At 32.0% G+C, this 57,671-nt stretch carries 54 protein-coding genes and 1 pseudogene (2 of these 55 cut by a window edge); 21 read left to right on the top strand and 34 right to left on the bottom strand.

What is annotated here, in order from left to right; genetic code table 11:
* The 4 genes from ACFVRR_RS01930 to mtnB form a co-directional block, all read right to left on the bottom strand.
* On the bottom strand, positions 1–830 hold the 5' portion of the coding sequence (locus ACFVRR_RS01930; RefSeq protein WP_387324125.1) for a M3 family oligoendopeptidase. Its footprint begins 865 nt before the window's first position; 830 of the gene's 1,695 nt are visible here — the first part of the coding sequence; its start codon is at positions 828–830; its stop codon lies beyond the left edge, outside the window.
* A 210-nt stretch (positions 831–1,040) separates the two neighbouring features.
* Positions 1,041–1,487 (bottom strand): MarR family winged helix-turn-helix transcriptional regulator, encoded by a 447-nt coding sequence (locus ACFVRR_RS01925; protein WP_056474121.1) that lies wholly within the window; start codon positions 1,485–1,487, stop codon positions 1,041–1,043.
* 74 nt (positions 1,488–1,561) lie between these two features.
* Positions 1,562–1,753: an aspartyl-phosphate phosphatase Spo0E family protein gene (locus tag ACFVRR_RS01920; RefSeq protein ID WP_025671755.1), complete on the bottom strand. Its 192-nt coding sequence runs from the start codon at positions 1,751–1,753 to the stop codon at positions 1,562–1,564.
* 457 nt (positions 1,754–2,210) lie between these two features.
* Positions 2,211–2,846, bottom strand: a complete 636-nt coding sequence (mtnB, locus tag ACFVRR_RS01915) for a methylthioribulose 1-phosphate dehydratase (RefSeq protein ID WP_387324120.1) — start codon at positions 2,844–2,846, stop codon at positions 2,211–2,213.
* Positions 2,847–3,402: 556 nt separating this feature from the next.
* Here mtnB and ACFVRR_RS01910 point away from each other — a divergent pair.
* Positions 3,403–5,145, top strand: coding sequence for a B12-binding domain-containing radical SAM protein (locus tag ACFVRR_RS01910; RefSeq protein ID WP_387324117.1), 1,743 nt, complete (start codon positions 3,403–3,405; stop codon positions 5,143–5,145).
* 93 nt (positions 5,146–5,238) lie between these two features.
* A complete protein-coding gene (locus ACFVRR_RS01905) occupies positions 5,239–5,586 on the top strand; it encodes a DUF3905 domain-containing protein (protein WP_097975779.1) in 348 nt (115 codons plus the stop codon).
* A gap of 61 nt (positions 5,587–5,647) precedes the next feature.
* Here the strand turns inward: ACFVRR_RS01905 and ACFVRR_RS01900 are convergent, their stop codons facing one another.
* Positions 5,648–6,106 (bottom strand): DinB family protein, encoded by a 459-nt coding sequence (locus ACFVRR_RS01900; protein ID WP_387324114.1) that lies wholly within the window; start codon positions 6,104–6,106, stop codon positions 5,648–5,650.
* Between the two features lie 162 nt (positions 6,107–6,268).
* On the opposite strand from ACFVRR_RS01900, the gene ACFVRR_RS01895 reads away from it, so the two are divergent.
* Positions 6,269–6,748, top strand: coding sequence for a spore coat protein (locus ACFVRR_RS01895; RefSeq protein ID WP_387324112.1), 480 nt, complete (start codon positions 6,269–6,271; stop codon positions 6,746–6,748).
* A gap of 28 nt (positions 6,749–6,776) precedes the next feature.
* Here ACFVRR_RS01895 and ACFVRR_RS01890 read toward each other — a convergent pair whose 3' ends face one another.
* The 6 genes from ACFVRR_RS01890 to ACFVRR_RS01865 form a co-directional block, all read right to left on the bottom strand.
* Entirely contained in the window at positions 6,777–7,283 is a 507-nt protein-coding gene (locus ACFVRR_RS01890; protein ID WP_097975785.1) for a DUF3189 family protein, read from the bottom strand.
* Between the two features lie 24 nt (positions 7,284–7,307).
* Positions 7,308–7,976: a DUF421 domain-containing protein gene (locus ACFVRR_RS01885; protein WP_387324109.1), complete on the bottom strand. Its 669-nt coding sequence runs from the start codon at positions 7,974–7,976 to the stop codon at positions 7,308–7,310.
* A gap of 98 nt (positions 7,977–8,074) precedes the next feature.
* Positions 8,075–9,295, bottom strand: coding sequence for an NAD(P)/FAD-dependent oxidoreductase (locus tag ACFVRR_RS01880; protein WP_387324106.1), 1,221 nt, complete (start codon positions 9,293–9,295; stop codon positions 8,075–8,077).
* A 134-nt stretch (positions 9,296–9,429) separates the two neighbouring features.
* Positions 9,430–10,509 carry a class III poly(R)-hydroxyalkanoic acid synthase subunit PhaC gene (gene phaC / locus ACFVRR_RS01875; protein ID WP_387324103.1) on the bottom strand — a complete coding sequence of 360 codons (1,080 nt, stop codon included), beginning with the start codon at positions 10,507–10,509 and terminating at the stop codon, positions 9,430–9,432.
* A gap of 47 nt (positions 10,510–10,556) precedes the next feature.
* Positions 10,557–11,300 (bottom strand): 3-oxoacyl-ACP reductase, encoded by a 744-nt coding sequence (locus tag ACFVRR_RS01870; protein ID WP_387324915.1) that lies wholly within the window; start codon positions 11,298–11,300, stop codon positions 10,557–10,559.
* Positions 11,301–11,321: 21 nt separating this feature from the next.
* Positions 11,322–11,834, bottom strand: coding sequence for a polyhydroxyalkanoic acid synthase subunit PhaR (locus ACFVRR_RS01865; protein ID WP_387324100.1), 513 nt, complete (start codon positions 11,832–11,834; stop codon positions 11,322–11,324).
* Positions 11,835–12,042: 208 nt separating this feature from the next.
* On the opposite strand from ACFVRR_RS01865, the gene phaQ reads away from it, so the two are divergent.
* The 7 genes from phaQ (at position 12,043) to ACFVRR_RS01830 (ending at position 18,546) form a co-directional block, all read left to right on the top strand.
* Positions 12,043–12,462 carry a poly-beta-hydroxybutyrate-responsive repressor gene (gene phaQ / locus ACFVRR_RS01860; protein ID WP_387324097.1) on the top strand — a complete coding sequence of 140 codons (420 nt, stop codon included), beginning with the start codon at positions 12,043–12,045 and terminating at the stop codon, positions 12,460–12,462.
* A gap of 47 nt (positions 12,463–12,509) precedes the next feature.
* Positions 12,510–13,025, top strand: coding sequence for a hypothetical protein (locus tag ACFVRR_RS01855; RefSeq protein ID WP_387324094.1), 516 nt, complete (start codon positions 12,510–12,512; stop codon positions 13,023–13,025).
* 63 nt (positions 13,026–13,088) lie between these two features.
* Positions 13,089–13,532, top strand: coding sequence for a MaoC family dehydratase (locus ACFVRR_RS01850; protein WP_387324091.1), 444 nt, complete (start codon positions 13,089–13,091; stop codon positions 13,530–13,532).
* Between the two features lie 93 nt (positions 13,533–13,625).
* Positions 13,626–13,814, top strand: a complete 189-nt coding sequence (locus ACFVRR_RS01845; protein WP_056474082.1) for an alpha/beta-type small acid-soluble spore protein — start codon at positions 13,626–13,628, stop codon at positions 13,812–13,814.
* 185 nt (positions 13,815–13,999) lie between these two features.
* Positions 14,000–15,364 (top strand): N-acetylglucosamine-specific PTS transporter subunit IIBC, encoded by a 1,365-nt coding sequence (gene nagE, locus ACFVRR_RS01840; protein WP_387324087.1) that lies wholly within the window; start codon positions 14,000–14,002, stop codon positions 15,362–15,364.
* A gap of 570 nt (positions 15,365–15,934) precedes the next feature.
* Positions 15,935–17,032, top strand: a complete 1,098-nt coding sequence (locus ACFVRR_RS01835) for an SDR family oxidoreductase (protein WP_387324084.1) — start codon at positions 15,935–15,937, stop codon at positions 17,030–17,032.
* A gap of 689 nt (positions 17,033–17,721) precedes the next feature.
* Positions 17,722–18,546, top strand: coding sequence for a CAP domain-containing protein (locus ACFVRR_RS01830; protein ID WP_387324081.1), 825 nt, complete (start codon positions 17,722–17,724; stop codon positions 18,544–18,546).
* A gap of 91 nt (positions 18,547–18,637) precedes the next feature.
* Here the strand turns inward: ACFVRR_RS01830 and ACFVRR_RS01825 are convergent, their stop codons facing one another.
* The 3 genes from ACFVRR_RS01825 to adhE form a co-directional block, all read right to left on the bottom strand.
* Positions 18,638–19,336: a copper homeostasis protein CutC gene (locus ACFVRR_RS01825; protein ID WP_387324078.1), complete on the bottom strand. Its 699-nt coding sequence runs from the start codon at positions 19,334–19,336 to the stop codon at positions 18,638–18,640.
* A 10-nt stretch (positions 19,337–19,346) separates the two neighbouring features.
* Entirely contained in the window at positions 19,347–20,255 is a 909-nt protein-coding gene (locus tag ACFVRR_RS01820) for an RluA family pseudouridine synthase (RefSeq protein WP_387324075.1), read from the bottom strand.
* A gap of 228 nt (positions 20,256–20,483) precedes the next feature.
* Positions 20,484–23,087, bottom strand: a complete 2,604-nt coding sequence (gene adhE / locus ACFVRR_RS01815; protein WP_387324073.1) for a bifunctional acetaldehyde-CoA/alcohol dehydrogenase — start codon at positions 23,085–23,087, stop codon at positions 20,484–20,486.
* A 601-nt stretch (positions 23,088–23,688) separates the two neighbouring features.
* Between adhE and ACFVRR_RS01810 the strand changes: the two genes are divergently transcribed.
* Positions 23,689–24,300, top strand: a complete 612-nt coding sequence (locus ACFVRR_RS01810) for a YitT family protein (RefSeq protein WP_387324912.1) — start codon at positions 23,689–23,691, stop codon at positions 24,298–24,300.
* A gap of 459 nt (positions 24,301–24,759) precedes the next feature.
* Here ACFVRR_RS01810 and ACFVRR_RS01805 read toward each other — a convergent pair.
* A pseudogene (locus ACFVRR_RS01805) lies at positions 24,760–24,958 on the bottom strand (histidinol dehydrogenase); the annotation flags it as partial.
* 200 nt (positions 24,959–25,158) lie between these two features.
* Between ACFVRR_RS01805 and ACFVRR_RS01800 the strand changes: the two are divergent.
* A complete protein-coding gene (locus tag ACFVRR_RS01800) occupies positions 25,159–25,584 on the top strand; it encodes a MarR family winged helix-turn-helix transcriptional regulator (protein ID WP_387324071.1) in 426 nt (141 codons plus the stop codon).
* A gap of 39 nt (positions 25,585–25,623) precedes the next feature.
* On the opposite strand, the gene ACFVRR_RS01795 is transcribed toward ACFVRR_RS01800, so the two are convergent.
* From ACFVRR_RS01795 to ACFVRR_RS01775, 5 genes are all read right to left on the bottom strand, one after another.
* Positions 25,624–26,670, bottom strand: a complete 1,047-nt coding sequence (locus tag ACFVRR_RS01795; protein ID WP_387324068.1) for a polyamine ABC transporter substrate-binding protein — start codon at positions 26,668–26,670, stop codon at positions 25,624–25,626.
* 116 nt (positions 26,671–26,786) lie between these two features.
* Positions 26,787–27,593, bottom strand: a complete 807-nt coding sequence (locus ACFVRR_RS01790; RefSeq protein WP_387324066.1) for an ABC transporter permease — start codon at positions 27,591–27,593, stop codon at positions 26,787–26,789.
* Positions 27,594–28,445, bottom strand: coding sequence for an ABC transporter permease (locus ACFVRR_RS01785; protein ID WP_387324064.1), 852 nt, complete (start codon positions 28,443–28,445; stop codon positions 27,594–27,596).
* Complete coding sequence (locus ACFVRR_RS01780; RefSeq protein ID WP_387324061.1) at positions 28,442–29,416, bottom strand: ABC transporter ATP-binding protein; 975 nt, start codon at positions 29,414–29,416, stop codon at positions 28,442–28,444. The genes ACFVRR_RS01785 and ACFVRR_RS01780 overlap by 4 nt, the downstream gene beginning before the upstream one ends.
* A gap of 116 nt (positions 29,417–29,532) precedes the next feature.
* A complete protein-coding gene (locus tag ACFVRR_RS01775) occupies positions 29,533–30,921 on the bottom strand; it encodes an aldehyde dehydrogenase (RefSeq protein WP_387324058.1) in 1,389 nt (462 codons plus the stop codon).
* Positions 30,922–31,250: 329 nt separating this feature from the next.
* Here ACFVRR_RS01775 and ACFVRR_RS01770 point away from each other — a divergent pair, with 329 nt between their 5' ends.
* Both ACFVRR_RS01770 and ACFVRR_RS01765 read left to right on the top strand, forming a co-directional pair.
* Positions 31,251–31,871: a DUF47 domain-containing protein gene (locus tag ACFVRR_RS01770; RefSeq protein WP_069035474.1), complete on the top strand. Its 621-nt coding sequence runs from the start codon at positions 31,251–31,253 to the stop codon at positions 31,869–31,871.
* Positions 31,872–31,882: 11 nt separating this feature from the next.
* Positions 31,883–32,893 carry an inorganic phosphate transporter gene (locus ACFVRR_RS01765; RefSeq protein WP_097975817.1) on the top strand — a complete coding sequence of 337 codons (1,011 nt, stop codon included), beginning with the start codon at positions 31,883–31,885 and terminating at the stop codon, positions 32,891–32,893.
* Positions 32,894–32,936: 43 nt separating this feature from the next.
* Here ACFVRR_RS01765 and ACFVRR_RS01760 read toward each other — a convergent pair whose 3' ends face one another.
* Together ACFVRR_RS01760 and ACFVRR_RS01755 are read right to left on the bottom strand one after the other, a co-directional pair.
* Positions 32,937–34,142, bottom strand: coding sequence for a D-alanyl-D-alanine carboxypeptidase family protein (locus ACFVRR_RS01760; RefSeq protein WP_387324054.1), 1,206 nt, complete (start codon positions 34,140–34,142; stop codon positions 32,937–32,939).
* A gap of 221 nt (positions 34,143–34,363) precedes the next feature.
* Complete coding sequence (locus ACFVRR_RS01755) at positions 34,364–35,035, bottom strand: DNA alkylation repair protein (RefSeq protein ID WP_387324051.1); 672 nt, start codon at positions 35,033–35,035, stop codon at positions 34,364–34,366.
* A gap of 193 nt (positions 35,036–35,228) precedes the next feature.
* On the opposite strand from ACFVRR_RS01755, the gene ACFVRR_RS01750 reads away from it, so the two are divergent.
* Positions 35,229–36,440, top strand: coding sequence for an MFS transporter (locus ACFVRR_RS01750; protein WP_387324048.1), 1,212 nt, complete (start codon positions 35,229–35,231; stop codon positions 36,438–36,440).
* 319 nt (positions 36,441–36,759) lie between these two features.
* Here the strand turns inward: ACFVRR_RS01750 and katG are convergent, their stop codons facing one another.
* The 6 genes from katG to ACFVRR_RS01720 form a co-directional block, all read right to left on the bottom strand.
* The gene (gene katG, locus ACFVRR_RS01745; protein WP_387324046.1) at positions 36,760–38,943 is read right to left on the bottom strand and encodes a catalase/peroxidase HPI; all 2,184 of its coding nucleotides are present in this window, start codon (positions 38,941–38,943) and stop codon (positions 36,760–36,762) included.
* Positions 38,944–39,963: 1,020 nt separating this feature from the next.
* Positions 39,964–40,245, bottom strand: coding sequence for a cytochrome aa3 quinol oxidase subunit IV (gene qoxD, locus ACFVRR_RS01740; protein ID WP_069035468.1), 282 nt, complete (start codon positions 40,243–40,245; stop codon positions 39,964–39,966).
* Positions 40,242–40,832 carry a cytochrome c oxidase subunit 3 gene (locus ACFVRR_RS01735; protein ID WP_025672298.1) on the bottom strand — a complete coding sequence of 197 codons (591 nt, stop codon included), beginning with the start codon at positions 40,830–40,832 and terminating at the stop codon, positions 40,242–40,244. Before ACFVRR_RS01735 ends, qoxD begins: the two co-directional genes overlap by 4 nt.
* Positions 40,810–42,774 carry a cytochrome aa3 quinol oxidase subunit I gene (gene qoxB, locus ACFVRR_RS01730; protein ID WP_387324041.1) on the bottom strand — a complete coding sequence of 655 codons (1,965 nt, stop codon included), beginning with the start codon at positions 42,772–42,774 and terminating at the stop codon, positions 40,810–40,812. The genes ACFVRR_RS01735 and qoxB overlap by 23 nt, the downstream gene beginning before the upstream one ends.
* On the bottom strand, positions 42,774–43,673 hold the full coding sequence (gene qoxA, locus ACFVRR_RS01725) for a cytochrome aa3 quinol oxidase subunit II (RefSeq protein ID WP_097975828.1): 900 nt from the start codon (positions 43,671–43,673) through the stop codon (positions 42,774–42,776). The genes qoxB and qoxA overlap by 1 nt, the downstream gene beginning before the upstream one ends.
* Before the next feature lie 668 nt (positions 43,674–44,341).
* Positions 44,342–45,031: an alpha/beta fold hydrolase gene (locus tag ACFVRR_RS01720; protein ID WP_387324038.1), complete on the bottom strand. Its 690-nt coding sequence runs from the start codon at positions 45,029–45,031 to the stop codon at positions 44,342–44,344.
* Between the two features lie 150 nt (positions 45,032–45,181).
* Here ACFVRR_RS01720 and ACFVRR_RS01715 point away from each other — a divergent pair, with 150 nt between their 5' ends.
* The 3 genes from ACFVRR_RS01715 (at position 45,182) to ACFVRR_RS01705 (ending at position 47,814) form a co-directional block, all read left to right on the top strand.
* Positions 45,182–45,511: a DUF1904 family protein gene (locus ACFVRR_RS01715; protein WP_387324035.1), complete on the top strand. Its 330-nt coding sequence runs from the start codon at positions 45,182–45,184 to the stop codon at positions 45,509–45,511.
* Positions 45,512–45,758: 247 nt separating this feature from the next.
* Positions 45,759–47,117 (top strand): arsenic transporter, encoded by a 1,359-nt coding sequence (locus ACFVRR_RS01710; RefSeq protein ID WP_387324032.1) that lies wholly within the window; start codon positions 45,759–45,761, stop codon positions 47,115–47,117.
* Positions 47,118–47,148: 31 nt separating this feature from the next.
* Positions 47,149–47,814 (top strand): DUF2642 domain-containing protein, encoded by a 666-nt coding sequence (locus ACFVRR_RS01705; RefSeq protein WP_387324029.1) that lies wholly within the window; start codon positions 47,149–47,151, stop codon positions 47,812–47,814.
* A gap of 164 nt (positions 47,815–47,978) precedes the next feature.
* Here ACFVRR_RS01705 and ACFVRR_RS01700 read toward each other — a convergent pair whose 3' ends face one another.
* The 5 genes from ACFVRR_RS01700 to ACFVRR_RS01680 all read right to left on the bottom strand — a co-directional run bounded on the left by ACFVRR_RS01700 (position 47,979) and on the right by ACFVRR_RS01680 (position 52,532).
* On the bottom strand, positions 47,979–49,190 hold the full coding sequence (locus ACFVRR_RS01700; RefSeq protein ID WP_387324026.1) for a DUF4097 family beta strand repeat-containing protein: 1,212 nt from the start codon (positions 49,188–49,190) through the stop codon (positions 47,979–47,981).
* The gene (locus ACFVRR_RS01695; protein WP_387324023.1) at positions 49,187–49,642 is read right to left on the bottom strand and encodes a hypothetical protein; all 456 of its coding nucleotides are present in this window, start codon (positions 49,640–49,642) and stop codon (positions 49,187–49,189) included. The genes ACFVRR_RS01700 and ACFVRR_RS01695 overlap by 4 nt, the downstream gene beginning before the upstream one ends.
* A gap of 14 nt (positions 49,643–49,656) precedes the next feature.
* Positions 49,657–50,118, bottom strand: a complete 462-nt coding sequence (locus ACFVRR_RS01690) for a hypothetical protein (RefSeq protein ID WP_387324021.1) — start codon at positions 50,116–50,118, stop codon at positions 49,657–49,659.
* Positions 50,115–50,705, bottom strand: a complete 591-nt coding sequence (locus tag ACFVRR_RS01685; RefSeq protein WP_387324018.1) for an RNA polymerase sigma factor — start codon at positions 50,703–50,705, stop codon at positions 50,115–50,117. Before ACFVRR_RS01685 ends, ACFVRR_RS01690 begins: the two co-directional genes overlap by 4 nt.
* A 657-nt stretch (positions 50,706–51,362) precedes the next feature.
* A complete protein-coding gene (locus tag ACFVRR_RS01680) occupies positions 51,363–52,532 on the bottom strand; it encodes a CapA family protein (RefSeq protein WP_387324015.1) in 1,170 nt (389 codons plus the stop codon).
* A gap of 387 nt (positions 52,533–52,919) precedes the next feature.
* Between ACFVRR_RS01680 and ACFVRR_RS01675 the strand changes: the two genes are divergently transcribed.
* Genes ACFVRR_RS01675 through ACFVRR_RS01665 form a run of 3 tightly spaced genes read left to right on the top strand, consistent with a single transcriptional unit; the run spans position 52,920 to position 56,275 of the window.
* Entirely contained in the window at positions 52,920–53,870 is a 951-nt protein-coding gene (locus tag ACFVRR_RS01675; RefSeq protein WP_387324012.1) for an AAA family ATPase, read from the top strand.
* Entirely contained in the window at positions 53,871–55,070 is a 1,200-nt protein-coding gene (locus ACFVRR_RS01670) for a DUF58 domain-containing protein (RefSeq protein WP_387324009.1), read from the top strand.
* A gap of 17 nt (positions 55,071–55,087) precedes the next feature.
* Positions 55,088–56,275 carry a hypothetical protein gene (locus tag ACFVRR_RS01665; protein ID WP_387324006.1) on the top strand — a complete coding sequence of 396 codons (1,188 nt, stop codon included), beginning with the start codon at positions 55,088–55,090 and terminating at the stop codon, positions 56,273–56,275.
* 399 nt (positions 56,276–56,674) lie between these two features.
* On the opposite strand, the gene menC is transcribed toward ACFVRR_RS01665, so the two are convergent.
* A protein-coding gene (menC, locus tag ACFVRR_RS01660; RefSeq protein WP_387324004.1) for an o-succinylbenzoate synthase crosses the window boundary here: on the bottom strand, positions 56,675–57,671 show its 3' portion. 119 nt of this gene lie beyond the right edge of the window; only the last 997 of its 1,116 coding nucleotides appear in the window; its start codon lies off the right edge, out of view; its stop codon occupies positions 56,675–56,677.

The following is a 57,671-nucleotide window of genomic DNA, read 5'->3' as shown; positions in this document are numbered from 1 at the left end:
TTACCAGTTACAAATTCGAATTTATCGTCATAGTAATAAAGTTGATCTACGCCAATTCGGTTAGCTTGTCGTTCTCTTAATTCGGTAGCGATTGGAACAATTGTTTCAAGAACTTGTTCTCTAAACTTCTTAACATCATTTGCATCGTAATCCGTTCTCATCATACGAGCATACCCTAGTTCAATAAAGTTTGAGAAACCAAGTTTGTTTGCAATACGAGTTCGGATTTTAACTAATTTATCGTAAATCTCATCAAATTTATCTTGATTCTGCGAGAAGTATCCAAAGTATGTATCGTAAGCTGTCTTTCTAACCTCTCGATCCTTATCCTCGAAATGTGCTGAGATTTGTGCTAACGTTTTCACTTCATCATAAAACGGAAGTTTAGCAGCCGCTACTAACTTAGCGTATTCAGTCGTTAGTTTATTTTCTTCCTGTAAATCCGGAATTACTTCTTCACTTAGAATTTTCACTTCACATTCAGCTAAAGCAAATAATTGATGGCCATATTTTTCTTCAAGTTGCTCTCTAAACGGAGAACCGATTAATGCTTTATAATATTGTTGCCCATATGATTGGACAATTGGAGTGTTCTCATCAAAAAACGCTTGCTCATCTTCATAAAACTTATCGTTTGTATCAACCGAATGGCGAACTGCACATAAATTTTCCATTGTTGAAAATTCATTTCTTAAATCATTGATTTCATTCATTGCTAATTCTTGTTCATAGACCGTTGAAGCATCATAAAAATTTTGTAGTGAACGTTTAAATTGTTCACCAAAGTTCTTAATACTTGGTCTAGAATACTGGTAATCTTGAAAACCCATGTTAATCCCTCCATTTTTTGTGATATTGCTATTATATAAAAAAACTTCGTGTAAAAAAACCTAAATTTAAATAAATTTCTGAAAATTTAAAAATTATCCACTTAGAACCTAAAACTAAAATTTCAAATATACTAGTTTTTACTAGCATAAATAGTTGTTTTTAAGCGTTAATTGATTGAAAAAAAAAAGCTCCATTAAATGAGAGCTTTTTTAGTTAGACCCATGGTAACCAATTTTCTTCAATAAGTGAATTAAGAAATTTTTTTCTTCATTAGATAGATCACTCATTTGCTCATGTAAAAATTCTTCATGCACAGGAAATATTTCTTCCATTAGTTTATTTCCACTTTCAGTTATTTCTGCATAAATTACTCGACGATCTGCGCTACAAGGATTTCGATAAACTAGACCTTTTTTCTCAAGTTTATCTACCACATAAGTAATACTGCCACTTGCAATTAATATTTTTTCTCCAATATGTTGAAGTGGTTGATTTCCTTTATGATACAAGAGCTCTAGCACTGCAAATTCAGTTGGGTTTAAATTAAAACTAGCAATTGATTTATTTGCAGAATCATTGATCTTTCTATGAGCTCGCGATAATACAATAAATAGCTTTAAAGAAAGCTCTATATCTTTTCTATTTGTCTCTTCCATAATAATACCCCTTCAATTTCTTTTACATTGTTTATTCTATATTTTTATTTTACACTTATTAATCAATCTTAAGATTATTTCAATGAAAATGACTTATTTAATTCCGATAGCAATTTTTTTTGGTATGAAATAATTAACTCGTCCAATTCTTGACTGGCCTTTAAGGTCAAATGTTCGTTTAAACCTTTAGTTTCCGCAAAAAATACCATTTCTTCCCTTTTTAATGAAATAGATAATAATAAACGGCTGAGTTGATATTCATTCATTAGACTGATTCCCTTCTACAGGATGTTTTTTAACAAACCTTTTCATTCATAACCGAATTAATTTTTATTATTCATTCTTTCTAAATTATTTAAAATAGATACAATATGAAACCTACTAAGCAAAATTACCTAGTAGGTTTATTTATTTTATGAAATAGCGCTTATTTCTATCGTTCTTACTTATAAATTAGACGACTTTTTATTAAATCCTGCTTAAAATGATTAATTTTGATTTAAGTGAAATATTCTATAGGCACTTTAATCTAGTAATTGTAGCTATGTACAAATAGTAATGCTCAATTTCTTTATATACAGTATACTCTAAAGAATTTTTATTTAGCAAAACCTACTACAAATGACGACTATTAAAAAATAGTATAATTTTATTATAAAATAAAAAAGCTGAAATGTAATGGAATTTATTTACCACTACTATTTCAGCTTTTTTCGCTTTTATTTAGTTGCCTGCTTTAATTTTATGACCTTGAATCATCATTAGTTTCACTTTATAACTTATTAAAAATTCAATTCCTTCTAGCCACTTCTTCGTTTCTAGTGGGCTTCTCCCCCAAACAGTGATCCCGTGATTTCTAACAAGAACAGCACCAAAATCCTTCGTTAAAAATGGAGTGTATGCACGTTTAAAACTTTCCATGTCCTGTGCATTCTCAATGATTGGAACTTTTATTTTATTTTCAAAATAAGAACTTGTTAAGATATGAATCATTTCATTATTTTCAAGTTCTACATGCCCCTCATCACCAAATAATTCAGAAATAACATTATTATCTACGGTATGTACATGGAGCACACAACTAGCAGATGTTTTTTCGTATATATTTGCATGAACTAAAGTTTCAAGTGACGGCTTTAATACCGTATCAAATACTGGTTCACCAAGATTATTAACTACTATAAATTCTTCATCACAGCGTGCTCTCTTATCCTTCTCATCCGCTGTTACAAGAAATAATAATGGATCGTCTGAAATTTTCATAGACAAGTTTCCACTAGTACCATAAAACCAATCTCTTTTTGCCAAATCACATTTAATATTCGCAAGCTTTTTCCATTGTTCTAAAAATAAACTCATAATTTACACCTCCACTTATTTAGACTATCTATTTGGACACCGTTAAAAATTCAAACTATTCATACTATTTAATAAAATTATGTCATGTGTCGGTCTTCATTGTCAATAGTTCTAAGTAAATGAACAATCATCAATTTTCTACAACTTTTATCCATTTTTGATAGTAATTAATGATTTAATACTTTTTTTACATCCTGATTTGACAGTACTCCTATTTTATTACACAAATAAGTGAAAAATAAAACCTTCTTACTCATATTGTTTATCCTTTCTTTCCCTAGGGAAACTTTTTTGTATTTAGTAAATCATATGTCTTTTTTACAAAAAATGTGAAGAAAATCTACTTTAAAATCTGGCAAGTTTCAGTTAGACGAAGTCACTTTAAGGCGGTAAATATTTTGGAGAAGGTACGAACTAAAATCCCCTAATAAATAAGTAATTTGATATTTGGATCGCTTCTTTTCATCATTCATTTTCTATTTCGCTTTTGAAAATTTAGTAATCTCAATATTTTATGATAAAATAAATCGATAATAATTTAGAACGAGGTATATAAATGAACATTGTTTTAGCAACATTAAATGCAAAATATATCCATACTAATTTGGGTATTCGATACATTAAAGCGTATGCTCAGCCTGAATATGATATAGAGCTTGCAGAATATACAATTAAAGACCCAAGTCTTAACATCATCACTGACTTATATAAACGTAAGCCAAAAATACTTGGTTTTAGCTGCTATATTTGGAATATCGAACAAACAATTGAAGTCATCCGTATGTATAAAAAAATTGATCCTTCCGTTATTATTTTTGTTGGCGGACCAGAAGTAAGCTATGATGTGAATTATTGGTTAGATCGCGTAAAGGAAATTGACATCATTACGATTGGTGAAGGAGAAATTACGGTTAAGAAATTAATTAAAGCTATTGAAAATGGGAATGATTTCACTTCCATCAATGGCATTGGTTATCGAGATGAAGGAAAAAATATCATTAAACCACAAACCGAAAAATTAGATTTAACAACTATTCCTTCCCCATATCGATTTAAAGAAGATTTACCATTTCTAAGTAAAAGAATTCAATATATCGAAACAAGCCGAGGTTGCCCATTTAATTGCCAGTTTTGTTTATCTTCAATTGAGGTTGGGGTGCGATATTTTAATCGAGAGGTGATCAAAGATGATATTCGTTATCTTATGGCAAATGGAGCGAAGGTTTTTAAATTCGTAGACAGAACGTTTAATATAAGTCGTAGTTATGCAATGGATATGTTCCAATTTTTAATTGACGAACATGTGGAAGGAACGGTATTCCAGTTTGAAATTACTGGTGATATTATGCGACCAGAAGTCATCGAATTCTTAAATCAAAATGCTCCTAAAGGCTTATTCCGATTTGAAATAGGTGTTCAATCTACAAATGATGCTACAAACGAACTAGTTATGAGAAGACAAAACTTTGAAAAGCTTTGCAGAACTGTCACACTTGTACGAGATGGCGAAAAAATAGATCAACATTTAGATTTAATTGCTGGTTTACCTGAAGAGGATTACAATTCATTCCGTCAAACATTCAATGACGTTTTTGCATTAAGGCCGGAAGAGCTGCAACTAGGATTCTTAAAAATGCTAAGAGGCACTGGCGTACGATTAAGAGCGCATGAACATGATTATGTGTATATGGATTATGCTCCTTATGAAATATTAAGTAATAATGTATTACCCTTTGACGATATTGTAAAAATTAAGCAAGTTGAAGACGTACTTGAAAAATATTGGAATGACCATCGAACAAATAGTACGATTGAATATTTAATTAAAAATGAGTTTGAAAGTCCATTTGATTTCTTCCAATTATTTGGTTCATATTGGGAAGAAAGAGGTTGGTCAAGAATCGGACACCAGCTTGAAGATTTATTTAAGCGTCTAAATGAATTTTTAACTCACTATCAAATTAAAAACGAGACAATCGTTAAAGATATTATGAAAATTGATTATTATTTAAATCATAAATATAAACCGCGTAAACCTTGGTGGGACGAAGTAACAAGCCATGATTTTGCGAAGGATATTTATAAGCGAATTATCGAAAATCCTGAATATTTAGGTTCGGATTTTATTTCACTTAATTTAAATGAAAAAGAAATTTATAAGCATACAATGATTGAGTCACTTTCATTTGATATCGAACATTTCTTATTAACTGGAGAATATAGAACTGGTAATTATGCGATGCTGGTTTATTTCTCTCCTAAAACATTATCGCCTTCATTTTTTACAATTGAAGAATAAGTAAAAGAGGACAATATTCATTTTGGATATTGTCCTTTTTGTATTGATTTTACTATTTAGCAAATAATAATTTGTAAGTAGAGGTGATATATAATGAAGAGAAAAAATGAGAAAACAGAAATCGATTCACCGGTAATGAATGATACTTTACCCCATATTTCAAGTTTTCCTTCTTTTAAAGGGACAGACATTAAAATGGAAGAACCTTTTGTAAATTCAAAGGGTGTAGTAATTGGAGACAGTAAGTATAGCTCTCCTAACTCTCCATTAAATAATTGGTCTGAAGATGTTGATCCATCAGTTATGGCAGGTGACGAATGGGTTCATCCAACAAATGATATTGGTTGGGCAAGTGCAGAAAACACTGACCTATTAGAATCAAAAAAGAGAGAACAACCTGCAAAACAATTTATGCATCCACAGCATGAAACGACGGACTGATGAAGTGCAAGATTTAGGGGATAGGAAGAAAGTATCATTTCTCCTATCCCCTATTTTATCTTTAAAATAGTCTGATATTAATTTCGCCCTTTTTTTGAACTAGTAGCATATGTAATTGTGCTCTGTGATGAGTGAAGTGAACTAAAATCTCTAATAACCATTCAAATTTTGAATATTGAAGACCCCAATATGAAGTAGTTTTTTCAACTAAATCTTTTACTTTCATATTAAAGTAGAATTCCTTTAAGTCTTGAAAATTATTTTGTAATAAACTTTTCATTTCAACTAGTGATTTACATTCAACCCCGGTATAGTATTTAACCATCATTTCTTGACTAACACCGCTCATAATTACCATATCAGCACCAATAAGTTCACATAGATGCTGGACTAACTCCCCGATCGATTTCTTGTCCTCAACAGGTCGGAAATTTAAATCCTCCTCATTAATTAAATCAATCATTTCTAAAACACTCTTTACACATAAACTCAATTGATGAATCACATTTTCAATATACATAAGTTGGGCGGGACAAGAATGGCGGAATAGTTTTAGATCAACCCCTCAATTAATTACCAACCTTCCCCCTTTTCCTCCTTTCCTGCTTAACCTCTACCTTTTTTTATCCGTCATATAACCCTTTCCTACTGAATAGACTTGTACCATATAGGAGGGATATTAATGAGAACATTGGCTTGGCATGAAACCCTAGAATTACATGAAATTGTTGCTACAACTACTTACTACTTATATAAGCTTAAAACAAATATAAAAAATATAACAGATTCCGGATTAAAAGAATTATATAAAACTTCTATTACATTGTTTGAAAATAACTTACGGGAATTACTTATATTTATGAGCAATATTACGATTGGGGAAAGGGATGAAGCAAGCGATAAATTAGCAAGTGAAATGAGTGCAGAAGATTTATTATCAGCAACAAAAGTATTAACAAAAATGTATGCGCATGCGCTTACAGAAACAGCTACTCCTGATTTAAATAATTTATTTATTAAGCATCTTGTATCGGTGAACAATTTGCATACTCAAATTTTTAGCTATTTATCAAAGCAAGGTCAATATTCCGTATTTAATATTAATAAGTTAATCGAAAACGATGCTAAAAAAGCTATGGATGTCATAAATATGCCGTATTAAAAAATGGACGTAATAGAACGTCCATTTTTTAATCTTTGTTGAAGTTTTTATTAGATAAGTCAGTGACCTTTTCAGCTGCTATGTTGTGATACCTTTTCGTATTTTCAACTAATTTTATCAAATTAAGATAAGTTTGCTTAGCCCCTAATACAAGTAATGGAACCCCAATAAAATCGATATGTAAAAATCTTGATGTAAAACCACCTAAAGTCATAGCTAATGGGACTGTTGGCGATGTACTTGATAAAATAATCTTATCTTCCTCATTTAATAAGATTTTTCCTAAACCTTCGATCGCTGTCGGCACATTTTTAGTATATCTTTTTGCTACTGTATACACTTGGTCCCCATTTTCATCTTCACCGTGATAAAATAGTTTTCCACCATCTTTAGGTTTTAGCTTATTAAATAAGTAGGTATTCTTTACTTCCTCCGTTGTCGGCTGGCGATCAAGTGGTAATTGCTTTAAATGATACGCAGCAGCCAAAGGTGAAGAATGTGTACCTCCAAAACAGTAATAAATATAATATTTCATTTATCTCATCCTCAAATTTTTATATTAATACGTATGTAAATGTAATTGTTTTGAATCCCATTCTGCAAAGCATACTTGTTTAAGTGATAAATTTGACTCAGAAAGTTTTTTATGAACCCACTTTTCATCTTTTTTCAACGAGTTAAGAGCTCTTTTAATTATTTTCCCATCACTAATTACAACCACAGGTAAAAATTCTTTTTCCATTTGAATTTTTAAATCTTGTTTAGTAGGCGTGTCGAAATTTGATTTTTTCAAGACACTAATCGTACCGTCATTTTCTAAAATAGCATACGCAACTTCACTGACTGCAAAAGTATCCTTTGCTCTTAGCAATTGCATCAATTGGTCAGTGTCCAAACGATTTCTCTTCAATTCTTTCCATTGAATTGCTCCGTGTTTAATTACAACTGAAGCATCACCTTCTAAGAACTTTCTTGCCCACATTGACTTTTGTGTCAAGACCTCAGTAAAAAATATTAAAGCACCCCAAACAAAAATACTAAAAAGAATTTTTGGTAGATTTGCTTCTTTATCATATATTCCATCCCCTAGTATATTTCCTAACACTAGTGACGAAATCAAGTCAAATGGCGTTATTTGTGTAATTTGTGTTTTTCCATTAATTTTAACGACAATAAAAAGAGCTATATAACCTAAAAACAACTCTGTAAACATTTCATGATAACTCATGTAATACACTCCTATATGTTTATTACCTATTAAATTTTCTTACTACTTTACTCTTTTTATACATAAAATTGGTAATTGATTAACATTCTAATTAAAATTTATTGATCCATATAAATAGATGCGTCTGGATGAGAGCCGACAGTAACTAGATCTTTTAATATTTTAGCTAATATATAACTATAAACCGTTCCATTGCCACCATAGGCCATTAAAAAAAAGCAATTAGGATATTCAACGTATTGTCTAATCATTGGTAAGCCTGAATGTGTGCCTCCAAATGTACCAGTCCAATAATATTCTGCTTTAGCTTCTTTATAATGAGGAAATAACTCTATTAAATTTTTTATAAGCTGTTCTTTTTTATGGAATAACATAGATTCACGTTTTTCTGGTATTATTGTAGGTTCGTCAAGTCCTCCGACAATTATTCTTCCTTCAACTGTAGTCCGGAAATATAAATATGGCCTTGCCGTCTCCCAAATTAAACAATTTTCATACCATGCATTGTTTTTCTCAACTAGAGGTTGTGTTACAATCGCAAATGTTGAAGTTAAAATTGCATTTTTCTCACTTTTTACCTCCATCGATTCATAGCCTCCAGCAAAAATAACTTTTTTTGCTCGAACCGTATGTTTATTCTTAGTAAAAAGTTGTACCCCTTCATCTGTACCGATGATCCGAGTTACCTCTGTACCCGAATACACCTTCAATCCTCGTTTCAGAGCATATAAAAGTAAACCGCGTGCGCATTTATATGGATTTACTTCTGCGTCATCCCCAGTGAATAGTGCAACTTCCTTTGTAAAATTAAACTTTTCTTCAATTTGCGATTTTGTATATCGTTCAACATTAAAACCATTTTCTTTTAATGTTTTATATTCCAAATCAATCATTTCTTTACCATCTAAATTACTAGCATAATATAAACTTTTTCTTTTTATAAAATCAGGATTAATATCAATTGTTTTTGACATTTCTTCAAGACCTTTAATTGCCTCTACACATAATTGATAATGACGGACAGCTTTTTCTTTTCCATATGAATTAATAAACGAATTTAAAGTTTTGTCATTTGAATATTGTAAGAGCCCCGTATTTGCACTAGTACTTCCCTGTACTACTTTTATTCGTTTATCTAGTAAAACGACTTTAGCTCCTGTTTGACTTAAGAAATATGCACATAAACTCCCTGATTCACCACCTCCAACTATTACAAAATCACAATCTAGATCTTCACCGAGTGGCTTTATATTTTCAAGTTCAGGATGTGAATCAGTGTAAGTCGTTGGCCAATACAAGACCCCGCTAATACTTTTCACGTCTTCAATTCTCCTTTCTTTTAGATTCTATTTAAGGTAGTTTTTGCCAGTTGAATAAAAAAAATCCCACTTTTTTAAAAGTGAGATTTTTTAACATAATATAATATGAATGATTTTCTAGAAATATACTGAAATTATGATCTTTCAGCTAACCATTTACCAATTGTTGGATATGTCGTTTTTAATGAAACAGGTCCATACATGATTGATACATGGCCCGATGGAATCGAAACATACTGCTTATCTACGCTAGAAATATGCTCATTTAAAGCTTCAACCTGGCAAGGCATCGCAATATGGTCTTTCGTAGCAGATATATTTAAAACATTAGCTTTAATGTTAGATACATCTACTTTTCTTCCTCTAATTTCTAAGTCACCGCTTAATAACTTATTTTGTTGGTAAAACTCTCTAATCCATTGGCGATATGCTTCACCTGGGAATGGAATACCATCTGTAACCCATTTTTGCATTAACTGCCATGATTTAATAAATTTTGTATTATCAGAGCGATCCAATAATGTTACATAAGGCCCAACAAAATTCGTAACTGGTTTTAACATTTTGTTACCAAAATCGATCATTTCAGGAGGTATATTCCCTAATGTATCAACAGCTTTATCAAGTGCAAAGTATTTCTCATTTAAAAATGCACCATATAATCCTGTATCTGAAAAATCGAATGGACTAGTTACAAAAATTAAGTTTTTAATTGGTGCATTTTCATAAAGTGATGCGTAAATACTTGTTAAAGTACCACCCATACAATAACCTAACATCGATAATTCTTTTGCACCTGAAAAACGAAGTACCTTATTTACCGCTTTTGCAATATAGTCGTGAATAATATCGTCAAATTTCAAATGACGATCTTCATGAGCAAAAGTTCCCCAATCTAATAAATAAACATCAAATCCTTCATTAACAAGATACTCAACAAAAGAGTTCCCCTTTGTTAAATCAAGAATATACGGTTTATTAATTAGAGCGTAGATAAGAAGGATTGGAGTCTTTTTTACCTTTTTTGTAGTTGGAATATAATGATATAATTTACTTTTATTTTTCGTCCAAATCACTTCTTTAGGAGATTGACCTACTAAAGGTTCTCCCTCTTTTATAAGAATATCTGCAGTTTTCTTCAATCTTTTGTATGATTCTTTTAATCCGCTCGGAAGCGATTCCGTAGCTTCTTCTAACAATTGTGAATTAAACACACATTTCCCCCCTTTTGATCTTAAAAAAGGTAATCTATAAGTTAGACTTAAACGTAAAGTCCGCCATTTACATTAATCTGTTGACCAGTAATGTACTCTCCACCTTCACATAAGTAAATAACAGCTTTAGCAATCTCTTCTACAGTACCAAATCTTCTCTTTGGTATTCTTGATTTAATTTGCTCTTTTACATTTTCTGGAATTTCGTTCACCATGTCAGTTTCAATAAATCCTGGACATACAGAATTTACTGTAACGTTTGTTTTAGCTAATTCAAGTGCTAATGATTTAGTAAATCCAATCATACCAGCTTTTGCAGCAGAATAGTTTGTTTGGCCGAATCCGCCTGCCTGACCAATAACTGATGAAATATTAACGATACGAGCGTTATCAGATTCAAGTAAGTATGGTAAAGCAGAATTACAAGTGTTATAAACACTGCTTAAATTTACATCAATAACCTCATGCCAATCTTCTGCACTTAGTTTTCTGAAACTACGGTCTCTAGTAATACCAGCATTATTCACAATAATGTCTAATCGTCCAAAATGCTCAACCGTACGATCAATTAATGCTTTCGCTTGATCTAAATCAGCAACATTAGCTTGCACTGCTAACGCTTCATAACCATTTTCAAAAAGTTCATCTACAACTGCTTTTGCGTGTGCTTCACTGTTATTATAATTGATTACAACTTTTGCGCCTTTTTCTGCTAAAGCAAATGCTATACCTTTTCCTATCCCTTTTGCTCCACCTGTTACGATCGCTACACGATTTACTAAATCCATTATCATTTCTCCTTTTTTAACTAATTATTGGTTTGTTGGTTGTTTAGTCGTTAATTGTTGTAAAAGTTGTTCAATGTTAGCCATTGAAGACTTTAGTTGTTCAATGCTTTCCATTGAAGACTTTAATTCACTAACTTGTTGATGAATTGATTTGGTTTCAGCTTTCAATTTTGAAAGATCTCGTTTAACTGTCACTATATCTAACTCTTTTTTCAATGCTGCTACATCTAACTCGGGTTGGGAATCTAAATATAATTGATCTTCTAATGTATCTACTTTCGATTCTAAATTAATCACTAAGCTAGCTACATTTGCGATATCTTCTTTAGAAGCAATATTTGAAGCCTCTAAGAAAGTTTTTGATTGATCATTCAACATCTTTTTACAGAATAGATTAAAATCTATTACAGAACCCATCCACTCTGAAAATTCTTCTTTCTGAACATACTCGTTCATCATTTTTCCAAAGTATTTTTCATTTACATCATACATTTGCTTCCACATTTTCAATGGATCTGAATAATTTTGCTCTGACATGTTAATCCCCCTCACTACTTTTAAGTATAGAAAACAAGCTAACGACAAAACAATCCAATGTTTTCGCGATATTTCTACATCTCCTGTCGAAATTTGTTTTTTAATATTCATTATATTTAAAATACATTGACAATAAATTTAACTAAGTGTAAATTACACCTAAGGGATGATGATTCCATTACTACGATATAGGGGGGAACATAACTTTATGACAACAAATGAAAAGGAAACAAGTAAAAAAAATAAAAACGAAACCTCTGAATCGATTACATTGCCTAAAAACTTCTTAGTTCCCTTTCTACTTCTTAGCCTTAAGCAATGGAATATGCATGGCTATAAATTAATGCAAGTATTATTTGATTTAGGTTTTACAACGCTTGATTCAAGTAATGTTTATCGAATTCTAAGACAACTTGAAAAAGAAAGTTATATTAAATCTAGTTGGGAATATGGAATGGAAGGTCCGGCAAAGCGAATTTACTCAATTACAGATGCCGGAGAGGAATATCTAAAAACTTGTCATAATTCATTTACTCAATATAATCAGATGCTCCAAACATTTTTTTCGATTTACACAAATTCATTCTTTCCTTTTAGCAACTCTGATCAAAGTTTTAAAGATGATTGAAATTGCAGCAATGCATTCAATAATAAATTTTTTTGGAGGAAACACTAATGACTGAAAAAACAATCGAATTACAAACTGAACTTGCAGCTGAGAATTTTCAAAAAATGCTTCAATATTTGTTAGACAATCAATTACAAATTCAACAATGGACTGAGTCTTTATTTCAAGAACAAGCAAAACAATGGAAAACTTTGAACGAGCAAGTTCAAGTTCAACAACAAGAGTCTTACGAGCAGTTCCAAGAAATGATTAAGTTATTAAATGAAATTAAGCCTTCAATTAATCAAGAAACTTATGAAAAAACTTGGAAAAAATTAGTTGATCAGTTTGCTCCATTTCAATCTTTATGGACAAATATGAATATGAATCAAAACCCATATCAACCGTTTTTTCAAGCAATGAGTACATTTTCAAATCAACAACAACAATTTTTTCAACAAATTTTTAAACAACCATTAAATAACACACCTTACACTGCTTGGACGAACATGTACCAACAGTTCCAAAAAACACAAGAAGATTGGTTTAAAAACTTACAAGAATTCTCATTCACAAAACTATAATCAATATACTTAAACAATTTTCTTGATTAGCTAGACATTTCATCAAGGAGAGGATGAAACAAAATGAATGTTTTCGAAAGTGCAAGAAATGTACAGGAATTTCATTTTGACTCCATTTCAGTTGGTGACGAAGCTACTCTTGAAGTTAAAATTACTGCAGAGTTAATTGAACAATTTGCTGCAATTTCAACAGATGTAAATCCAATTCACTTATTAGATGATTTTGCAAAAGAAAGCATCTTTAAGGAAAGAATTGCACATGGCATGTTGATTTGCAGCTTTATTTCCTCAGTACTAGGTACAAAACTACCCGGCAAAAACACCATCTACCTATCTCAAGAAGTTTTTTTCAAAGCACCAGTAAAAATTAATGACACCATTAAAGTAATTGTCAGTGTTGTACGAAAAAGAGATGATAAAAAATTATTAACGCTTCAAACGAATGTATATAATCAAGAAAATGTACTCGTTGTTGAAGGATCAGCGTTGGTTAAAAAGTTAACATAACCCTAATATGACTGTATTTACCAAGCATGAGAAAACCCAAAATGTAAAAAATAGAATTGTAAGCTATTACTTACAGAAAGGGAGATTATCATCATGACAAGAACGAATAAATTATTAGTTCCAGGTGTAGAACAAGCACTTGATCAATTTAAATACGAAATCGCTAACGAATTTGGTGTAACTTTAGGATCTGATACAACTGCACGTTCAAACGGTTCTGTTGGAGGCGAAATCACTAAACGTTTAATTGCTCAAGCGCAAAGTCATTTAAAGGGTCAATGATTAAAGAAAAACAAACTATATAAAATGGCTTAATATAGGGGGAGATTTGATTCTTCCCTTTTTATTTTTAATTTTTTTGGAAGAAAATAGCAATTTTTATCTTAACTAGTTGTATAGACAAGTTAAAGCTTTTAAGTTATTATTGAAAGCGTAATCATTATAAAAATTTTCGGAGGGAAAATAATATGCTTAGTTTCTTACAACGTATTGGTAAAGCATTAATGCTACCAATCGCTGTCCTTCCTGCTGCAGGACTTTTACTGCGCTTTGGACAACCCGATCTACTAGACATACCGTTTATGGCGGCTGCTGGTAATGCAATTTTCTCTAATCTTCCATTAATCTTTGCAATCGGTGTTGCAATCGGTATTTCAAAGGATGGAAATGGAGCCGCCGGTCTTGCAGGTGCAATCGGTTACTTTGTATTAACTGCAGGAACAACAACGATAAATAAAGATATTAATATGGCTGCCCTTGGTGGTATTATTACAGGGGTTGTAGCTGGTCTTCTTTACAACCGTTTCAGTGGTATCAAATTACCTGAATGGTTAGGATTCTTTAGTGGACGACGATTCGTTCCAATTATAACGTCAGCTACTATGCTTATATTAGCAGGAATATTTGGATATGTATGGCCTGCTATTCAAGATGCAATTAACTCTGTTGGTAACTGGATCATTGATATCGGTCCAATCGGAGCTGCAGTATTCGGTTTCTTAAACCGTATTTTAATCCCACTTGGATTACATCACGTATTAAATACAATTTTCTGGTTCAACTTAGGTGACTTTACAGATGCTGCTGGTAAATTAGTTCACGGTGACTTAAACAGATTCTTCGCTGGTGACAAATCTGCTGGTGCATTCATGACTGGTTTCTTCCCTATTATGATGTTTGGTCTTCCAGCTGCTGCATTTGCAATGATCGCTGCTGCAAAACCAGAAAGACGTAAAACTGTTGCAGGTATGTTTATTGGTCTTGCTTTAACATCTTTCTTAACAGGTATTACTGAACCAATCGAATTTGCATTCATGTTCATTGCTCCAGTACTATATACGTTCCATGCAATCTTAACAGGTTTATCATTGGGTATCGTAAATGCTTTAGGAATTAAAGACGGCTTTACATTCTCAGCTGGTTTCATGGACTACATTCTGAACTACAATATTGCAACTAAACCAATACTGTTACTCCTAATCGGTTTAATCTTTGGTGTAATTTACTTTGTAGTGTTCTACTTTGCAATTAAGAAATTTAACATTAAAACACCAGGTCGTGAAGACGAAGAAGTTGAAACTGATGAAGTAACAACTGAAATTGGTGATTCATTATACCTACAAGCTCTAGGTGGAAAAGAAAACTTAACAAATATTGATAACTGTACAACTCGTTTACGCTTACAAGTAAAAGATGCTTCTAAAGTAAATGAAGCTCTTCTTAAAAAAGCAGGTGCTCGTGGAGTTATTAAATTAGACGATAAAAACGTACAAGTAGTTGTAGGTACAAACGTAGAGTTTGTTGCTGAAGACTTGAAAAAACAAGTTAAATAATTGATCTTAAAAGCTTGTCCATATGGGCAAGCTTTTTTTTGCTTATTTGGGGTTCATGGGTTAGATAGGCCAATCCTTGAAGATTACTAACTCATAAGGGCTTTATGATGAACTAGATCAGCTAAATCTTGAATTATACTTCCTCATAAGGGCTTCATGAGGCACTAGATAAGCTAAATCATGAATCTTACTTCCTCATAAGCGATTCATGAGGCACTAAATAACCTAAATCTTGAATTATACTTCCTCATAAGTGGTTCATGAGGCACTAAATAAGCTAAATCATGAATTATACTTCCTCATAAGCCATGAGGAACTAAATAACCTAAATCATGAATTATACTTCTCATAAGCAGTTCATGAGGCACTAAATAAGCTAAAACTTGAATCATACATCCTCATAAAAGGTTCATGAGGAACTAGATAGGCTAAAACTTGAGTATTACCTACTATAAATAGTGAAAAAAGATCAAAATACCTTTATTATATTGAAGCGAACTTTACATTAAATGCATATTTCTTTAATAAAATAAACAAAGGGATTTAATTTACATAAAGTAGGTGGCTAAAATGGAAAGAACATACTTTATTACTGGATTTCCTGGATTTATTTCGAAGCATTTACTCCTCAAAATTCTTGATAATGAAATGTCTTTTCAAAAAATTTATTTACTCGTTCTTCCTAATACTGAAAAACCATGCCGAGACTTCTTATTTACATTAGATCAAAAGTATCCAGATTACGCTCTTTTAAAAATAGAACTATTAAGTGGTGATATCACAAAGAAAAACTTTGGGCTCAGCCTAAAAAACCTTAATGTACTTATTAATGATCTAACGGACTTATTCCATTTGGCTGCAATTTACGACCTTGCAGTCCCTAAAAAGATTGCATATGAAGTAAATGTGAAAGGAACAATAAACGTAAATGAATTTGCTCTTAAACTGAAATCTTTGAAGCGATACACCTATTTTAGTACTAGCTATGTCTCGGGAACTCGTGAAGGAAAAATTTATGAACATGAGTTAGAAATGGGACAAACATTTAAAAACTTTTATGAAGAAACGAAGTATTATGCTGAAATAGAAGTTGAGAAACTAAAAACACAACTTCCAATCACCATAATAAGACCAGGAATTGTAGTTGGTCACTCAGAAACTGGTGAGACAAGTAAATTTGATGGACCATATTTCATTTTAAATTTCTTCACAAAACTTCGCTATTTACCTATACCTCAAATAGGTAAAGACAATGCTTATTGCAATTTCATTCCCATTGATTATTTAATTAATGCTGTTTACTATTTGAGTCATGCAGAAATCGGAGTTAACAAAACTTATCAAATTACAGATCCCTCTCCCTACCTTGTACAAGATGTTTATAAAGATTTTCTTTCCTATTATTTAAACAAAACTACCGTGGGCAATATTCCAATTAAATTTATTAGTCCTCTCCTATCAATTCCATTCATTAGACGATTACTTAAAGTTGAAAAAGAAGTTTTATCTTATTTTAATTGTAAATCCGAGTATGATTGTATGAATACCTTAACTGATCTACAAAATACAAATATTAAATGCCCGGACTTTAAGGATATCCTTCCTGTTATTACAAATTATTATAACGTTCATAAGTCAGTGATAGAGAAGCATGTATTAATTAGGTAAACCGGGTTATGGAATTTCTCTTCTATATATATGAAGGAAAAGTTTAAAGGACACTAATTTAATTAGTGTCCTTTTATCTATAAATAAATCTATGTAATTTAGTGTTTTGTATCTTTTCTTCTATTATTAATGATTTTTTTCATAATCCATTTTAAAAACGCAAAGTATGTGCAATAAACCTCTTCTTTATATAATCTAATCCATTTCTTTCCTAAATCGCTGCTTATAATCTAGGGATATTTGTAGAGATTGCTGATGTTTACATTCTTTTAATCATTCCTCAAAAGATCTTGCCAATATAAAATCGTATGGAACAGCCTAGTATCATCAATAAATAATTTCAAATTATTCACCCTCAATACGTTCATTACAGAATGATTACAATCGTAACTGGATAACAACAAAACTGGATTTTTCTTCCTGTATTATAACGTGAAAATATGACGTTTTCTTAACTTCAAACTTTTTTAATGGAAATTTTAAGCAAAAGTTTATGATACTCATTTAATATTATTCTAGTAAAATAGTTGCCATAACAACGATTTAATTTGTTTCTGTACTAAAACAGTACTACCAAAAAAATCCTCAAATTTTGCTCCCCATTATTTCCCATAATTATGTCATCCGTTTTCATGCTAAAGTATTACTTGTACAGCGAGACAATAACCAAACAAATGGAGGAATAAGACATGAAAAAAGTAATCTCATTATCAACATTGGCTGCTACTCTACTAGTGGGTGCTCCTGTAAGTGCAGTACACGCGGATACAATTAATAAGGATACAAAAGCATATACTCAAAAAGTTGATTTAAATAATGTATTATTTAGCTACTTTAATCTACCAAGCTTAAACACTAGTAACGGTAAAATAGATTTATCTAAATTTGGTATTGATATGACGAAGCTTCAAGATTCAATTAAACAACAATTAGAAGCTCAACTAAAACAAGGTAATAGTTCAAATACAACTACAAAACCAACAGTACCAACGACGCCAGCTACACCGGTTAAACCATCAACACCAACAACAAAACCGACGGTACCAACTACACCATCTAAACCAACAACACCGTCACCAGCAACACCAGCAACACCAGCAACACCAGCACCATCAACACCAGCAAATTCAGCATCATTATCAGCTTATGAATCAAAAGTAGTTGATTTAACAAATGCTGAACGTACAAAAGCTGGTTTAAAACCGTTTACTGTTAATGCAACATTATCTAAAACAGCACGTTTAAAATCACAAGATATGACTGACAAAAATTACTTTGATCACACTTCACCGACTTATGGATCACCATTTGATATGATGAAACAATTCGGAATCACTTATAGCTATGCAGCAGAAAACATTGCTAAAGGTCAAAAAACACCTGAAGAAGTAGTTACTGCTTGGATGAACAGTGCTGGTCACCGTGCTAATATCTTAAATCCTAACTTAACTCAAATTGGTGTTGGTTATGATTCAAGATCAAATGCTTGGACTCAACAATTTATCGGTAAATAATAAATAACATTGTATAAAGCTGTATTAAAAGTAGTCCGTTTTTACGGACTACTTTTTTATTATGTGAAAATATTTTTGATGTATTCAAACATTATTTGATTGATCCTCGTACTAACTTTCTTCGCAAACTTTCCATCAAAGAAGAATCAATCTCTTCGATTGCAGAGTTATTTTTTCGAACCCCAGAACCGAAATGTATTTCTTCTACATTCGTAAATTCAATGAAGTCTGATACATTTTCAATAGATAATCCGCTTCCTGCTAAAATTTTTAGATTCGATTTATTTGTCAGTTCGATCATATTTTTTATTGTTTCTTTTCCATCAATTGCACTAGCAACACCGCCTGATGTTAATACATGCGTAATCTCAGGGTATTGTTTTAATGTATCGATAGCTGATAACAGATCATTTGATTCATCTATTGCTCTATGAAATGTAAAGTTCATTTCTTTTACTCGAGCTGTTACTTTTTTTAAAAGATCTTCATCAATTGTATTCTCTTTAGTCAAGGCTCCAAAAACGATACCAGCTGCTCCGAGCTCATTACATACATCAATATCGCTTAAGATTACTTCTTGATCATACTGATCATATAAAAATGAACGACTATGTGGTCGAATCATGACATGCACTGGAATAGAGACACTTTGAACAACCTGTTTAATTGTCGCGTAACTTGGTGTCAATCCTCCCTCTTTTATTCCAGTTACTAATTCAATTCGATTTGCCCCAAACCTTTCTGCATCTAATGCATCTTTTACGTTTGTGGCAATGACTTCTAATAACATTTCATTCATCTCACTTTTCATTAAGTAGTTGTTTTACGTCCGACGGGTATGGGATATCAATCGATAAATTTTCTTTCGTAAAAGGATGTATAAATTGTACATTACTAGCGTGTAATCCTTGACGTTTCAATAATTTTTGTTTCCCACCATACAATAGATCACCAATTAATGGATGACCTAAAAAACTTAAATGAACTCGGATTTGATGTGTTCGACCAGTTTCTAACTGACATTCTAATATCGTTATATTCAAATTTGATATATAGCTTATTTTTTTATAATGTGTAATTGCTTTATCGCCTTTTGGTGAAACCCTTCTTCTGGTAGGATGATGTCGATCCCTTCCAATCGCTTCATTTATTGTACCTTTAGGTAATTTTACATTCCCTTCAACAATAGCAGTATAGGTACGTTTTATTTTACGTTGACTTAACATCGAATCTAGAATTGAACTACTTAAAGCATGTTTAGCAAATACGACTCCACCGGTAGTGTCTTTATCGAGGCGGTGTATATGGCGTACTTTTGTTTTTAATCCATTTTCTTGAAAATGAAATGCTACCCCATTTGCTAATGTATTTAACTGTCCTTTTTCATTTGGATGTGTATCGACTCCAAACGGTTTATTAACAATAAGTAAATGTTCATCTTCGTAGCAGACCTCTATGGATTGTTCTTGTGGAATTACACCATATTCCTCTTCTATGTACAATTGCATTTCAACTTGGTCACCACACAAAAGGATTGTATTCCAAGGTTTAACTTCTCCGTTAATCCTACAACCTTTTGCCATCCTTAATTCATGTAGCAACTTCTTTGGAAACTGCCACACATATTTTAAATATGACTCCACTGTTTGATTATTATGCTCAACACCTATTATTACCTTAAACCATGGATTTTGTTGCTTTAACTCCATCTTTAATCACCACTTTCAATATGACTATTATATCAAAATATAATTAGTCAAAAAAGAAGCACCTGTTTAGGTGCTCCCATACTGCCCGCCAAACGCTCGCTTTCTTCGTTGCTTCGCCTGTCTGCGGTGCTCATTACCGTCTAGGGTAACTCAGCTCCTCACCAGGCTTCACTCCTCGAAAGACAAACGCTTGCAATCAGTCTGAAACTCAAGTTTTTAGTTAATGAATTAACATCCTTTGAAAGCATTCAGATAAACTTCTTCTAATTCTTTTACTAGAGGTAGTTTTGGATTTGCAGTAGTACATTGATCTTCGAAAGCACGATCAGCTAAATATGAAACTTTTTCTAAAAATTCTTTTTCAGTAACACCTTGTGATTCGATGCTCATATTAATATTTAATTCCTTAGATAACTTAATAACTGCTGTAATTAAACTTTCAACGCCCTCTTCAGTAGTTGATGCTGGAAGTCCTAGGAAACGAGCAATTTCAGCATATCGTTCATCTGCAATGAAATGCTTATATTTAGGGAATGCTGTAAATTTAGTTGGTTTTTTTGCATTATATCTTATTACGTGCGGCATTAAGATTGCATTTGCTCTGCCATGAGGGATATGGAATTCCGCTCCAATTTTATGCGCTAAACTGTGGTTAATTCCTAAGAACGCATTTGCAAATGCCATACCTGCGATAGCTGATGCATTATGCATTTTTTCACGAGCTTCAAAATCGTTTCCATTTTCATATGCTTTAGGCAAGTATTTAAATACTAATTTTATAGCTTGTAAAGCTAATCCATCTGTATAATCATTTGCTAATACACTTACATAAGCCTCAATTGCATGTGTTAATACATCCATACCTGTATCCGCTGTAATGCTTTTAGGAACAGTTGATACGAATTGAGCGTCAATAATTGCAACATCAGGCGTTAATTCATAATCAGCTAAAGGATATTTAATATTATTAGCTTTATCAGTAATTACAGCAAAAGGTGTAACCTCAGAACCCGTACCAGAAGTAGTCGGTATTGCGACAAACTGAGCTTTACGACCTAATTTAGGGTATTTATAAGCTCTTTTTCGAATATCTAAGAATTTTTGTTTCGGTCCGTCCAAAGTAGTTTCCGGGTATTCAAAGAACATCCACATACCCTTGGCTGCGTCCATAGCTGATCCACCACCAAAAGCGATAATTGTATCCGGTTCAAATGATAACATTCTATCTGCACCCTTCATTACAGTAACATCTGAAGGATCTGGTTCTACATCTGAAAAGATTTCAATCTGAATATTCTCTTGTCTTTTCTCCAAATAATATTTAATTACATCAACATAACCTAATTTAACCATTGCTTCGTCTGTTACAATAAATGCTTTTTTAATATTAGGCATTTTTTCTAGATATTGAGTTGAATATTTTTCAAAATAAATTTTCGGTGGCAGTTTGACCCATTGCATATTCATATTTCTTCTTCCTAATTTTTTAATATTTAATAGGTGAACAGTTGTTACGTTTGTTGATACAGAGTTTTTACCGTGTGAACCACAGCCTAATGTAAGCGAAGGAATAAATGCGTTATATAAATCCCCAATTCCACCATGTGCTGAAGGAGCATTTGCAATAACTCGACAAGCTTTCATTCTTAGAGCAAATTCTTTTTGAATTTCTTCATTATTACTATGAATAACTGCCGAATGGCCTAATCCTCCTAGCTCTAACATTTCTTCACAACGTTTAAACCCTTCTTCTTTTCCATTTACTTCAATTGCAGCTAAAACTGGACTTAGTTTTTCTCTAGTTAAAGGTTCATTTGCGCCAACGCTTTCGCATTCAACGATAAGAATTTTTGTATCTACTGGGACATTTACCCCAGCTAATGCTGCTATTTCATATGCAGATTTACCAACAATATCACCATTTACAGCACATGTTGATTCATTTATAACAAGCTTTTCTAATTTCTTTTTATCTTGTTTTGTAGCAAAATAACAATTATTTGCTTTTAACTCTGCTTTCACTTCATCATAAATTTCTTTATCTACAATAACTGCTTGTTCAGATGCACAAATCATTCCATTATCAAATGTTTTTGATAGAATAAGATCATTTACTGCACACTTTATTTCTGCAGATTTCTCGATATAGCATGGTACATTACCAGGTCCAACCCCTAAAGCAGGTTTTCCTGTACTATATGCCGATTTAACCATACCAGCACCACCTGTTGCTAAAACAAGTGCTACTCCTTCATGATTCATTAAACACTTTGTTGCTTCAATTGAAGGGACTTCAATCCATTGTACGCAGTTTTCAGGTGCTCCAGCTTTTATTGCCGCATCACGAACGATTCTTGCTGCTTCTCTACTACATTTTTGTGCGGAAGGATGAAAAGCAAATATAATTGGGTTTCTTGTTTTAATCGCAATGATTGCTTTAAATAATGTTGTTGATGTCGGATTAGTAGTTGGAGTGACACCTGCAATTACCCCAACAGGTTCAGCAATTTCTGTTATGCCAGTTTGTTGATCTTCACTTATAATCCCAACTGTTTTATTATCTTTTATTGAATTCCATATATATTCTGTTGCAAAAATATTTTTAATTATTTTATCCTCATAGATTCCTCGCCCAGTTTCCTCAACTGCCATTTTAGCAAGTGGCATATGTTGATCCAAACCAGCTAAAACCATCGAATGTACAATTTCATTGATTTGTTCTTGATTAAAGCTTTCAAATTCTTTTAATGCTTTTTGTCCTTTAACGACTAAGTCATTCACCATTTCAGAAGCGTTACTAATTTCTTTTACAATTTTTTCTTGAACAGCCATTTGGCTCTCCTCCTCTGATGTTGGACATAAATTATCCAATTAGGATTCAAAACGTCCCATTTAATCAAATCATCTTGTGAAATATTTCACATTTTTGTTTACAAATATAATATATATCGTTTTAATTGAAAATGCTATGTCTTTTTTGTGAAATATTTCACATTTATATATATATATTTTAACTTTTTGTAGATTTTTGTTAATTCTTTTCTTTTTTCAAAAATTTCCGCATATGATAAAATTAGGAATAAGTTCTTGTAGAACTTTTTTCACCTGATAGATTTTTCTAACAAAACTGGTAAAAAGGACGTGTAACCATGATTGCTCGAAGGAGCATTTGGCAACGTAAAGACTTATCCTACACTTAGCAGTTTTAATTTAGAGAACCAAAAGAACTCTAAAATAAAACTGAAGGTAGGCGAAACTATGGTTGACAGGCGATTCTGTTATTTCTTCAATGATATATAGCTATGTAGTTAGAAAGCCAAAAAACTAACTACGAGCTCTATATGTACGTAGTTAGTTTATCAGCAGTACTTTTAACTACTAACTACGAAAAGAGGAAATAACAATGAGTAACAATCGTTTGGGTGAGACCTTAATGATTTTAATTGGTTCATTTATTTTAGCCACTACACTGTATCATTTTCATTATCAAAATAATTTAGCTGAAGGTGGATTTATTGGTATTGCTTTATTAGTAAAGAACGCACTAAATATATCACCTTCAATTACAACTTTGCTACTCGATATTCCAATTATCTTGTTCGCTGGACTGTATTTAGGTAGAAAATTATTAATCAATACTACCATCGGAGCCATCTCGTTTTCTGTTTTTTATTCTATAATAGAAAAAACATCTTCTAATATGACATTTAACTTCGGAAATCATCTTTGGATACCCGCTATTTTAGGTGGAATTTTCGCTGGACTTGGTTTAGGGTTAATTCTAAGAAGTGGTGGTGCAACTGGTGGAGATGATTTAATAACAATAATAATGAGCAAAAAATCAAAAATATCGATTGGTAAAGTATATTTTATTTTTGACTCTATCATTCTTCTTTGTTCACTATCTTACCTATCATGGAATGAAGTAGGATATACAATTCTTTCTGTTGCAATCTGTGCGAAAGTAACAGAATTGGTCTATGAAAGTAAATTTCAAAAAAAATCTGTTACAATTAAAACTAATGAAAAAAGATTACATGCTTAATGCATGTAATCTTTTTTACGTTGTAAAATTAGAGTTTCAATAAATTTGAGTTCAGATTGATTGAAAGCGCTTGTCATTCTAGGCACGAAGCCTGATGAGGAGCGGAGTTACCCTAGATGGTAATGAGCACCGCAAGACAGGCAAAGTAACGAAGAAAGCGGGCAGTCTGAACATGTTAATGCATGAAATCTTTTTTACGTTGTAAATTAGAGTTTCAAACCTTTTTTGATTCATAAAAATCGGTGAGCTCATTTAGAACATTTTCGGCAGCTAAATCGTAAAGACAATCTTTAAAAAGTATTGCCAGTCTTCGATAATCATTATATTTATCTAATAGCTCGTCCACAGATGAGGCTTCACCTATGTTTGTTTTCTTTACCTCTTCTTGCTTTTTAGCAAACTTAATTGTAAATGTACCTAGTTTTTCAAACATTGAACCGTAGAATTCATCAAAGTTCGATACGCTTACTAATTCTTCTTCTTCAGCGTCAACTTGAAGACCATCAAATTCTCGTAAGAGTTCATAAATAATGCTACTGTACTCATCATTTAAATAAATACTTTTTTCGATCCTGTACCCGATCACTCGATAGAAATGACCATCGTTCTTTACAAATTGAACAGTATCATTTATTTTAAACTTAAAATACTTAAACATTGAATTTCACCCCTACCAATGTCTTTTATCATACTATTTACAAAACACTATAGATACTATACAGCCAAAACTTGACAAATTTAAAAATCTTGACTAAATTCACTACTTTCTTGAAAATGATTTAGAATATTGGTAACCTATACGTACAATACCCACTTTATTAACAACTTTAAATCATAATTTAGGAGGTGTGCTCTTCCTTGTTAACCGATAACGACAAACTTCTTCTAGATGATTTAACAAGTTTAATGATTCGAGTTCGAAAAAACTGGCAAAAAACTGATGAGGAAGTAAAAAACTCCTTAACTCCACCAAAATATTTGCTTTTATATTTAATATATAAAAATCAAAAACTTACTGCTTCTGAACTTGGAAGACAAATTGGACTATCTTCAGGTTCTATTACAACAGCTGTGAATAAATTGGTTAATAATCATTTAATTTCTCGAAAAAGAGATAGCCGGGATCGAAGAGTTACATGGCTTGAATTAACTGATGAAGGAAAACGTTTAATTGAAGAAAACTTCAATTTCCGTCAGGAATTGTGGCTAAATTTATTCGAAAATCTTTCACCTAGTGAAAGGGATCAATTTCGATTTTTATTAAACAAATTAATCTCAAACTAAAAGGTTATCTCTTAGGAGATAACCTTTTAGTTTGGAATATTATTTGCCAGTTTTTAATTCTGTCCAATACTTATCATATAATTCTGTTTGGTCCCCAACGTCCTTAATCCAGTTGGTTGCATCAGTTTGTTCTTTTGTTACATTAATAAACGGATTTTGTTTATACTCCGCCGAATGATATGGTCCTGATTTACTATTTGGATCCGCATAACCAATCGCCTCATAATTTTGTGCACTTACTTTTGGGTCATATAGATAATTAATAAACTTTTCAGCTAGATCTTTTTGTTTTGCATCTTTTGGTATTGCTAAAGTATCTGCCCATCTTGATGATCCTTCTTTTGGTACAACCCATTTAATATCTTTAAGCTCTTTTTGAATATATGCAGCATCTCCGGACCATACTTGACCAATCCATGCATCTTCTGTAATAAACTTTTGTTTCACCGTATCTGTGTCGAATGCTAATAAATTAGGTGTTAATGTTTTTAAATTGTTATAAGCTTTTAGCAATTCGTCTTCATTTGTTGAGCTATTTGAATAACCATTTTTAATTAATCCCATTCCAAATACTTCTCTATTGTCATCAAGTAAAGTTACATGACCTTTGTATTTTGGGTTCCATAAATCATCCCAGCTATTTATATCTTCTTTTACATATTTTGGATTATAAGCAATCCCCGTTAATCCCCCAGTATAAACAACAGAATAGTCACCTTTTGGATCAAACTCTTGATTTGTATATTCTGGTGAAATATTATTTAAATTTGGCATCTTATTTTTATCCAATTTAGCCAACATATTTTGATGAATCATTAGTTTAACCATATAATCTGAAGGCTGAATTACATCATAATTCGAACCACCAGCTTTTAGTTTTGCATACAACTCTTCATTACTTGCAAAAACTTGATAATTAATTTTTACATCATATTTCTTTTCAAATGATTCTAAAACCTTCTCGTCAAAATTATCTGCCCAGCTATAAATATTTAATTCTTTTTTTCCAACTGAACAGGCAGATAAAAGTAAACTTACTAAGCCTACAGAAACCATTATTGCAGCAATTTTTCTAAATATACTCATAATGCCTACTGACTACCTCCTTAAAATTTGGCACATAAACCAGTATGCCTTAATTGAATTCTAAACCAGAAAATTCGTTTTTAAGTGGAACTAAAAAAAGGTCACTAGAAGCACTTTTAAACGATATAGGATTTTTTCTCTGATTCTTCTTGATTATTAATACCTTTTGTACGAAAAACTTCAGAAATTACCATTAAGAAAATAATTGTAACAATTAAAATCGTCGAAATTGCATTTATTTCAGGAGTTACACCTTTTTTAACCATTCCATAAATATAAATTGGCAATGTAGTTGAACCTGGTCCTGAAACAAAAAAGCTTATGACAAAATCATCAATACTTAATGTAAAACATAAAAGTGCTGAAGCTATAATTCCAGGCATTAGCGCTGGTAAAGTTACAAATCTAAATGTCTGCCATGGTGTAGCACCAAGATCACTTGCAGCATCTTCTAAATCAGATGACATTCCTGAAAGTCGTGCTGCTAAAAGAATTATGACATATGAAATACAAAAAGTGACATGGGCAATAATAATTGTGATACTACCTAATTCAATATGGAAATTAGTAAATAGTATTAGTAATGAAAGTCCCATTAAAATATCTGGAACGACAATTGGTAAGTAAACTAGCCCACTAATAAGATTTGAAAATTTATATTTATGCTTATGTAAGGCAAGTGCACAAATAGTACCAAGAATTGTTGAAAGGATTGTCGTTACAATGGCAATAAATAAACTATTCATAAAGGCATCAATAACTTGCGGGTTATGAAATAAATTTATGTACCAATCAAACGTAAATCCAGTCCAATGTGCATTAATCTTTGATTTATTAAATGAAAATAGGATTAATATTAAGATTGGTAAGTATAAACAAATCAAGATAATTGTTGAAAATCCAATAAGTATAGGTTTTTTCATTTATTTTTCACCTCTACTTTTATCAGCACCAATATTTTTTGTAGCTAAATAGTAAAGTCCTATTAAACCGATTGAAGTAATGACTAAGAATATTGAAAGTGCGGAACCAAATGGCCAGTTTCTTGCTGCTAAGAATTGATTTTGAATGACATTTCCGATTAAAGCAACTTTTGATCCACCCATTACATCAGAAACGACAAACATTCCAAATGAAGCAACAAAAACTAAAATACTACCTGCAAAAATCCCCTTCATCGTTAATGGAAGAGTTACATATATTAAGGTTTGAAATGGAGTAGCCCCTAAATCATTAGCAGCGTCCAATTTTCGGTTATCCAATTGCTCAATGGCAACAAAGATCGGTAACACCATAAATGGTAGTAATGTATAGACCATTCCCATTATGACTGATGGAGTATTATAAAGTAGTTGTAAAGGTTCTTTTATAATCCCAAGCTGGATTAATAATGTGTTAATAATCCCTTTTGAACGAAGGATAACAATTAATGCATATGATCTCACTAAGAAATTTATCCAAAAGGGGATTGTGATTAATAATAGTAAAATCCTCTGCCATTTTTCATTTACAACTGTAGCCGTATATGCATAAGGATATCCAATCAAAAGAGTTATTATTGTAGTAACTAAAGCAATCCAAAAAGTTGTCCATAAAACTTTTAAATAAAGTGGGTCAAAAACCTTTACAATATTTTCTAGTGTAAATGTTTTTTCAATTTCACCGTACATCCCATTTTTCATAAATGCAAAACCAAAAATTAATAATAAAGGTACTAGAAAAAAAACTAATAGCCAGATAATCGTAGGTGCAATTATGTACTTTTCATTCCTCAATACATAATCACCTCATCTTCCGACTTCCAACTAATCTCAACTTTATCATTTCGATTAAAACTTGTTTGATCTGGCATTTGATAGACAATAATCGTTTGTTCATGTTTTTGTAAATCAATAAAGATTTTATTTAGAGTCCCGACAAATTCTACATCTCTTATTATGCCTGAATAAGGATTATTCTCATTTGTAGCATGAGAAACTTTAATATTTTCTGGTCTAATTGCGATTTCTTTCACACCTTTATCAAAGAAATTATTTTCACCAATAAATGTAGCAACAAATTTGCTTGCTGGATTTTGATAAATTTCTTTCGGTGTGCCAATTTGTTCGATTTTCCCATTATTCATAACGACGATTCGATCACTCATGCTCATCGCTTCTTCTTGGTCATGGGTTACATAAATAAAAGTAATTCCTAATTCGCGTTGAAGATTTTTCAGTTCCCTTTGTAAATCTTTACGAAGCTTAAAATCAAGTGCTCCTAGTGGTTCATCTAATAATAAGACTTTTGGATTGTTCACTATTGCACGAGCGATTGCAACCCTTTGCTGTTGTCCACCTGATAACTGACTAGGTTTACGATTTCTAAATTCAGTTAATTGGGTTAATCTCATCGCTTCGTCAGCACGGACCTTTTGCTCTTCTAACGAAATACCTTTCATTTTTAATCCAAATTGAATATTTCTTTCAACATTCATATGAGGAAATAATGCATAGTGTTGGAATACTAAGTTCATATCCCTTTTATATGGAGGTAAACTATTAATTGCTTCTCCATTTAGTTTGATTACACCTGACGATGGTTCTTCAAAACCAGCTATCATTCTTAATAGTGTCGTTTTCCCACAACCACTTGGTCCTAAGATTGTTAAGAATTCTCCAGAATAAATTTCTAGTGAAAGTGGAGAAATCACATTATTTTCACTAAAATTTTTCTCGACTTGTTCAATTTCAATAATATTTTTCATTTTCGCGTCCCATCTATATTAATATTTTTATAATTATGTAAAAATGTATAAATTATTTTCAACATATAAAAAGCCCCTTTTGTCAAGGAGCTAAGAAACTAAGTTACAATTAACCTTTATTTTAACAATTTACGAATAAACCGTAAAGCGTTTTTTGTTGTATGATATCTAATTTTCAAGTCAATTTTAGTAGTTTGTAAAAGGACACTTTTATCATGTGTAAAAGCAGCAAAACTGTACTCTCCATGATAATTTCCTGAACCACTTTCTCCTACCCCACCAAAAGGTAAATTCGGATTCGCCATATGATAAAGCGTATCGTTTACACATCCACCACCAAAAGGAACTCTCTCAATTACTTTATTAGCAATCAGTTTACTTTCTGTAAAGACGTATAGTGCTAATGGCTTAGGGTGTTGATTAATTTCATTGATTACTTCATCTATATTTTCATAGGTAAGAATTGGTAAAATAGGACCGAATATTTCTTCAGACATAATTGGAGAATCCCAAGATAAATCAGAAATTAAAGTTGGTTCGATTTTATGAGATGATTGATCAAATTCGCCACCATGTAGGATTTCACCATTATTCAAAAATCCAACTAAGCGGTTAAAATGGCGATCACTGATGATCTTTGTATAATCATTATTTAACAAAGGCTTATCACTATAAAACTGAACAATTTCATTCTTTAATGCATCAATAAAATCCTTTTTTACTGATTTATGGACATAAATATAATCTGGGGCAATACAAGTCTGTCCTGCATTTGTAAATTTCCCCCAAACAATTCTTTTCGCAGCTAATTGGATATTCGAATCGTTGTGTACAATTGTTGGGCTTTTCCCACCTAATTCAAGTATTAATGGCGTTAAATTTTTACTTGCTGCTTCCATCACAATTTTTCCAACTTGAACACTGCCAGTAAAAAAGATGAAATCAAACTTTTGTTGTAATAATATCGTGCTTTCTTCGATTCCACCATCAACTACCGCAATATATTCTTTATCAAAATTCTCATTAATAATTTTATTAATAATGATTGATGTATTTGGCGTTAATTCTGATGGTTTAATAATAGCAGTATTTCCACCAATTATTGCACCAATTAATGGAGCCATCGTTAATTGAAAAGGATAATTCCAAGGCGAAATAATTAATGTTACTCCATACGGTTCTCTGTATATATATCCTTTTGTACCAATATGCGTTATCGGAGTTTTTACTTTTTTAGGCTTCATCCATCTTTTAATATGTTTGATTGCTTCCGATATTTCTTTTAATGTAAATCCAATTTCAGTCATATAGGCTTCAAAATCTGACTTATTTAAATCCTTTTTTAAGGCAATTTTTATTTCTTCCTCGTTCTCAACTATTGATTTATATAATTTTTCTAATTGTTCAATTCGAAAATTTGAAGTTTTAGTTGAACCAGTCTGAAAAAATGCTTTTTGCCTAGTTACTAATTGTGTTATTTCAGATGCTTTATATGTACTTTCCAAAATTATCACATCCTTTTTAAGTCCAATAGTTTAAACGTATAATCTAATGCTAATTTAAAATCTCACATAAAGTCAATATTTCTGTGAATACTATTATTAATATTAACTAGTGTAGGAATCGAAATATTAACTTTGTTAAGGAAATGTAAAGATATTGTAAATTTGTAAATTATTTAAACGTTTTTAATTGATTAATTTCAAAAACCAATTATTATTATTAACGTGGCCTTTACGTTTTTCGACATTTTTACATAGTTTCTGACATTTTAAAATTAACTGACAAATGTGAAGGTGATAATAAATTATATGTTTTAGTTGGAGGAATCATAATGTTTTTTGGACAAAAAAAGGATGTATTCTTTGAAAAGCTTTTAGGTATTGCTGAGAACTTGCACGTATCATCAAATTATTACGTTGATTTTAAAATAAAAAATGCAAGCGACTTAAAGAAGTTTCAAGAAGAAATGAAAGAATATGAAACAAAAGGTGATAAGTTTATTCACTCTTTAATCGTTGAATTAAACAAAACTTTTATTACTCCAATTGAGCGAGAAGATATTTTACAACTTGCAATGAAAATGGATGATGTATTAGATGGATTTGAACATTGTTCAGCACGATTTGAAATGTATTCAATCACTTCTGCTGATGAATATATGGTTAAATTCGTTGATATTCTTCAAAAAGCTGTTGAAGAAATTTTACTTGCAGTTAAATTACTTTCAAATAAAAAATTATTAGAAATCCGTGTTCATGCAATTAAAATTAAGGATTACGAGTCTCAGTGTGATGAACTATTACGTACATCAATTAAACAATTGTTTATGAATGAAAAAGATCCAATTAAAATTATTCAGTATAAAGAAATCTACGAAAATCTAGAATCTGTAGCTGATAGTGCGCAGGATGTAGCAAACACACTTGAGCAAATTATCATGCGAAATGCGTAAGGAGTCATAAAATGGAGCATTTATTTTTACTTACGATTTTAATCGTGATTTTTGCATTTTTGTTTGATTTTATTAATGGATTCCATGATACTGCAAATGCAATTGCAACGTCAGTTTCAACAAAAGCATTGAAACCACGTACAGCTATTTTATTAGCCGCAATAATGAATTTCATTGGTGCGATTACATTTACAGGTGTTGCAAAAACGATTACAACTGGTATCGTTGATCCGATCACGATTGAAGGTTCAAATGGACTAGTTGTTGTTATTGCAGCTTTATTAGGCGGTATATTTTGGAACTTATTAACTTGGTATTTTGGAATCCCAAGTAGTTCTTCTCATGCAATCATTGGTGCAATAGCTGGTGCAGCTGTCTCTGCAAAAGGAATTGACGTTTTAGAGGCAGACGGTTTTATTAAAATTATCGAAGCTTTATTAATTTCTCCTGTTATTGCAATTACGCTTGGTTTTATTGTTATGACAATTTTAGCAGCTATTTTCCGTCGTTCTAACCTATCTAAAACTAATAAAGGCTTTAGATTAGTCCAAATTTTCACTGCTTCTTTACAGTCATTTACTCACGGTACAAATGATGCACAAAAAGCAATGGGAATTATCATGATCGCTTTAATTGCCGCTAAAATTGAACCAGCAGGTGCAGATGTTCCTTTATGGGTACGTATCGGTTGTGCTATGGCAATGGCAATTGGTACATCAGTTGGTGGATGGAAAATTATTAAAACTGTTGGTGGAAAAATCATGAAAATCCGCCCGATTAATGGTGCAGCAGCAGACTTATCATCAGCAGCTATTATTTTCACATTTACTGCTTTACATTTACCAGTAAGTACAACTCACGTAATTTCTTCTTCTATTATGGGGGTAGGTTCTGCTCAACGTGTTAAAGATGTAAACTGGGGTACTGCAAAACGTATGGTAATAACATGGATTATTACAATTCCAATTTCAGCAACAGTGGCTGCAATATTCTATCAAATTTTAAAACTAATCTTACTTTAATGAAAAAAGGCGAAACGTAAAAATTACGATTCGCCTTTTTAATTTACATATATTCTCTTTTTCTTTTAGGCTTTGTAATAAAATAGATTAACACCAACAGTAAAATTACCGAGCCTGCAATAATAAAAGTATTCATAGAAAGGATGGTCGGTCGGTCATATGATTTAGCAGCTAATAACGCAGTACTGAAAAGTTCTTCGTTATTCGTCCATACTTCAACTGTACCAAGTTTTTGATTTTTAGAAATTCCATTTTCCTTGTATGACTTAGCTACTGCATTTAAAGGTTTTATTTTAATATCGTAATTTACATTCGAGCCTAGTGCAGTCAAAAAGGATAAATCGTTTGATATTTTTGTTTGAATTAGATTATTTCTAATTTTTAATTCTCTCTGCCAATCACCTTGTTTTATAAGCGTTTTTTTATGGATTCTTGAAAATGAATAGGAATCTAATAACTTAATATCTTGTAGATATTGCGGTTTTGATGAGCGCAATAAAATATTAATAATCATTTGCCCGTCTTTTTTATCTATTTCAATTAAAGTATTTCTAGCAGAATCAGTATATCCAGTTTTCCCTGCATAAAAGTAAGGATTTTTAAACATTTTTCCACGATTAAAAATATATACGTTCTTTTGCTTAGATGTACTAATACGTGCATCCTTTGTCCCCATTGCTTTAATAATTAATGGGTATTTTAAAGCTTCTTTTGTAATTAAAGCTAAATCATGTGCGGTTGTATAATGATTTACATTGTGAAGACCATTTGGATTCATGAAATTTGTATGATTTGCGCCAATCTTTTTAGCTTTTTCATTCATCATTTTTACAAATTTGTCCATATTTCCACCAACTCGTTCACCAATAGCATATGCTAAATCATTAGCACTTAAAATCATCATTGTTTTTAATGCTGTATTTCGATCCAAAACCTCTCCTTCAGTAAAAAGAATTTGGGAATTACTTTTTTCTTCTTGGATACTTCTATTTGTCATTTGAATTTTATCATTCTCTTTTAAATAATCCATCATAACCATTGCGGTCATTATTTTAGTTGTGCTAGCTGGGAAATCAACTTTATTTGCGTTCTTACTATAAATAACTTCCCCACTATCAGCCAATATTGAAATTGCTTTATCACTAAATAGGTTTATTTCATCTGCGTGTACAGTTTTTTGAATAAAAAAGCTACTAATTAAGCTTATACTAAGACATAATTTCATAATATTATTAAAAGTAGATTTCATGAACACTAAATCTCCTTTGAACTTTTTTCATTTAGTTGTTTCGTACACAGGTTACATAACTCAAATTTAAATAACACGACTTGGTATAAAAGGCGTGGTTTAAAAAAACAATAATGCACCTATTATAACCTTTTCATACTAATGTCTCAACTTACTTAAATTAGTAGTATTTTTCACATAAAAATAGAATATATCGGTTATTTCCCGGAAAATCGACATATCTAATCCTTTAATTTATCAATATATTTTAATCCCTCCCTTTTGCTTAAAGGTGATAAATTAGTTTGTTTAATAAATAATTCAACCTCATTAGGATTGATATACGAATACTCTCTCAATGCCCAACCTATTGCTTTTTGAATGAAAAATTCTTTGCTTTCTTTGAGTAGACGGCAATAATGAAATAAACGTTCCTGATCCGTTTTTTCCTTAAGCTTCATTTGAAATAATATCGCTACTCTATTCAGCCACATATTATCGGAAGAGATCCACCTATTAGCGTACTCATCAATCAGTTCTGGATAGATTAAAAAATGATAACTAATTAATCGTCCAGCAAGCGTATCAACGGTATCCCACCAAGACTTTTCGACTACTAGTTGTTCATATAATTTAATCCGTCCGAGCTCTGCTTTTTTATACTGGCGATCTAAACATGTTAATGCAATATATTGAAATTCTCTTTCTTCTAAGCTCCAAATATCGATGATTGATTCTAAATGTGGTGGTTCACCATTACTCATTCGAAACTGTCTAAACAGAGCATTTCGTTCTGGTGCTTTAATTCCTAAAAATGTAAATCTATTTTTCATATAAGCTTCCATTGCTGGCCGATTTTCATTATTTATATGTTCTTTAAAAAATCTCATTAACTCTGTTGAATAGTTGTCCATTCTACGCTCCCTACTGATTATTAAATATCATCTGTAAAAATTTACTCAGCATAGCAATTTATTAAATACAATTTAAATCTTTTCTTCTATTATAAATGAGCATAAAGTTTAATGAAAAGTGTATAAAGCAAAATTGTGTAAATTTTCCGAAGATTGGTTTATGATAGATAAGTCAATAAGAAAGGAGGATATTATGCAACCAGCAGTTAATACAAAGGTTATTAATCAGTCAACAATGTATCAAATTTTATTTGCAATCAGTTTAGGCCATTTATTAAATGATTCTATGCAAGCAGTTGTACCAGCCATATTTCCTATTTTAGAAAAGACAATGAATTTAACTTATACAGAAATTGGATTCATAGCCTTTGCGCTTAATATGACTTCCTCTGTAATGCAACCCGTTTTTGGCATATTTTCTGATCGAAAGCCTTCACCATTTCTCCTACCGATTGGAATGGCATCCAGTTTATTAGGTATGCTTTGCTTAGCATTTGCACCTAATTTATTTATTGTATTATTATCGGTTCTATTAATTGGTATAGGTTCTGCCATCTTCCACCCAGAAGGCTCAAAAGTAGCCTTTTTAGCGTCTGGATCAAAAAGAGGACTCTCACAAGCTATCTACCAGGTAGGCGGAAATACAGGGAACTCACTTGCACCAATCTTTACGGCGCTAATTTTCGTACCACTAGGACAAAAAGGTGCTGCATGGTTTACAATCTTAGCTGCTATAGGAATTTGTGTATTAATTTACGTATCCACATGGTATCGAAATAAATTGAAAGAAAATCCGTTTAAATTAAAAAGTAAAGGTCAGCCTTCAGGTGAACCTATCAAAATTACATCAGCTGTAAAATTTGCTATTATACTGCTAGTATTTATTACATTTGCACGTTCCTGGTACTCAGCAGGCATCGGTAATTATTATCAGTTTTACTTAATTAAAAGTTATGGTTTATCGATTAAAAGCACACAGTTATATTTATTTATCTTTATGATTGCAGGCGTAATTGGTACTTTCATAGGTGGAACGCTAGCTGATCGTTTTGGAAAAAGGAATATGATTTTATTCTCATTAGTTGGTACGTTTCCTTTAGCCTTATTATTACCTCATATCTCTTTGCTAGCGGTTATACCAATATTGTTTTTAATTGGGATCATTAGTTCAAGTTCCTTTAGTGTAATTGTTGTTTACGCTCAAGAACTCGTTCCTGGAAAAGTTGGTTTAGTAAGTGGATTAATAGTTGGTTTAGCATTTGGAATGGGTGCTTTAGGAGCAGTATTGTTAGGTGTAATTGCCGATGCAACTAGCCTTAATTTCATAATGAATTTATGTAGCTTCCTACCGCTATTAGGCTTAGTAGCTTTTATGCTGCCAAATGATCGAAAAAAATCAGCATAAGTAGAATGTATTTTCAAAAAGCTCTATAAAATTAAATTTACAACCCAAAAAGGCTGTCTATATGACGGCCTTTTGTTTGTAGACAATATACAAAAACTTAAGTTTTCAAAATGATAAACAAGTAATAATTTCATTCTTTTTTTTATACAATATTTACATTTTATTTCATTACATTTAGGTCCAATGCCACTATGGATACTCTCGACTTAACTTGGGATTGCTCCATTAAATCTGCTATGTATAATGAGAAAAATCCTCCCTTTTTAATTAGGAAGGATTTTATTTACCTCATATTATTTAACTTCTATTGTATCTTTCTTCATCTAAGGTCGAAGCGATCTGCATTCATGACCTTAACCCATGCAGCTATAAAGTCACGCACAAACTTCTCTTTGTTATCATCTTGAGCATACACTTCTACTATTGCACGTAGCACTGAATTTGAACCAAACACTAGGTCAACACTTGTTGCTGTACGTACTTTCTCACCGGACTTGCGATCACGGCCTTCAAATACGTCTCCGTCTACAGGTGTCCACGCAATTCCCATGTCTAGCAAGTTTACAAAGAAGTCATTAGTAAGTGTACCAACTCGGTCAGTAAATACTCCGTGTTGTGTGCCATTATAGTTTGTACCGAGTACGCGCATACCGCCTATAAGTGCAGTCATTTCTGGGGCAGTTAGGCCTAACAATTGTGCCTTATCTACTAATAGCTCTGCTGAATTTACACTATACTGTTTCTTTTGATAGTTACGGAAACCATCAGCTATAGGCTCTAGCACTGCAAAGCTTTCTATATCTGTTTGCTTTTGTATCGCATCACCACGTCCTGGAGTAAAAGGAACTTTCACATCAAAACCTGCATCTTGTGCAGCTTTTTCTACTGCGGCACTACCACCAAGTACAATCAAATCGGCCATGCTGACTTTCTTGTGCAGATGATTTTGAACGCTCTCTAATACATTCAGTACCTTTGCAAGTTGGTCAGGTTGATTTACTTCCCAATCCTTCTGTGGAATTAGTCGAATTCGAGCTCCATTTGCACCGCCACGCATATCTGAGCCACGGAAAGTACTTGCTGAAGCCCAAGCTGTATTTACTAACTCGCTAATAGTAAGTTCTGTATCTAGGATCATTAATTTGATTTTTTCAACTTCTGCATCAGTTATTTCATATTCTGAGGCAGGTATAGGATCTTGCCAAATTAAAACTTCTTCAGGGACTTCTGGACCAATATATCTTGAACGAGGCCCCATATCTCTGTGCGTTAGTTTAAACCACGCACGTGCAAATGCATCAGCAAAATCTTCTGGATTTTCATGGAAACGACGAGATATCTTTTCGTATTCTGGATCAAAACGCAATGCCATATCAGCAGTAGTCATCATGGTAGGAACACGAATGGTTGGATCTTCTGCATCTGGAGCAAGATCATTTTCTTCAGGATTTACAGCAAGCCACTGAAACGCACCTGCTGGACTCTTAGTAAGCCACCATTGATATTTAAACAATAAGTCAAAGTAACCATTGTCCCATTTTGTTGGGTTCGCAGTCCACGCACCTTCAATACCACTAGTAATCGTGTCACGACCTTTACCAGTGCCATGTGTGCTTAGCCAGCCTAATCCTTGGGAATGAACAGGCGCTGCTTCTGGTTCTAGACCAACATGAGCAGCATCTCCTGCGCCGTGAGCTTTACCAAAGGTATGTCCTCCAGCGATTAGTGCAACTGTTTCTTCATCATTCATTCCCATACGAGCAAAGGTTTCGCGTATGTCACGACCACTTGCTACAGGATCTGGATTACCATTTGGTCCTTCTGGGTTAACATAGATAAGACCCATTTGAACTGCAGCCAATGGATTCTCAAGGTCACGATCACCAGTATAACGCTTATCCCCTAGCCATTCCGTTTCATTACCCCAGTAGACGTCTTCTTCTGGATGCCAAACGTCTTCGCGTCCTCCTCCAAAACCAAATGTTTTTCCTCCCATTGATTCAATAGCAACATTACCTGTTAGTATAAATAAATCAGCCCAAGAAATTTTATTACCATACTTTTGCTTAATCGGCCATAGCAGACGACGGGCTTTATCTAGATTTCCATTATCAGGCCAACTATTTAGTGGAGCAAAACGTTGTGTACCAGTTCCTCCTCCACCACGGCCATCCCCTGTACGATATGTACCTGCTGAGTGCCAAGCCATACGTATAAAGAATGGACCATAATGTCCATAATCTGCCGGCCACCAATCTTGACTGTTTGTCATTAGATTGTGAAGATCCTGTTTAAGCGCTTGATAGTCTAACTTTTTAAATGCTTCTGCATAATTAAATTCTTCATCCATAGGGTTAGATTTTCTGTCATTCTGATGTAGAATGTTCAAATTTAACTGGTTTGGCCACCAGTCTTTATTTACAGTACCAGCTGATTTCGGAGTAGTAGTGCTACCATGATTAAACGGGCACTTTGCAATGTTAGAATTGTCATTCATTTCCATACTTTTTTCCTCCTTAAAAGTAAATAAATACCCAAATAATTATGTATCTTGTATTACTTTTCAAACAAGATATGATTAATTATTATGCAATCATTATATTAAACTATTACATATAATAATAGAAATAACTATCGTAAATATTATTTTATTCAGAACAATGTGAACAATTCATGACATTAACTTTTATTGCGGAATACTTTGTCCAACTATAGTTCGAATAGTGACAACAACTAATTGTTAATACAATTTCATTTCAAACATTATCCCTCATTGTTTTTATGTAATCGTTGATAAGCATAACCTAAATATTTTCAATTACTTACTTCTACATTTAATACAAATCGACCTGCTATCTAAATGATTTACCCCTTTTTATTTTTCTTAATTAAAACGAACTTGCTTTAAGTTGTGTAAGAAAATCAAAAATCTATCTTCAAAATAGCAAAATAAGCTCTTCGAATTTAGAAGAGCTTTTCAGAGTGTTGAAATATAAATTGGTCTATAGGGAAAACTGACATTAAATGAACATTTTTAATGATGAAATTATCATTTTTTTGATGATAATTAATGGTTTTAAATATTAATGTGTTTTAGCAATTTATGATTCCAATAACAATAGAAGTGTTTTTTTAGAAGTTTAAAAATTATGAGCTAACTTTTAGAAAAACAAATTCAATTGATTAATTTAATTAATGTTCGATATTATTTGACAAACAAACTGATTAATAAATAACTGTTAGGTTTATCTAAGTAAAGGCTAATTGATTAGGATTTATTGCAGACTTTTTTGGATGAATAAGTTGATTGGAATGGTGGGATGCTCGACTCCTATGGGATAAGCGGGAAGGCTGAGACCCCGCAGGCAAGCCGAGGAGGCTCAGGTCTCGCCCCATGGAAAGCGAGCATCCTGTAATGGAAATCAACATCACTCTACTCCTTTACGAAAATTTGATAATTAATTGACAAGACTTTTTTTCAACATATTAAAAAGCTCTTCGAATATCGAAGAGCTTTTAACTATTACATACCCCAAATTAATGTCCAAAGAGTACCGAAAACAATTGCTACTGCAATAAATACTGCGTAACCCAAATTGATATATAATACTCCTTTATTTTCATTTTCATTCATATGCATGAAAACAATTAACTGAAGACCGCCTTGTAATAATGCAGTTACAATTAAAATAATAAATGATACATTAAACGGTAAATTTAAATAATAAACACTTAAAGCTATGATTGTTAGAACAAGTGATTGGATGAAGCCAACCACTTGATGCTTAGGGAATAATGCGCTCATCCAATCAGTCCTTTCACGTAAACAAAACTAAAGATAAAGATCCATACTACGTCTAAGAAGTGCCAGTATAATGAATAAATAAATGTTTTGTTTGCTGTAGTTTCTGTAATTCCCTCACGAGAAACTTGAATTAAGATTGCAATACCCCATAACATACCGAATGATACGTGGGCACCGTGAGTACCTAATAATACGAATAATGCTGATAATGCTCCACTACTTTGGATTGTTGCACCTTCATGAACATAAGTAAAGAACTCTGTAATCTCTACTCCTAGGAAGACTGCTCCTAAAGCTAGTGTTAATACAAGGAAGCTTATAAAAGCTTTTTTGTGATTTAATTTTATTGCGTTTACGACTAAACCAATCGTAAAACTACTTGTTAATAGGGCAAATGTTTCTATCATTACACCTTTCATCTCAAATAATTCTTTTTGAGTAGGTGCTGAACCAGTGTTATTTGCTAAAGTGAAGTAAACTGCGAACAATGTTCCGAATAAAGCAATCTCAGCTCCTAAAAATATCCAGAAGCCTAGAATCTTATTAGAACTTTCTTCACCTAGACTATACAGAGGCCTGCTGCTCATAGTGATCACCTCGTAATTTTTTCTCTGTTTCAATAATTTCTTCTTTATGAATATGGAAGCCATGATCGCGTTGGAAAGAACGTGCAATTAAGCAAAGTGCGATAGGAACTGCAAATACAATCATTGGAACCCACCATTCAAATATTAGGAAGAAACCAAATGCCATAAATGCTGCCCCTAAAATGAATGGTATACCACTATTACTTGGCATATGAATATCTGTAATCTCACCTTCAAGTAATGATTTACCTTCTTTTTTAGCTTTCCAGAATGGATCTAAAGAATCAACTTTTGGAATAACTGCGAAATTATAAGGAGCAATTGGACTGCTTGTAGCCCACTCTAATGTTCTTGCATTCCATGGATCACCAGTTGTTTCTCTTGGTGCGTAACGTACACTGTAATAAATATTGTAAACAAGTAAACAGAATCCGATTGCTAACCCTACAGCTCCAATTGTAGCAATCATATTTAATGGACCGAAACCTGACTCTGCACTATAAGTATAAGTACGACGAGTCATACCTTTTAATCCTAATAAGAATAATGGGAAGAATGTTACGTTAAAGCTAACGATAATTGTCCAGAACGTAATCTTACCAATTTTTTCATCTAATTTGAAACCAAATACTTTAGGGAACCAATAGTAGAATCCTGCGATTACCGCAAAAACAGTACCTGGAATTAATACATAATGGAAGTGAGCAACTAAGAACATCGTATTATGATATTGGTAGTCAGCACTTGCCATAGCTAGCATTACACCTGTAACCCCACCGATTGTAAAGATTGGAATAAATGCTAGTGAGTACAGCATTGGAACGGTAAATTCGATCTTACCTTTTCTTAATGTAAACAACCAGTTAAAGATTTTAACACCGGTTGGTATACTAATTGCCATTGTTGTAATACTAAAGAAGCCATTTACAACAGAACCTTGACCCATCGTATAGAAATGGTGAACCCACACAAGGAAACTTAGAGCAGAAATGGCGATCATACTAACAACCATGCTCTTATATCCGTATAAATTCTTTCTTGAGAAAGTAGCTATAATTTCACTGTATATACCGAATGCTGGAAGAATAACGATGTAAACTTCAGGATGTCCCCAAATCCAGAATAAGTTCGCCCAAAGCATATCATTACCATGTGCCATCGTAAAGAATTGAGTACCAAACTCACGATCAAACATCATTAATGCTAAAGCTATAGTTAATACTGGGAATGCGAATACGATAATAACGTTTGTAATTAAAATACTCCAAGTAAACATAGGCAATTTCATTAATTTCAAGCCTGGAGCACGCATTTTTAAAATTGTTACGATAAAGTTAATACCAGTCATTAAAGTACCTAGACCAGCGATTTGAAGCGAAATAGCGTAATAGTTATTCCCAACGCCTGGGCTGAATTCCTTACTAGCTAGTGGGAAATAAGCTGTCCAACCAGCATCAGGTGATCCACCGATAACAAAGCTTAAGTTTAAAAGCATTGCACCTGCAAAGAATAACCAGAAACTTACTGCATTTAAGTAAGGGAAAGCTACGTCACGAGCTCCGATTTGTAAAGGAATAACGATATTCATTAATCCAATAATGAAAGGCATCGCCATGAACAGAATCATAATTAAGCCGTGAGTTGTAAAAATTTCATTATAATGTTGTGCATCTAATATTTTTAAATCTGGTCCTGCTAACTGTGCTCTCATTAGTAATGCGTCTACTCCACCACGGAATAGCATTAATAATGCACACAGAATATACATTACACCGATACGTTTATGGTCAACTGTTGTTAACCATTCTTTCCATAAATAACCCCATTTTTTAAATTTGGTTAAACCAATTACAATAGCAAGCGATACAACAACGATACTCACCATTGCGCCATAGATCATTGGTTCACCTGTTACAAAAAAGTGATCCCATTTAAAACCCATTATTTCATCCCCTCCATATTATCCATGTCATGGTGATCAGATGAATCCTTCATAGAACCATGTTGATGTCCTGCATTTTTTCCTTCTGGAGCTGGTCTAAATCCTAAATGAGTCGAAGTATATGTTTTTCTACCTAAATGCTCAATTTTTAGTAATTTATTAAACTCTGTTTCTGTTAAAGCAGGAGCTGTTTCTTTAACGTCCTTTACCCAGCCGTTAAAATCCTTATTATTCATTGCTAGTACTTCAAATTCCATTCCAGCAAAGCCTTTACCATTGAAGTTACTGTTCTTACCAATATAAGAACCTTCATTAGAAGCAACAAAATTTAATTTAGTTACCATGTCACTCATTGCATATTTTTGTCCACCTAATTGTGGAATCCAAAAACTTGTAATAGGACCGAATGAATAAAGTCTGAATTCTACATTTCTATTCGTTGGAATATTTACGTAGTTAACAGTTTCAATTCCTTGTTCAGGATAAGAGAAATGCCATTTCCAGTTTGAAGAACTTGCATAAATAACAAGTGGTTTATCATTTTCATGACCTTTTGGTACACTCTCAACCGCATTTGTTGTTTTAACAGTTACTACTGATAAAACCGCAACAATAATGATTGGGATGACAGTCCAAATAATTTCAAGTGTTTTACTTCCCTCTTCATGAGGCGGTTCGTAATCTTTTGGAAGTTTACTAGCACGATATTTATATAGAATAACAATATAAAGAATGTAAACTACTAGTAAAACTCCTAACATCATCAACATCGAGAAGATAATCGTGTCCGCTTGCGTTTTAGCAACAGGACCCTTTGGATTAAGAACTGCAATCTTATCACAAGCACCCATTACTAATGCAACCAGCATGATCATCATGCCCATTAGAAATTTTTTCATTTCGCTCTTCCTTCCTATAACGTAAGTAAAAGTTCAAAATAGTTTTTTTGAATTATTTCTTAGATAAGTATTTTTATAAATTGTCACCAAAATGACAAACAATGTCCACAGTTATAGTAAGATACTTTAATTAAAAAAACAAACAATTAATTTCCATTTTGAAAGGAAAAAAAGAGTGTTCACATTTTAGACATATTTGAAAATATGATTTTTTCTTTTAAACCTATATATATCAATGGTTTAACACGATTGCTCACTTCTTCACAACGTTCACATTTTAGACAAATATTAGATTTTGATTAACTTTTTGTTCACATTTCGAAACTTTCACATTAGTAAATTAGTATAATATTTTTTATGGAATTTCACGAAATAATCTGTATTTTCACACAAAAAAATAACGCAGAATGATCTGCGTCAAAAAACAGGGTTATTCATTTGGTGAAGAGAAAAACTACTGTCCTAGCGCGTTCTTCTCTTCTTCAGGGTTTTGGGGGGTTCTAGGGTCGCATTCCACATTTTATTGTGCATACAAACGAAGAACTAAGAAAAACAATGGCTTATTTCTTAAACTTCTTTTATTAATCTTAGATTACCATAAATGAAAATGATTATCAATACCAATTATTGGTTTTTTCATACATAGAAATAATCTAAATAACAATTGTTCAAGATAATATGTTCATTAAGAACTGTGCAATCAAAGTTGGATTTTCAATATTAGGTATATGTCCAACTTTCAAATTATGTATTGTCATCCCTCTTTCCTTTGCACGGTCTACAGATCGAAAAATTCCATAATAAAATGGATTTTGTTCTTTTTCTGTACAATTAATATAGGAAGTTCTAATATTGTCTAATTCCTTATTTTTAAGGTTAAGCGGTGTTTTAAAACATTTGTGAGGATGATCAGTTTGACGATGATCATATCGATCTTCATCTACTACTGGAACTTTCCAACCCTCACCTTTTGTATCAATCAAACCTTGAAGGAAATTTACTATTTCATCTGGAAACAAATTAACAACTGCCTCACCATCATTTAATAACATCGCATCTAAATAGATAACTTCATCAATTAATTCTGGAATTCGATCAACTACACCTGAAGCTACTGCACCACCATAGCTATGACCAATTAGAACAATATTATGTAAATTTTCATAATGAATCACATTAACAATGTCATTTATTGCAGTGTTTAAATCTATTTCTTTATTCGCTAAATGAAACCTTTCCCCACAACCAGTCATTGTAGGTGTATATACTGTATGACCCTCTTTTTCTAATATTATTTTTACCTCTTTCCATGCCCAGCCCCCTGAGCTCATTCCGTGACAGATAACGATTGTTTTCATCCATTTCACCTTTTCATATTTTTTTGATCTTTGTTTTTTACACAAAGCCAAATAAATATATTCAATGTAAACTTAGTAAAACCCTATTTAGAAAAAATTAAACTTATTTAATTTTTAAGTTATAATGGGAGAAAAAAAGGTGGGACATTTATGCCTCAATTATTAATTAAAGGGATTTCAACTGATGATATTTGCAAAATTAGTAAGTCTTTAATCGAAGAACTCGCAGTGATTTGTGAATGTGGAACTGATAATTTTACAATTGATTGTATCCATTCAACTTCAATTTTTAATGGTGAAATTGTAGAAAGCTTTCCATTCATTGAAGTAAGGTGGTTTGAACGTGGCGGTGAAACAAGAGATCGTTTCGCGGCTACAATCGAAAAACATATTAACACTTTGACCATTCCTGAATTTGAAATTGCTTTTATTACATATGAAGAAGATTGTTATTATCTAAATGGGAAGAAATTTTCATAATGATATTCCGATATAATTTAGATCAGCGTAGCAACTGATCTTTTTTTTTGGGAAAATCCATATTTCCTGGGTATGTGTACCTATAGGACGGTGTCATTTCGGGACATTTCAACTATGTGGACAAAGATACAAACTAAAAAAAATGGTCAACTGACTAAGTACATGATTAGTAAAATTGAATATTAGTATATTAATCGGACAAGTAGGACACAAAAAAATACTACCGATTAGGGAAAGGTGAATAAGAATGAATTTTGAAATTGCAATGACAGCATTTGTTTTCATTATGACAATGGCTGTCATATTCTGGAGACCAAAAGGAATTCATGAAGCATGGCCTGCTTCAGTTGGAGCTATAATCATTCTAGTAACTGGAATTGTTACTCGACACGATTTGTATGACATTATAACGAAAATCGGTGGAGCTTCAATTACCATTATAGCAACAATTGTTATGGCCGTTATTTTAGAAAGCTTCGGGTTCTTTCATTGGTCAGCAGCTCGATTAGTTACATTGGCAAAAGGTTCGGGTTATCGGTTATATTGGTATATCCAACTACTATGCTTTTTAATGACATTACTTTTTAACAATGATGGCAGTATTCTTATTACAACTCCAATCTTAATCCTTCTATTAAAAAATCTTCGTCTAAAACCACACCAAAAAATTCCATATTTATTATCAGGAGCGCTAATTGCGACAGCTTCTAGTGCGCCGATCGGAGTAAGTAATATTGTAAATTTAATCGCTTTAAAGATTGTGCATATGACTCTATATATGCATACAGCGATGATGTTCGTACCAGCAACATTAGGGTTAATGTTTATGTCTGCGCTAATGTATGTCGTTCTAAAAAATAAATTACCTGAGACACTACCAATTTCAACAGATGATATTGAAGAATCGTTCTTTATTAAAAACTTCCATCCGTTAAAAACAAAAATTTCTGTTGAAACAAAAAAGAAACGTACAAAATTTATGTTAAAAGTTCTTGCTTTCGTATTTTTAATGAGATGTTTATTATTCGTTGCATCTTATTTATCAATACCGATTGAATTAGTTGCGGTACTTGGCTCATTAGTCTTATTAATTTGGAGATGGTACCACTTAAGAACACCCCCTACAGATATCTTAAAAAAGACACCTTGGCAGATATTAATTTTTGCATTTTCAATGTATGTAATTATCTATGGGTTGCATAATGCTGGGTTAACAGAGTTTTTAGTAAAAGAATGTGAACCAATCGTTAATCAAGGATTATTCCAAGCAAGCTTTATTATGGGCGGTTTAGTAACTGTTTTATCAAATTTATTTAATAATCACCCTGCGCTTATGATTGGAACAATTACGCTAACTGAAATGGGTCTTGACCCAATCACTTTAAAAACGATTTATCTTGCTAATATCATCGGAAGTGACATGGGTTCATTATTATTACCAATTGGTACACTTGCATCATTAATTTGGATGCACATTTTAAAAGAAAACAAAATTAAAGTAAAATGGAAAGATTATTTAGGCGTCACAATAATTGTTATCCCATTAACAACAATCGTTACATTGTTTCTATTATACTACTGGGTACAATTAGTATTCGCACACTAATCAATACTTTTACCTCTAGGAGGAGATCTATGTGAGTGATGTATCTACATTACTTGGAGAACAAGTCTCTGTAAGATTATCTGGAGATGTCGTATTCGAAGGAATTCTTACTGATTTAGGACAAGATATTTTAGTGCTTTTTAACGGCATAAAATATTATTATATCCCTTGGATGCATATCCATATGGTATATCAAAATAATGATTTAAAAGAAAAAATAAAAAATCCTATTGAACCATCCATTAGTCAGGAAATGGAGACAATTTCTTATCGTAAAATTTTACTAAACGCAAAAGGTATATTTTCAGAAATCTATGTAACAGGTAATATAACTTTTCATGGCTACGTTATGAACGTAATGAGTGATTATTTAGTTTTTTATTCACCTGTATTTCATACGATGTATATTTCTTTATCACATTTAAAATGGATCACACCATATAACCATAAAATTATTCCTTACAATTTAAATGATGAGACTCTCGTCGTTCATCCATCTACTACTCCTTTACACAGATCTTTAGAGACTCAGCTTAAAAAAGAAATTGGAAAGTTAGTTATTTTCGATGGTGGAACAGATCCAATGAAAATTGGGCTTTTAAATAAAGTAGATAATAATCAAATAGAACTTTCCGTTGCGAGTGGACAAAATGTTTATCTAAAACTGGGACATATAAAATCTGTACACTTACCTTAGCTGGATACAACCTTTGATACAAAATGTATTTAAAGGTTTTTTTTTTGAAAAAACAGCGATTCAACCTACACCTTGCTTTACCTTAAAAATACACTAAAAATATAATGCGTCTTAAGGAAAAAAAGCCCCATGCAATGTGCTGGGGCTTTTAATCTTCTAATCTTCTAATCTTTATTTACGTAAATCGATCCATTCCTCGTTTTTAAATTAAGTTGATGTTCGCCACTTCCAACCATCGCCTTATTTGTATGATTTTCATCTTTGTTTTTCACTTTCCATCCAATATTACCACTAAAACTACCATCATTTGTTTCCGCATTGATTGTGAGATTGTTATCCTTTAGTAGGTCGATTTGAATTTCACCATCATCAGAAGAAATTTTACTATTACCATTTAATAATGCTTCCTCAACATTAATTGCACCATTATTTGTTTTTGCGTTAATTTTTCCTTTATAATCACTTAAGTTAATTTCACCATCATAAGTGGTTATTTCACCTGTTCCGTCTATGTTTGCATGTTCAATCGAAATGCTACCATTTCTTGTAGTGGAATTTAAATATCCAGAAATATTTTTGATTGTAATTTCACCATCATTCGTTGCAATTTCACTATCACTATTTAAATTTGCATTCGTTAAGCTGATTGAACCATTTCGAGTTTTTGCAACTAAGTTTCCAGTTACATTCTCAATATTGATTTGACCATCGTTTGAATTTATCACTGTTTTATTTTCCTTATTAGTTAAATTTACAGAGCCATTTTTTAAGTTTATATTCGTTAAAATACTTTTAGGTAAATCAATATTTAGTTGGGATCTGTCATGATCAAAGTGGAAAATCTGATTGTCATCATTACGAATCTCGATAATCATTTTATCACCAAGTGTTTTTACAGAATAATAATCAGATACTTTTTCACTGTCTTTTTTATTACGATCTGAAACTCTTATATTACCATTTACGTTTACCGCACTAGAATCAGTTCCATTTACACTGATTTCACTATTATTAGCTTTAATAATAACTTCATTAATTGATGAAGTTACCGTTTTCGAATCATTTATTTCAATATTTTTTGATTTGAATGTATAACCTATTTCTTTGATAAACAGGTGACCAATACTAAATAGTAATGAAACACCCATCATTAATATAAGTAAAAAAATACTAAATCCATGAAAACGAAGTGTGTCTTCTTTTCTTACTATATTGAATAGTAATATTTCAATTCCTAATAAAATACAAGCAACTGGCCATGCATTAATTAGAAGCTTCGAATAAGGAATTGAAATAAAATTTTGTAGAAACCATAGCAAACCAATTGCGATTAATATTATTCCCGCTGTTATAGTGCCAACCTTCCAATACCTCATACTTCTTTTTTTGACTTTCCAGTTAATAATTTAATACCAAGTCCAACAAAAACAATACTGATTAGTAAATTTTGTACTAAATTATAGTCAATAAAGATATTGTAATGTCTAGAAATATAATCAGAAGCGTTCTCTAGTAATGATAAGCAACCAAAACCAATTAATACCCAACCAATTAAAAACTTATTAAATTTAAATTGATGATTTAGGACTGGCTCATCTACTAATTCAATGTCTTCACGATATTTACTATGATATTGAAGCGCATCAAAGTAGCTATAAAATACGATGACTGGTATAAAAAATCCAAAGCTTGAAATTAAATTTGTTAAAAATACTGTACCGAAAAATAACAGCATAAACTGCAATCCTCTACTCATTAATCCTAAATAAAAATGGCCAAGACCAGGTAGGATTGATAATAAATAAACTAATTTTTTACGTTTTTTCAAAGTTTGTACCTCCATTATTTTTTATTTCCTTTCAAAATTTTTGGAATTGGAATTGATAATTTAATTTCTTCACTTTTTTCAATTAACGAAGAAGTCTGATCAATCGTTTGTACAACGTGACGATTCGAATTGGTAATCCGTTCAGTTAATTGAAATTGGAAGAATAAAAATGTTGCTGCAGCAGCCAATACTAAATGGATTAAGCGAACTTTTTTTGAATTCGTTTTAGATTTCTTTTCATTCGTTTTTTCCATTATCTGTATTGATTCAGTTTGTTTCATTATTTCGTTCACTAGCTCATCTGAAAAATGAAAATCAGGTGGATTCATCCATTCCATGTCTAATTCATTTAAAAGTTCAAGTTCCGCCTGACATGAGATACATTCATTTAAGTGCTGTTCAAGCAAAAGAGATTCTTTATTTGAAAGCTTCTTTTGTTGATACGATAATAGTTGGTCAGAAGTTAAATGTTTCAAATGATCCCTCCTTTATGCTTGTCTTTAATTAATCGTTTGGCTCGATACAAACGTGATTCTACAGTTTTAACGGCTACATTTAATTTCAAAGCTATTTCCCCATAGGTAAGTTCTTCAAAATAATATAATTTCAATACATCGCTATATGCCTGTGGCAATTCTATTAAATATGAATGAATAAGTTCTTTATCAATCGTTTTTATTAAAGCTTCTTCAGGTGATAATAAATTCTCCTCTGGTAAAGTAGAGAGTAAATCACTAGTTTCATTTTCCTGTTGTTTTACTTGTTTTCTTTTAAAATCAATTGCTTTATTCATTGTAATTCGATAAATCCATGTGGCCAAACTAGATTCCCCGTTAAAGTTTTCGAGAGAACGATACAATTGGAGAAAGACTTCTTGCGAAATATCTTCAGCATCCTTTTGATTATTTGAAACTTTCAATGCTACTGCAAATACTTTTGATTGGTATCTTACTATTAATTCCTTAAATAGTTGATGATTCCCCTTTACTATATTCCTTACTAATTGTTCATCCGACTCCATTGCATCACCTCTTTCCTCTTCCATAACTTTAGACGAAGACAAATTTAAAAACCCTGCAAAAAAAATAAATTTTTTTAAAAAATTTTTTTAACAATCTTTCTTACTCAAATAAAAGAAGAATAGTTGATTTTCCACTTTGTTAAAAATAGTTTGTGAGTAATACTCGTATTTAATTAATAAACAATAAAAAAAGCTTGTAAAAACAAGCTTTTAGAATGTTGAAATATAAAATGGTTAAGCTGATATTAAGTGAATCTTATTGATAAGATAATTCATTTTTAAACAAATAATGATTTTAAATGTCATATTTTTTGAGCGGTTTTATAATAGCACTAACTCTAGTAATTGTTTATTCTTGAGAATTAAAAAATATTTTTAGAAAACAAAAGTTCAAATCATTTTTATAATACGTTTTAATCATACCTGAACTGTAAACTGATTAACAATCTGTTACGCTACTTTAAGTAAAGGATAGTAACTTAGTTTTTTAGTGTAATCATTTTTTATGAATAAGTTGATTGGAACGAAAGGGTGCTCGACTCCTATGGGATAAGCGGGAAGGCTAAAGACCCCGCAGCTCGCCGAGGAGGCTCAGCTCTCGCCCCATGGAAAGCGAGCATCCTGTAGTGGAATTGACAAGATTGTTTCTAAACATATTTAAAGCTTATAAAAACATGTATTTAGCCAAAATTTTAAACTCTATTGAACCTCAGAAATACTTTTTAAATCCTTAATATTTGTTCGCATATGGTTCATTATTTCGTTGTATCTCATTTTGCCATTTTTTAGATTAACATCATTAATATTTTCCAAAGACATAATTTTAAAATTACGATTATCACGATAGTAATTATAAGTAGGAAAAAAACTTGGATTTGCCAATTCAATTTTTATATTTTGGTCAGATTGAGTTTTAACTACATCAATTGTACCCATGCCACCAATTAACTCATAGATTTCATCTTGAGCTGATAAGAAATTTCCTAATGAGTAAAAGACGATTGTTTTATTCCCCGTTTTTCCAGTGATCCAAGCCGGCGGTTGTAGGACGTGTGGATGATTACCAATAATAATTTGAACACCCATATCAGCCAATTGTTTTGCAAGATTCTTCTGGGTATTGTTCGGCATTCTTTCATATTCAATCCCCCAATGCATGGCAACTACTACTACATCCGATACTTTCTTTGCTTTTTCAACATCACTACGTATTTTGGCAAGGTCGATCAAATTTACTAAATAATCTTTTCCCTTAGGAACAGGAATCCCATTTGTACCAAATGTGTAAGCAAGAAATGAAAATCGAATATTATTTTTATTTATCACTCTAATTTGGTCATGATCTGCTTGTGATTTAAAAGCACCTGTATATGGCATATGAATAGCGTCCCAATGCAAAATTGCACTACGTATAATTTTTTCACCTCGATCAAGTGAATGATTATTGGCCAGTGTTACAAAATCAACCCCAGCCCCTTTAAGTGCATCTCCAACTTCATATGGGCTATTAAATGCTGGATATGTAGATAATCCGAATTGCTTTCCACCAATCATCGTTTCTTGATTCGCTACTAAAATATCTGGCTTTTCCATCGTTTTTCTAACTTCATCAAACATTTTATTAAAGTTATATACTCCATTTGGAAGCCTAGCATCTTCATATACTTCATTATGAATTAAAAGGTCACCCACTACACCAACAGTCACCTTTGTAACAACCTGATTTAGTTTCTTTATAGGTTCTTTCTGTTCTTTAACCTGTTCTGTTTTTCGTTTATTTTCTTTTACTTTGTGTTCCTCTTGATTATTTTTTGTACACCCGTAAAGTAAAGCAAAAAAACAGGTTAATACTACAATTATTTTTTTCATCTTTTTCTCTCCTGTAAAGCGAGATTCAATGGAATGTATGGTATAGGAACAGACAAAACAATCCAGAACCCTTATGTATTCATATTTTTATCCTTATCATCACTTAATACTCATTATGTTCCTTAATAATACTAGTCTGCCATTGGTCTTTAAGACATTCCTTATTTTAAGTTATTTCCATTTTTCAACAAACAAGCAGTATATTTTACAGTGTTTATTTTAAATAATCAACTATTATTAATTATTTACTTTAATGGATTTTAAAAATTGGGAATTATTGGACTTTCCTATTGTTTAACTATTAAAATAATAACATGTTCAACATTTTTTTGTTTTTTAAACAGATTTAATAATGCTTAAAACGTTTTAATAGATAAGGAGAGAACAATGAATAGATCAGAAAAGTTATTACAATTAAAGAAAGAGATTAGTCATGTGATAATTGGTAAAGAGGATGTCGTTGAAATGATTTTCATCGCTCTTATTAATAATGGACATATTTTACTAGAAAGTGTCCCTGGTACTGGAAAGACACAATTAGCTAAAAGCTTTGCCAAAACGATTAACGGATCGTTTAAAAGAATTCAATTTACTCCGGATTTATTACCTAGTGATGTAACTGGTATTCAATTTTTTCATCCAAAAGAACAAGACTTTCAGCTTCGAATAGGTCCTGTTATGACAAATATTTTATTAGCTGATGAGATTAATCGTGCTACACCTAGAACCCAAGCTAGTTTATTAGAGGTAATGGAAGAACGCCAGGTAACAATCGATGGAGAAACTATTCCCCTACCAAATCCGTTTATCGTTATTGCAACGCAAAATCCAATTGAATCACAACAAGGTACGTTTCCATTACCTGAAGCACAAATGGATCGATTTTTTATGCAAATTAGTTTAGAATACCCTACATTTGAAGAAGAAAAAAGCATTATGAAGTCATATCGTTCCAATTCTCCATTTTTGAATTTAAAAAATGTACTAACTTTAGAAGAAATTGATGAAATGAAAGAACAGGTGAAAACTGTTACAATTTCAGAAGAAGTAGAGGATTATATTTTAAATATAATTCATTCAACGAGAAATCATGAGGATATTCAACTCGGCATAAGTCCACGTGGTACATTGGCACTAATGCGAGCTTCACAAGGTAAAGCATATTTAAACAATAGAACATTTGTCACTCCACAAGATGTGAAGGATGTTGCGATTTATCTCCTTTCACACAGATTAGTCTTGACCCTTGAGGCATCCTTAAAGAAAAATGCTATACAAGTTATTGAATCCGTTTTAAATCAACTTGAAGTTCCTGTAGAAGCTGGAGCTGGTCAATAAATGACTTGGAATAAAGAAATACATGGTAAAAATTCTCTTGATATCCTAACTATTTTTGGGATTTTATTTCTAATCATCAATGTCTATCAATCTTCCTATTTATTAATGTTTTTAGGAGGATTTTTAATCATCATTAGTTTGATGAGTCGATACTATTTAAAACATATTGCTGATTACCTGATCATCAAAAACGACAAGGAGCCAATTCGAGTTTCCGTCGGAGAACAATTTAATTTACCTATTAAGATTGCCCAGAATCATTGGTTACCTATTATTAATGCAACAGTTCGCATAAAATTAGAACCTATTGTAGATAGTATAAATTTTAAAGCAGTTAGTAGTGATTCAAATTTGGAACTAAATATCCCTATTCAACTAAAAGGTAATGAAACGATTCAGATTACATTACCGCTTTCAGCTACTAAACGTGGAGTTACTAGAATTAAACAAGTAGAGCTAAAAATTTCAAACTTTTTTAGTTTAGGTTATCTATATTTAACCTATAAACCATTTTTACATAAAGAAATTATTATTTATCCTACATTAATTCCTGTACCTCAAATTGAACAAATCATTTCAACTAACTCATATGGTAGTTTTGTAACAAATACTAGTATGTTTGAAGATTTTCTAGCCCCGATTGGAACAAGAGATTACGTCTATTCGGACTCCTTTCATCGAATTCACTGGAAAGCTAGTGCTAAAACTCAAGTACTTCAAACGAAAATTTATGAACGAACTGCTGACTATTCAATTACATTTATTATAAATTTACGAGATACTCATCATGATAATTTTAGATTAAGTATAATTGAAAACATCGAATCAATTGCTAGTAATATTGCCTATATTGTCCAATATGCTGCAATAAAAAATATTAATTATGAAATATTTCTAAATTTGAACATGGAAAGTGGAGTTCCTGTTTTTCATTTACCAATTGGTGGAGGTAAATCTCAACTAGGTAAAACTTATGATATCCTTGCCCGAATTAATGGTGCAAGAATGACTCAGCCAATTGATCGATTACTTCATTACGTAGAAAAGCAACAACGAAAATCTCCTGTTGTTATTTTATGTGGCCCGTTCGGTAAGCATGGAGATCGATATTTCGCTCAAATGCGAAAACGTGGCCAAAGCATCTATTATCTACAAGATGATTTAGAAAGTCCATCGCTTGTTCCATTTGGACAACATTAAGTCGAAAGGATAATGAAATGATTTTACGTTTACTTTCTACATACTTTTTTTCATTAGAATATCTATTACTCTATTTAATCGTAATATTTATATACGAATCAAAAAATCAACTGCCACCTACTTTGGCAATCATTTGTATTTTTATGATTGGAAATTTATTTTTACTTTACTCATTACGAAAATCTCAAGTATCACGTGTTATTCCGTTTCTAGCAGGCATAATTTCTGGAGGAATCGGCTATACTCTTGGCCTAAATTCTGTTACATCTATTATATGTGCTAACTTTATCTATTTTCGACTTGAAGCTTTTCTTAAAGACACATCGTTATGGATCGAAGAACGAAATAAATTACAAATCATTTTTTATTTAACGAGTTTGGTCGTCCTCTTTTTTGGTTGGACTTCACATTATTCTCATATGAACTTGATATTATGGATCATAATCATTTTTACAATTTTATTTAGTTTAGGCAGATACTTTCAGCAAGCAGTCACGACACAAACCATTAAAAACTATCGAGGAATTATAGGATCAATTAGTATAGCAGCCCTGCTTACTGGTACCATATCGTTAATATTACCGGTCTTAAAGTGGGCGATTTTTAAATTACTGGACGGTTTATTTAGTGCAGTTGGTTTTTTGGGAACTCCTTTCTTAAACTATGTAGATCACATCACTATTAAAGAGAAAAAACTTAAGCTAGGCCAAAATTCAAGTGCTGAAGATAAACTTCCACAAAATATACGTTATCACCATTATATTTTAGAGTCGACTCCTACTTGGATATGGTTATTATTATTGATTATCGTATTAATCGTAATTTGGCTAGTAATAAGAAAGCTTACTTACATCCGTAATGAAAAACTTACCGCCCAACAAGAAATCAGCATCGAATATAATGCAATACCAGAACACATGAGGAAAAAAAGACGATTTTTCAAACACTCTGCCCCAACAGAGCAAATCAGAAAACTAATCTTCCAACTTCAAAAATATGCATCTAAATACAAGATGGGTCGACACCAAAATGAAACACTAAAAGAGTGGTTGGAGCGAATACAAATACCGCATGAAGATGAACTAATTAATGCATATAACTCTGTGCGCTATGGTAAAGGTGAAATAAAGGATATTGAAAAATTTGAAGAACAAGTGAAAAGAATCAAGGATAAGATTAAAAGCAAGAATAAGGAAGAAGATTAAGAACAAAGAAAAAACCCAAACCTTTTACTTAGGTTTGGGTTTTCACGCATTTGAAAAAGTTGAGGCTACGAATAATCCAGTGAAGGTGCAATTAAACTTGGAATCTCTGCAATTTAATCTGTTCAAGTGCAATTAAAATAGCCCTAACTACAATTAAATTTGGCAATTCTGCAATTAACTCTATAAAACTGCAAATAAGGCATGGCATCACAAGGAAATAGTTTATCAGATTCAATTAAATAGATGAAATATCAATAAATCGAGTAAGAATCATTCAAAACTAAACATTATCCAGCAAAAGTAAGGTTGGTTCGAACTTTATATCAAAATTTCAACGATAGATCAACAAGGAACACCACAACATAAACTAAGGTATGTGTTCTCTCCTTACCCTTGTATTTAATTCTTATTGTAAACTTTCGTACTGATTGTATATTTTTCGATATTTTGCATGTGTGGATCGTATCCGATGCCTGGTTTGGTCGGTACAGTGATCATACCATTTTCTACGGTTACTTCTGGTTCGATAATATCTTCTGCCCAGTATAATGCAGATGCTGCTGTGTCTCCAGGTAGAGTGAAGTTTGGTAATGATGTGATTGCAATATTATGGGCTCTTCCGATTCCTGATTCTAGCATTCCACCGCACCATAATGGAATCCCATTTTCCTGGCATAGATCATGTATTTTTCTTGATTGAGTTAGTCCTCCAACTCGACCAATTTTAATATTAATAATTTTACAGCTTCCTAGTTTTATTGCTTTTCTAGCATCTTCTAGTGAGTGAATACTCTCGTCTAAGCAGATTGGCGTTTTCATTCTTTCTTGTAGATCTGCGTGATCGATTATATCGTTGTATGCAAGTGGTTGTTCAATCATCATTAAATTATAATCATCTAATGCAATTAGTTGATCCATATCAGATAATGTGTATGCTGAGTTTGCATCCGCCATTAAAGGAATAGTTGGATATACTTTACGTACTTTATCGATCAGTTCAAGATCCCAGCCTGGTTTAATTTTTAATTTAAATCTTTTATAGCCTTCTGCAAGTCGGTTTTCGATAATATGAATTGTTGAATCGATTGAATCTTGAATCCCAATGCTTACTCCTACTTCGATTTCCTTTTTCGTTCCACCTAACGCAGTTGAAAGTGAGATATTTTCTTGTTTAGCATAAAGATCCCAAATTGCACCTTCTATGGCAGCTTTGGCCATATAGTTCCCACGAATATGTGAGAAATACTTTTCGGAAATTTCGTCTGGATGGTTAATTTCATTATTTAACACGATTGGAATTAAATAATCTTCTAGAATATGCCAATTTGTTTTTAACGTTTCTTCATTATATAGTGGATCAAGCATTGCAACAGATTCAGCCCAACCTGATATTCCA

It is taken from the genome of Gottfriedia sp. NPDC057948, from assembly GCF_042887255.1.
GTDB lineage: Bacteria > Bacillota > Bacilli > Bacillales > Bacillaceae_G > Gottfriedia.
This window is presented reverse-complemented; position numbering and strand designations above follow the sequence as displayed.

Excerpts from the sequence above, each read along its gene's own strand:
- ACFVRR_RS01715 (WP_387324035.1), top strand. The coding sequence starts at position 45,182 with ATGCCTCAATTATTAATTAAAGGGATTTCAACTGATGATATTTGCAAA.
- ACFVRR_RS01795 (WP_387324068.1), bottom strand. The coding sequence starts at position 26,670 with ATGAGTATATTTAGAAAAATTGCTGCAATAATGGTTTCTGTAGGCTTA.
- ACFVRR_RS01760 (WP_387324054.1), bottom strand. The coding sequence starts at position 34,142 with ATGAAATCTACTTTTAATAATATTATGAAATTATGTCTTAGTATAAGC.
- ACFVRR_RS01895 (WP_387324112.1), top strand. The coding sequence starts at position 6,269 with ATGAGAACATTGGCTTGGCATGAAACCCTAGAATTACATGAAATTGTT.
- ACFVRR_RS01790 (WP_387324066.1), bottom strand. The coding sequence starts at position 27,593 with ATGAAAAAACCTATACTTATTGGATTTTCAACAATTATCTTGATTTGT.
- ACFVRR_RS01765 (WP_097975817.1), top strand. The coding sequence starts at position 31,883 with ATGGAGCATTTATTTTTACTTACGATTTTAATCGTGATTTTTGCATTT.
- mtnB (WP_387324120.1), bottom strand. The coding sequence starts at position 2,846 with ATGAGTTTATTTTTAGAACAATGGAAAAAGCTTGCGAATATTAAATGT.
- ACFVRR_RS01820 (WP_387324075.1), bottom strand. The coding sequence starts at position 20,255 with ATGGAGTTAAAGCAACAAAATCCATGGTTTAAGGTAATAATAGGTGTT.
- ACFVRR_RS01670 (WP_387324009.1), top strand. The coding sequence starts at position 53,871 with ATGACTTGGAATAAAGAAATACATGGTAAAAATTCTCTTGATATCCTA.
- ACFVRR_RS01780 (WP_387324061.1), bottom strand. The coding sequence starts at position 29,416 with ATGAAAAATATTATTGAAATTGAACAAGTCGAGAAAAATTTTAGTGAA.
- ACFVRR_RS01910 (WP_387324117.1), top strand. The coding sequence starts at position 3,403 with ATGAACATTGTTTTAGCAACATTAAATGCAAAATATATCCATACTAAT.
- ACFVRR_RS01735 (WP_025672298.1), bottom strand. The coding sequence starts at position 40,832 with ATGAGCAGCAGGCCTCTGTATAGTCTAGGTGAAGAAAGTTCTAATAAG.
- qoxB (WP_387324041.1), bottom strand. The coding sequence starts at position 42,774 with ATGGGTTTTAAATGGGATCACTTTTTTGTAACAGGTGAACCAATGATC.
- qoxA (WP_097975828.1), bottom strand. The coding sequence starts at position 43,673 with ATGAAAAAATTTCTAATGGGCATGATGATCATGCTGGTTGCATTAGTA.
- phaQ (WP_387324097.1), top strand. The coding sequence starts at position 12,043 with ATGACAACAAATGAAAAGGAAACAAGTAAAAAAAATAAAAACGAAACC.
- ACFVRR_RS01755 (WP_387324051.1), bottom strand. The coding sequence starts at position 35,035 with ATGGACAACTATTCAACAGAGTTAATGAGATTTTTTAAAGAACATATA.
- ACFVRR_RS01675 (WP_387324012.1), top strand. The coding sequence starts at position 52,920 with ATGAATAGATCAGAAAAGTTATTACAATTAAAGAAAGAGATTAGTCAT.
- ACFVRR_RS01770 (WP_069035474.1), top strand. The coding sequence starts at position 31,251 with ATGTTTTTTGGACAAAAAAAGGATGTATTCTTTGAAAAGCTTTTAGGT.
- ACFVRR_RS01665 (WP_387324006.1), top strand. The coding sequence starts at position 55,088 with ATGATTTTACGTTTACTTTCTACATACTTTTTTTCATTAGAATATCTA.
- ACFVRR_RS01700 (WP_387324026.1), bottom strand. The coding sequence starts at position 49,190 with ATGAGGTATTGGAAGGTTGGCACTATAACAGCGGGAATAATATTAATC.
- ACFVRR_RS01810 (WP_387324912.1), top strand. The coding sequence starts at position 23,689 with ATGATTTTAATTGGTTCATTTATTTTAGCCACTACACTGTATCATTTT.
- ACFVRR_RS01830 (WP_387324081.1), top strand. The coding sequence starts at position 17,722 with ATGAAAAAAGTAATCTCATTATCAACATTGGCTGCTACTCTACTAGTG.
- ACFVRR_RS01850 (WP_387324091.1), top strand. The coding sequence starts at position 13,089 with ATGAATGTTTTCGAAAGTGCAAGAAATGTACAGGAATTTCATTTTGAC.
- ACFVRR_RS01710 (WP_387324032.1), top strand. The coding sequence starts at position 45,759 with ATGAATTTTGAAATTGCAATGACAGCATTTGTTTTCATTATGACAATG.
- ACFVRR_RS01855 (WP_387324094.1), top strand. The coding sequence starts at position 12,510 with ATGACTGAAAAAACAATCGAATTACAAACTGAACTTGCAGCTGAGAAT.
- qoxD (WP_069035468.1), bottom strand. The coding sequence starts at position 40,245 with ATGAGCGCATTATTCCCTAAGCATCAAGTGGTTGGCTTCATCCAATCA.
- ACFVRR_RS01885 (WP_387324109.1), bottom strand. The coding sequence starts at position 7,976 with ATGAGTTATCATGAAATGTTTACAGAGTTGTTTTTAGGTTATATAGCT.
- ACFVRR_RS01865 (WP_387324100.1), bottom strand. The coding sequence starts at position 11,834 with ATGTCAGAGCAAAATTATTCAGATCCATTGAAAATGTGGAAGCAAATG.
- ACFVRR_RS01900 (WP_387324114.1), bottom strand. The coding sequence starts at position 6,106 with ATGTATATTGAAAATGTGATTCATCAATTGAGTTTATGTGTAAAGAGT.
- ACFVRR_RS01680 (WP_387324015.1), bottom strand. The coding sequence starts at position 52,532 with ATGAAAAAAATAATTGTAGTATTAACCTGTTTTTTTGCTTTACTTTAC.
- ACFVRR_RS01925 (WP_056474121.1), bottom strand. The coding sequence starts at position 1,487 with ATGGAAGAGACAAATAGAAAAGATATAGAGCTTTCTTTAAAGCTATTT.
- ACFVRR_RS01890 (WP_097975785.1), bottom strand. The coding sequence starts at position 7,283 with ATGAAATATTATATTTATTACTGTTTTGGAGGTACACATTCTTCACCT.
- ACFVRR_RS01825 (WP_387324078.1), bottom strand. The coding sequence starts at position 19,336 with ATGTTATTAGAAGTCATTGCCACAAACGTAAAAGATGCATTAGATGCA.
- ACFVRR_RS01750 (WP_387324048.1), top strand. The coding sequence starts at position 35,229 with ATGCAACCAGCAGTTAATACAAAGGTTATTAATCAGTCAACAATGTAT.
- ACFVRR_RS01905 (WP_097975779.1), top strand. The coding sequence starts at position 5,239 with ATGAAGAGAAAAAATGAGAAAACAGAAATCGATTCACCGGTAATGAAT.
- ACFVRR_RS01920 (WP_025671755.1), bottom strand. The coding sequence starts at position 1,753 with ATGAATGAATATCAACTCAGCCGTTTATTATTATCTATTTCATTAAAA.
- nagE (WP_387324087.1), top strand. The coding sequence starts at position 14,000 with ATGCTTAGTTTCTTACAACGTATTGGTAAAGCATTAATGCTACCAATC.
- ACFVRR_RS01720 (WP_387324038.1), bottom strand. The coding sequence starts at position 45,031 with ATGAAAACAATCGTTATCTGTCACGGAATGAGCTCAGGGGGCTGGGCA.
- ACFVRR_RS01845 (WP_056474082.1), top strand. The coding sequence starts at position 13,626 with ATGACAAGAACGAATAAATTATTAGTTCCAGGTGTAGAACAAGCACTT.
- ACFVRR_RS01835 (WP_387324084.1), top strand. The coding sequence starts at position 15,935 with ATGGAAAGAACATACTTTATTACTGGATTTCCTGGATTTATTTCGAAG.
- adhE (WP_387324073.1), bottom strand. The coding sequence starts at position 23,087 with ATGGCTGTTCAAGAAAAAATTGTAAAAGAAATTAGTAACGCTTCTGAA.
- katG (WP_387324046.1), bottom strand. The coding sequence starts at position 38,943 with ATGGAAATGAATGACAATTCTAACATTGCAAAGTGCCCGTTTAATCAT.